Source organism: Saccharomonospora sp. NPDC046836, assembly GCF_040645195.1.
Lineage (GTDB): Bacteria > Actinomycetota > Actinomycetes > Mycobacteriales > Pseudonocardiaceae > Prauserella_A.
Map to the genome: position 1 here is coordinate 1 of NZ_JBEYXW010000031.1, position 55,990 is coordinate 55,990.

Below are 55,990 nucleotides of genomic sequence, written 5' to 3' on the forward strand. Positions count from 1 at the left end.
ACGCCGCCAGCGTTCGTCCTGAGCCAGGATCAAACTCTCCAACAATGCTGAAAAGTCGATCGACTCAAACAGTCAATCTCAAAGAAACCCACAAAGGGGCATAAAAACAAAGCTCTACTGGCTTAGTTCACTAGCACACTGTTGAGTTCTCAAACAACACGCAACCGGAGTTGCATCTTGGTCTTGTTTTGACCGGTCAGACCTTACTCCGCTCAAATCTTGCGATTCATTCGGGGGGGTCTGACTCAGCCAGCCTGGTACCCCGCTCCTTTGGGACTTTCGCCCCGCCGGCCCGGTCTCCCTGGCGACGAAGAGAAGATTACATGCCCGGAAAGACGGTCGAAACAGGGGGGTCACTTAAGTGCAAAACCGCAGCGTAGGGGCTTATTGAGGCAACTATGGCTCGCTTTCCGGCAGTCACCTGCCGATGCTGCGAGCGGCCTGCGCGGGATAGCGATCGCCGGCGACGGCGTCGGCCGGCACCGCCGACTCGATCGCGGCCAGGTCGGCTGCCGTCAGTTCGATGTCGAGTGCGGCGACGTTCTCCTCCAGGTACTTGCGGCGCTTCGTGCCGGGAATCGGTACGACGTCCTCGCCCCGGTGCAACACCCAGGCCAGTGCCAGCTGCCCTGCCGTGACGCCCTTGTCCGCCGCGACGGCCCGCAACGACTCCACGAGTGCGAGGTTGTGCTCCAGGTTGCCGTCGGCGAACCGTGGCTGCCGCTGTTGCCGGAAGTCGTCCTCGCCGAAGTCGGCTGCCGACGTGAACCGCCCCGTGAGGAAGCCGCGCCCGAGTGGCGAGTAGGCCACGATGCCGATGCCCAGCTCCCGGCACGTCGGCACGACCTCGTCCTCGATATCGCGTGACCACAGCGACCATTCGGTCTGGACCGCCGTGATCGGGTGGACCGCGTGCGCGCGCCGGATGCTCGCGGCGCCCGCCTCCGAGAGACCGAGGTAGCGGACCTTGCCCTGGCCGATGAGCTCAGCCATCGCCTGCACGGTCTCCTCAATGGGCACGTCCGGATCGACACGGTGCTGGTAGTAGAGGTCGATGGTGTCGACTCCGAGCCTGCGCAACGAGGCCTCGGCGGACTGGCGCACGTACTCCCGGTCGCCACGGACTCCGCGCGCGGCGGGATCGTTCTCATCGCGCACGATGCCGAACTTGGTCGCCAGCACCACCTGGTCGCGGCGGTCGGCGATCGCACGGGCGACGAGTTCCTCGTTGCGCCCGAAGCCGTACATGTCCGCGGTGTCGAGCAGGGTCACGCCGAGTTCGAGCGCCCGGTGGATGGTCGCGATCGACTCGGTGTCGTCGCCGACGCCGTAGAACTCGCTCATCCCCATACAGCCGAGCCCCTCGGCACTCACTTCTAGGTCACCGAGGTTTCTGGTCCGGCTCATGCGCTCGCCTCCTGCGGCAGAGTGGTAACACGCTGTTCGACGCGGTCGTAGTTGTCGATCTTGTAGTCGAGTACTTCGAGGCAGGTCTCCAGCTCAGCGATGCGCTCGGTGACCGCTTTGCGCTGTTCGACCAGGATGGCCTTGCGGCGCCCGGCGCCTGCCTGCCCCCGATGGCGCAACATCGCGTACTCCCGCATACGGCGGATCGGCATGCCGGTCGTCCGCAGCCTGGTGAGGAAGGAGAGCCACGTCAGGTCTTCCTCCGAGTACGCTCGGCGCCCCGCGGTGTCCCTCGCCGGTGGATCCAGAAGTCTGATGCGCTCGTAGTAGCGCAGCGTGTCGATCGATAACCCGCTACGTCGCGCAGCCTCCGCTATCGAGTAGCTCATGCGGTCGACGGTACGACCTGGAGTGCGCTCCAGGTCAACTCCGCGGTCGCAGGGTCCACCCGGTTTTGTAACAGTGTGCCGATAAGCTCGCGGGATGCCACGCCCGAAGACACACGACGGCGCGTTACGGCTGCGGCTACTCGAACGCGCCGGCGAGTTGCTCGCCGCGGAGGGCGCCAAGGCACTGAGCCTGCGCCGCCTTGCCGCCGACGTGCAGACGTCGACGACCGCGGTGTACTCGCTGTTCGGCAGCAAGCCGGATCTGGTCAACGCGCTCTACATCGAGGGGTTCCGCCGGTTCGACGCGCGGCTCCGGGCCGTGGTGCGTACCGGCGATCCCATCGAGGACCTCGTGCGGCTGGGCCTGGCGTACCGGGACACGGCACTGGCCGACCGCCACCTGTACTCGGTGATGTTCGCAAGCGCCGCACCCGGTTTCGAGCCGAAGGACGAGGCCAGCCAGGCCGCGATGAGCGCGCTGCGGCCGTTGTGGAACGTCGTCACCGACGGGATTTCCGCCGGAATGCTCGCCGACGTGCCCGCCGAGGTCATCGCGGTGAGCTGCTGGGGATGCGCACACGGGCTGGTCTCCCTCGAACTCAACGAGACCCTGCCGAGGGAGATCGACTTCTGCCGTGCCTACGAGAGCGCACTGCGCGCCAACGCCAACGGCTGGCGGCGGTAGCTACACCGCGCCGTACTGGCGATCGCCCGCATCACCGAGGCCGGGCACGATGAAGCCCGAGTCGTTCAGCCGATCGTCCACGCTCGCGGTCACGACCCGCACCGGCAGGCCGGAGTCCTCCAGGTGCTTGATGCCCTCCGGGGCGGCGAGCGCGCAGATCGCTGTCACGTCCGTCGCACCGCGGCCGGTCAGCCGCCGGATCGTGTACTCCATCGAACCGCCGGTGGCGAGCATCGGGTCGAGCACGAGAACCGGCCGGTCGGCCAGCGACTCCGGCAACGACTCCATGTACGGCGTCGGACGCAGCGTCTCCTCGTCACGCGCAAGGCCGACGAACCCCATCTGCGCGTCGGGGATGAGCTTGTGCGCCTGGTCGGCCATCCCGAGCCCGGCGCGGAGCACAGGCACCAGCAGTGGCGGGTCGGCCAGCCGGTAGCCGTCGGTGCGGGCGACTGGTGTGTGAATGCGCTCCGGTACCAGCGGCGCGCCACGCATGGCCTCATAGACCAGCATGACGGTGAGTTCCTGCAGTGCCGCACGGAATGCCGCACTGTCGGTGCGGGCATCGCGCATGGTGGACAGGCGGGCCCGCGCGAGGGGGTGTTCGACGACGAGAACGTCCATGGTCGGACACCCTAACCAGTCGGCGTCGCCGACTACGGCGTGACGCGAGACGGAACGCGCAAGACCTCGCTAGGGTGTATCCGTGACGGAACAGCCGGGCCAGCTAGATCCCAAGCAGCTGCGGGCATCCAATGCCGACCGCGAACGTATCGCCCAGCTGTTGCATGCCGCGATGGGCGAGGGCCGCATCACGCTGGCCGAGCTGGAGGAACGGCTCGACACGGTGTACCAGGCCAAGACCCTTGGTGAGCTGGAGCCGGTCATCGCCGACCTGCCCGGTGCCGTGGCGCCGCCCGCGGCACAACAACTGGCGGTGCCGCAGGCGAACCTGCCGGACACCCGGATCGGCGGCATGCCGGGCTCCACGACCTCGATCGCGATCATGTCCGGGGTCGACCGTAAAGGCAACTGGGTGGTCCCGCGGCAGCACAACAGCTTCGCGTTCTGGGGCGGTGTGGACATCGACCTGCGTCACGCACGCTTCGCCGAGAAGCACTCGACCATCACCGTGGTAGCGATCATGGGTGGGGTCGACATCACGGTGCCGGACGACATCCACGTCGAGGTCACGGGCATCGGGGTGATGGGCGTCTTCGAGACCAAGGACCGCAACGGCGCGGCGCCCGCCGACTCCGTACCGCCCGGCGCGCCGGTCGTGCGGATCAACGGCCTCGCGTTCTGGGGCGGTGTTGAGGTCCGCCGGGTCCCACGCGACAAGGCGAAGAAGCAAGTCGAATAGGACCGACCCCGTTCTGCGCCCGGTCGCCTGAAGACTGACGGTTACGCTCTTGCCCATGGCAACAGCTACCTTGCCGGCCGAGCTCACCGACGCCACCCGCGACGATGCGAGCCTGCGCCGGTTCCTGCACGGCCTGCCTGGGGTGGACCAGGTCGGCGTCGAGCAGCGGGCCGCGAGCCTCGGCACACGCAGCATCAAGAAGGCCGCGAAGCTCTGGGCGATCGACACCGCGATCTCCATGGTGGATCTGACCACGCTCGAGGGCGCAGACACCCGAGGGAAGGTGCGTGCGCTCGCCGCCAAGGCGCGCCGCCCCGATCCCGAACGGCCGGACACACCCCATGTCGCGGCCGTGTGCGTCTACCCCGACCTGGTCGCCACCGCCGTTGAGGCGCTGGCCGGGACGGACATCGACATCGCGAGCGTGGCAACGGCGTTCCCCTCGGGCCGGTCCAGCCGCGAGGTCAAGCTGGCCGACGTCGCGCTCGCCGTGTCCGCGGGGGCGACCGAGGTCGACATGGTGATCGACCGTGGAGCGTTTCTCGAAGGTCGCTACGGCCAGGTGTTCGACGAGATCCAAGCCGTCAAGGCCGCCTGCGGGAACACTCATCTCAAGGTCATTTTGGAGACGGGTGAGCTGGCCACCTACGACAATGTGCGGCGCGCCTCGTGGCTCGCACTGCTGGCCGGTGGTGACTTCATCAAGACCTCGACCGGCAAGGTCTCCCCCGCCGCGACCCTGCCTGTCACACACGTCATGCTGCAGACGGTGCGCGACTGGTTCACCTCGACCGGCGAGCTGCGCGGCGTGAAGCCCGCGGGCGGAATCCGCACCACCAAGGACGCGATCCGGTACCTGGTCGCCGTGCACGAGGTCGCCGGAGAAGAGTGGCTGACCCCGGCGCTGTTCCGGTTCGGTGCGTCCAGCCTGCTCAACGACCTGCTCCTGCAGCGGCGCACCCAGCTCGACGGCCACTACAGCGGCCCTGACTATCTGGCGGTGGACTGATGAGCCCGTGGGAGTACGCGCCCGCACCCGAGTCCCGCGACCTCGCGAACCTCAAACCCAGCTACCGGCCATTCATCGACGGCGAGTTCGTCGACGGCTCCGGCGAACCGCTCAAGACGATCAACCCGGCGACCGAGGAGGTGCTGGCGGAGGTCGGCACGGCCTCGGCGTCCGATGTGGACATCGCGGTGAAGGCAGCCCGGCGGGCATACGCGCGGGTCTGGCGGACGATGCCGGGCGCCGAGCGGGCCAAGTACCTTTTCCGGATCGCCCGGCTGATCCAGGAGCGGTCCCGTGAGCTGGCGGTGCTGGAGACGCTCGACAACGGCAAGCCGATCAAGGAGTCGCGGGACGCCGACGTACCCACCGCGGCAGCGCACTTCTTCTACCACGCCGGCTGGGCCGACAAGCTCGACTACGCCGGCTACGGGCCCGACCCGCAACCGCTGGGTGTCGCCGGGCAGATCATCCCGTGGAACTTCCCGCTGTTGATGCTGGCGTGGAAGGTCGCGCCAGCGCTGGCGACCGGCAACACGGTGGTGCTCAAGCCCGCCGAGACGACACCGCTGACGGCGCTGGTGTTCGCCGAGATCTGCCAGCAGGCGGACCTGCCGCCGGGGGTGGTCAACATCGTGCCCGGCGCGGGTGACATCGGCACCGCGATCGTCGAGCATCCGGATATCGACAAGATCGCCTTCACCGGCTCGACCGAGGTCGGCAGGCTCATCCAGCGCCAGGTGGCCGGCACGCCGAAGCGGCTCACGCTCGAACTCGGCGGCAAGGCGGCGAACATCGTGTTCGACGACGCCCCGCTGGACCAGGCCGTCGAGGGCATCGTCAACGGCATCTTCTACAACCAGGGGCACGTCTGCTGTGCGGGTTCCCGCCTGCTCGCCAGCGAGTCCGTTGTGGACGAACTACTGGAGAAGCTGCGGTATCGCATGTCGACGTTGCGGCTGGGCGACCCGCTCGACAAGAACACCGACATCGGCGCGATCAACTCCGCCGCGCAGCTGGCGAAGATCCGCGAGCTCGCCGACTCCGGCGACGCCGAGGGCGCGCAGCGCTGGACGAGCCCGTGCCGGATACCCGACCGCGGGTTCTTCTTCGCGCCGACGGTGTTCTCCCGTGTGGAGCAGTCGATGCGGATCGCACGCGAGGAGATCTTCGGCCCTGTGCTCTCGGTGCTGACCTTCCGCACGCCTGCCGAGGCCGTGACGAAAGCCAACAACACCCCTTACGGGCTCTCCGCGGGCGTGTGGACCGAGAAGGGTTCCCGGATCCTGTGGATGGCCGACCAGCTGCGTTCCGGCGTGGTGTGGGCCAACACGTTCAACCGCTTCGATCCCACCGCCCCGTTCGGCGGTTACCAGGAGTCGGGCTTCGGGCGCGAGGGCGGCCGGGCCGGGCTGGAGGGGTATCTCGATGTCTGACAACAGGATCGCCGTCGCCAAGACGTACAAGCTCTTCATCGGCGGGAAGTTCCCGCGCTCGGAATCCGGCCGCGTCTACCCGGTCACCGACGCCAAGGGCACGTTCCTCGCCAACGCCGCCCACGCTTCGCGCAAGGACGTCCGCGATGCCGTTGTGGCGGCACGCAAGGCGTTCCCCGGCTGGTCCGGTGCCACCGCCTACAACCGTGGCCAGGTGCTGTACCGCGTCGCCGAGCTACTGGAGGGCAGGCGCGAGCAGTTCGCCGCCGAGGTCGCCGCGACGGAAGGGATCAGCACGAAGAAGGCACTGTCCCTTGTGGACGTAGCCGTGGATCGGTGGGTCTGGTACGCAGGCTGGACGGACAAGATCGCGACCGTGCTCGGCGCCGCGAACCCGGTGGCGGGCCCGTACTTCTCGTTCACCGTTCCCGAGCCGACCGGGGTCGTCGGTGTGCTGGCGCCGCAGGAGTCGTCGCTACTCGGCCTGGTCAGCGTTGTGGCGCCGGTACTCGCGGCCGGTTGCACGGCGGTGGTGGTGAGCAGCGCCGAACGTCCACTGCCGGCGATCACGCTGTCCGAGGTACTCGCGACGTCGGACGTTCCGGCAGGTGTGGTGAACATCCTCACCGGACACGCGAGGGAGCTGGGCCCGTGGCTGGCCTCGCACGGTGACGTCAACGCGATCGATCCGATGGGTGCCGACGAGCCCGGCCGGGTCGAGATCGCACGCGGGGCGGCTGGAACGGTCAAGCGGGTGCTGCGTGTTGCGGGCGGTGAGCCGGACTGGACCCGCCGTCCCGATATCGCGCGCCTGCGCCGCTACCTGGAACCGAAGACCGTCTGGCACCCGATGGGTGTGTGAAAGCCCACTCAGCAGACGCTGTCGGTGGGCTTCGGTGTGCCGAGCCCGAACAGTGGGCGGAGCTTGAGGCCGACCCAGGTGCCGCCGAGCGCGAACAGGCCCCACAGCCAGCCGTGCAGGCTACCGGTCGAGATGCCGCCGAGGTAGGCACCGATGTTGCAGCCACCTGCCATGCGGGCACCGATGCCCATGAGAATCCCGCCGAGCACGGCGGCGAGTGCGGTGCGCCAGGGAATCTCGGCGCGGATCTTCCAGGTCCCGGCGGCGGAGGCCGCGATCGCGGCGCCCAGGATGATGCCGACGTTGGTCAGCGTCGTCTTGTCCGTCCACACCGGACCGTCGAGCGCCTGCGCGTTCCTGGTGGTCTGCCAGAACTCCCACGTCTCCGGGTGCAGCCCGAACAGCTGCAGCAACTTGGCACCCCACAGTGCGAACGAGAACGTCACGCCCCAGATACCGCCGGAGACCAGCACTACCGCGGCGGCCAGCACACCGAGGACCACGGCGCCGACGAGCAGCGGCCAAGAGCCGCGGAACACCCTGGCGAACCCGCGGGCGGTGGGCACCGTGTCGACCGGCGGCGGGGTACGTCGCGCCTGGACGACCCTGCTCAGCACCACGATGCCGAGCAGGACGGCGATCGTGATCGCCCACGAGCCCAGCCAGCCAACGTGGTCGGACAGCAGCAGACCGGGCACCTCCGGCCAGCCGTCGAACGCCGGGAAGGCCCACGTGTAGAACACCGAGCCGACGATGAAGCCACCCAGCGTCAGCACGATCGTCGACTGCCCGGCACCGACGGCGAACAAGGTGCCCGATGCGCACGCGCCACCGAGCTGCATACCGATCGCGAACACCGCCGCGCCGACGAACAGCGGCAGCCCGATCGACCCCGCCGTGAACTGCGGACTCGAGCCGAACAACCCCGCGCCGGTGACCGCGATCAGCGCGATCAGCGTCGCCGCGGTGCCGAGCAGCAGCGCATGCGCCCGCAGACCCGCGCCGTTACCGACCCCGACCAGCTGCCGCCAGGCGGAGGTGAACCCGAAACGGGAGTGGAACAGTGCCAGGCCAAGGAACAGGCCGATGATGAGCAGCGCGCCGAAACGCTGGCCGTGTACTGCCCAGACGTACCAGCTCAGGCCACCGGCGAGCAGTGCCGCGACCACGAGCGGAGCAATCCGGACGGGTTCCTCCGGCGCCGGCTGGGGCGCCGCACAGGATGTCGGTGACGTCAGCAGGAAGCTGCGCGCTGACCGACTGTCGGCCTTTGTGGACACGGACTCTCCCGGACGAGCGATTGTGGACAAATCCCCGTCAGGTTAGGTCAGCGTGAAGTTCCCGGCAGCTGATCTCATGGTGTGGACAGTCATTACAGCTGGTTGACGTCGGTGATGTGGACGACGGCGGCGCCGGTCTCGTCGGAAGCGGCGAGATCGACCTCGGCGCTGATGCCCCAGTCGCGATCGCCCGCTGGGTCGTCGAGGATCTGCCTGACCCGCCACACCTCGGGTTCCTGCTCGATCATCAGCAGTGCCGGGCCGCGGGCGTCCGGGCCGGTGCCGATCCCGTCGTATTCGGCGAAGTAGCCGTCGAGCGCGTCCTCCCACGCCTCGGCAGTCCAGCCGGAGCCGGCGTCGAGCTCGCCGAGCTCGCCATAGGCCCGCCGCGCGGCGAGCTCGACACGACGGAACAGCTCGTTGCGCACCAGCACCCGGAACGCCCGCTCGTTGCGCGTGACCGGCGGTGGCGTGTCCGGCACGCCATGGGGCCGATCCTCGTGTTCCTCGGGGTGGCGCAGCGCCTCCCATTCGTCGAGCAGGCTCGAGTCGACCTGCCGCACCAGCTCACCCAGCCACTCGATGAGGTCCTGCAGCGGCTCCGTCTTCGCGTCGTCGGGCACCGTACGCCGCAGCGCGTCGTAGGCATCGGCGAGGTAGCGCAGCAGCACGCCCTCGGACCGCGCCAAGCCGTAGAAGCCGATGTACTCCACGAAGTTCATCGCCCGCTCGTACATGTCCCGTACGACGGCCTTCGGCGAGAGCTCGTAGTCTGCGACCCAGGGATGCCCCTGCCGGTACCGGGAGTACGCCGCCTGTAGCAGCTCCTCCAGTGGCTTGGGATAGGTGACGTCCTCGAGCAATGTCATCCGCTCGTCGTACTCGATGCCCTCGGCCTTCATCGCGGCGATCGCCTCGTTGCGCGCCCTGAACTGCTGCTGGGCCAGCACCTGCTTCGGATTGTCCACCGTGGACTCCACAATGGACACCACGTCGAGCGCATAGGACGGCGACTCCGGATCCAGCAGCTCGATCGCGGCCAGCGCCAGCGGTGAGAGTGGCTGGTTGAGCGCGAAGTCGAACTGCAGGTCCACGGTGAGCCGCACGGTGCGACCCTGTTCGTCGGGTTCGCTGAGCTGTTCCACCACACCGGCCGCCAGCAGCGCGCGGTAGATCGCGATGGTGCGCAGGATGTGCTTGCGCTGCGCGGGCCGGTCCTCGTGGTTGTCCTCCAGCAGGTGCCGCATCGACGCGAAAGCGTTGCCAGGCCGGGAGATCACGTTCAGCAGCAGCGAGTGGCTCACGGCGAAGCTCGATGTGAGCGGCTCCGGCTCGGCGCCGACGAGCCGCTCGAACGTGCTCTCCGTCCAGTTGACGAAACCCTCGGGCGCCTTCTTGCGCACGATCTTGCGCTTCTTCTTCGGGTCGTCGCCTGCCTTCTCCAGCGCCTTCGCGTTCTCGATGACGTGATCGGGCGCCTCTACCACGACGTAGCCGTCGGTGTCGTACCCCGCACGGCCGGCGCGGCCCGCGATCTGATGGAACTCGCGCGCCTTGAGGTGCCGCTGCCGTACGCCGTCGAACTTCGTCAGCGCCGACAGCACCACGGTACGAATCGGCACGTTGATACCCACACCGAGCGTGTCCGTACCACAGATGACCTTCAGCAGACCGGCCTGCGCGAGCTGCTCGACCAGCCTGCGGTACTTCGGCAGCATGCCGGCGTGGTGCACGCCGATGCCGTGGCGCACCAGCCGCGACAGTGTCTTGCCGAACCCGGCGGAGAACCGGAAGGCGCCGATCGCCTCAGCGATCGCGTCCTTCTCCGCACGGCTGCTGACGTTGATGCTCATCAGCGCCTGCGCGCGCTCGACGGCGGCGGCCTGTGAGAAATGCACGACATAGACGGGAGCCTGGCCACCATGCAACAGCTCGGACACCGTTTCGTGCATGGGCGTCACCGCATAACGGAACGTCAGCGGAACCGGGCGCTGCGCCGATGTCACCACGGCTGTCTGCCGGCCGGTGCGGCGGGTGAGGTCCTTCTCGAAGAACGTGACGTCACCGAGTGTGGCGGACATCAGCACGAACTGTGCTCGCGGCAGCTCCAGCAGCGGAACCTGCCACGCCCAGCCGCGATCGGGTTCGGAATAGAAATGGAACTCGTCGGCCACGACCTGGCCGACGTCGGCGTCGGCACCGAACCGCAACGCGATGTTCGCCAGGATTTCCGCCGTGCAGCAAATGATCGGGGCATCGGCGTTGACACTCGAGTCGCCGGTCATCATCCCGACGTTGTCAGCGCCGAAGATCTCGATGAGCGAGAAGAACTTCTCCGACACCAGCGCCTTGATCGGCGCTGTGTAGAAGCTGCGCTTGCCCTGCGCGAGCGCCGTGAAATGCGCGCCCACCGCCACCAGGCTCTTTCCCGAACCGGTCGGCGTCGACAGGATGACGTTCGCCCCCGAGACGACCTCTATCAGCGCTTCCTCTTGTGCGGGGTACAACGTGAGGCCACGCTGGGTGGTCCAGGTGGCGAACGCATCGAAGAGCGCGTCGGGGTCCGCGTCGGCGGGTAGCTGGTCTGTCAGGAAGTCAGTCATCGTGTGTAGATCGTGTCATCCCGGCTCCGGCTCGACAGGGGCAATCGCGGCGCGTTGCCGGAACCCGTAGGCTTTCGGCGTATCGCATCCGGTCCGGCATAACATCGGGTCGGCACGCGCACAGGTGTTTCCGGAGGGCGGAATGGCACAGGATATCATCCCGATCGAGCTCGGGCTGCCACAAGGCGATCTGGTGACCCTGTGGGCGCCACGATGGCGAGAGGACGGCGAGGAGTGGGAGGCGTTCCTCGGCGATGAGGACGCGCTCTACGCGTTCCCCGATGCCGCGCATCTGGCGGCCTACGTCCGCACGGCGGAACAGCACGACCTGATCGACCATCCCGCCTGGGAGGCCGTTCCTGAGCTGAACGTTCCCGAGCTGATCCCGGACGACGACCACTCCTACGACCTGGTCGACGTTCCGCAGATGGTCGCCGAAGAGCCCGACTCGTGGACGTTGTCCGAACTGGCCGACATCGTCGGCATCGTGCGCTCGCTGGCCGATGTCTGTGAGCTCGAGGAGGTGCACGAGATCCTCGACAGCTGCGAGGGTTTCTCCCTGCTCGACCAAGGACAGCTGCCGTTCACCGGCCGCGAGGGCGCGCGGCTGTGGGACGACCTGTCGCGCACCGTGTCGGAGAAGTGGGACACCATCCTCGACACGATCGACGAGCTGGTCACCGTGCCCGAGGTCGACGCCGCGACCCTGGAGCAGACGGCCGAGGAGCTCGCCGCGTTCCACGAGGAGTCGGCGGCGGCCGAGGCCGGTGTGGACACCGAGGACGAGGACCTGGACACGGTCGACGCCGATACCGAGGAAGACGACGAGGACGAGGACGACGAGCCCGTCGGCTTCTGGGCCGAGGTCGGTATCGATCCCATCAAGATCGTGCTGTCCGAACAGGAGTACTACACGCTGCGGTGCTACCTCGACGACGAGCCGGTCTTCCTTGGCTCCGACGGGCGGATCGAGGCGTTCACCTCCCCCAAGGCACTCGCACGCAAGCTGGCCGACGGTGGCGAGCTCGCCAACACAGACCTCGCCGATGTGTCCACTTGGGACGAAGTGCTGACCAAGGCGACGGCAGGCGAGCTGGAGATCGTGGTCGACCCGGACAACACCTACGTGCTCACCGGGCTGGACTCCGACATCGCCGACGGTCCCGACGCGATCGACCCGACGCAGCTGGAGCTCGCGGTCGAACTGCTGACCGACACCGCCGACTGGGTCGGTGACGACAGCGTGGCCACCGCACTGTCGACCTCGGAAAGCCTGGGCTGGCTGGTGTCGTTCGTGCTGCGGCCGGACCCGACGCGCCTGACGCCGAGCGCCCCCTTCGACGCCGAGCAGAAGGCGTGGCGTGGCCTCGTCGACACCTTCGAGGACCGCCTGCACGTCAACTGAGTGCCTGTCCCCAAGGCCACCTTGGTTGCACTTGTCAAACACCGCGACGCGGAGCGTCTCCGTTTGGGTGGCGGTGGGAGACGGGTGGCCGCGACCAAGGTGGCCTTGGGTGCTTAAGGACGATCCTCGGCGGTTATCGGGGTCAGCCAGATGGCGAGCAGGGGGAACACAGCAACGAGGGCAAAGCCAGGCGAGCCCGCGCTCCCGCGCGCCGAACCAGCCGAGCACGACGCGGCCGCTGGCCGCGTTGACCGACGCCGTGCAGGCACCGGCCGCGACGAACAGGATGAACAGCGCAGTGAGCGAGTGCGTGCCGAGCCCGGCGGCGAGCAGGACCAGACCAGAGCCGCCGAGTCCGAGCGCCATGATCAGCCGCTCGCCATAGCGATCGGCGGCAGCGCCCCACGCGATCAGTGTGAGCAGCAGCCCAATACTCGGCGCTGCCACCACCGCACCGGCTTCACCCAATGTGAGGTTTTCGGCAGCCCTCATCGACGGGACGAGAAACGGGATCCCGTACAGGAAGGCACAGCTCGCGGTCTGCGCGCCGGGCCCGAGCCCGAGTATCAGCCAGCGCCGCGCACAGACGTCGGCATGCGCGGCCTGGTCCATTTGCCTCTCAATATCTGAGAAGCTGTTCTTACAATATGGACCTTGCTTCGCAAGGCTAACCAACGCAAGCGGTTTCCCGTTCGCCTGCGTCAGTCCAGCGCCGCGTACCAGGGCTTGATCACGTCATTGATCAGCTCGAGTCGATGATCGAAATCGACGAAGGCCGATTTCATCGCATTGATGGTGAACCACTGGACGTCGGACCAGTCGTAGCCGAACGCGTCCACGAGCGCGGCGAACTCCGACGAGACAGAGCAGCCGCTCATGAGCCGGTTGTCGGTGTTGACGGTGACCCGGAAGCGCAGCTTCGCGAGCAACCCGATGGGATGCTCACCAATCGAGGGCGCGGCGCCGGTTTGCACGTTGGACGACGGGCACACCTCCAGCGGGATGCGGCGGTCCCTGACATACGCGGCGAGCCGGCCGAGCTGGACCTCACCATCGGCGGAGGCCTTGATGTCGTCGGCGATCCGCACACCGTGCCCCAGCCGTTCGGCGCCACAGTGCTGAATCGCCTCCCAGATGGAGGCGAGCCCGAAAGCCTCGCCCGCGTGAATCGTGAAATGCGCATTGTTCACGCGCATGTATTCGAATGCGTCGAGATTCCGGGTGGGCGGGAAACCCGCTTCGGGTCCGGCGATATCGAACCCAACGACACCGGCATCGCGGTAGCGGACCGCGAGCTCGGCGATCTCCTGCGCCCTGGCGTGCTGGCGCATCGCACACAGCAGCGTGCCCGCCTGGATGCGACGCCCTTTCGCCGCGGCACGCTGCTCACCCTCCGTGAAACCCTCCTGCACAGCCTTGATCACCGCATCGAGTGACAACCCGCGCTCGACGAAAAGCTCAGGTGCGTAGCGGACTTCCGCGTACACAACGCCGTCGTCCGCGAGGTCCTCGACGCACTCCGCGGCGACCCTGGTCAGGGCCTCCTGCGTCTGCATCACGCCGCACGTGTGCGCGAACGTCTCGAGGTAGGACTCGAGCGAACCGGAGTTCGCCGCGGCCTGGAACCAGCGGCCCAGTTCGTCGACATCGTGGGTGGGTAAGCCCTGGTAGCCGGTGGTCTCGGCCAGTTCGACAACGGTGCGCGGGCGCAGCCCGCCGTCCAGATGGTCGTGGAGCAGCACCTTTGGGGCTTTCCGCAGCTCTTCCAGGGTGGGGAAGGTTCTCGTCGGCATGCGTCCGACCGTACCCGGGCGCCCTGGTGCCGGGTACCAAGTCTCAGGCTCGACTCAAGCCTGAAGCTCGTTGACCATTCTGTTATTTCCGCTGCCGGACGACCACGTCATTGCCGAATTCACGGGGGCGATACCTTCGGCAATTGGACGGTCGATAGGCTGCCGCCACGTCCCATCTTTTCCCCGCCGATGAAGGACAACCGCAGTGACGACTGACAACCACCTTGCCGCCCCGTCGTTCGACCGGATGCGCAACATGCTGGTGCGCGCGGCCGAGGTCCGAGAGAGCGAGCAGCAGCAGATCTTCGACGCGCTCGATGACATCTACGCCCGGCTGGCTCCGGTCGACTCGCTCGGCGCGGTGCGCAAGCGGCTGTCCGAGCTGCCCGACCGCACCGAGGTCAGCGTGCTGGCCGAGCGTCTCGACGAGGCGATGACCCGGCTCGAGACGCAGGACAACGCGCTCGCCGCCCTCGCCCGCGCGGTTGAGTCCATCGTCGACAAGCTGGCCAAGCCGTTCGCACAGCTCGACGGCAGGCTCGACGGGGTCGCTGCCCGGTTCGAGGGCGTCGCCGGTCGCATGGACGGCCTCGAGGACAAGCTCGCGAGCATCCACCGCAGGCTCGACGAGCTGGGCGGCCACCTCGACAAGCAGGACGACAAGGTCGAAGCGCTGCCCGCGGCCGTCACCGGCCCGGTGCGCGAGCGGGTCGACACACTGGAGTCGAACGTCAAGGAGCGGCTGGAGCGGCTGGAGTCCGACACCAAGGAGCGCATTGGTGCGACCACCGACACGCTGCGCACGGCGCTGACCGAGACGGCGGAGATGGTCGACGCCTCCGAGCGGCTCGACAAAATCGGCGACCGGCTCGAGAAGGTCACCAACGAGCTCGGCGAGCTGGCCGGCAGGCTGGACAAGGTCGAGGAGGGCGTCATCGCCCAGCTCGGCGATCTCGACGGTTCGGTGCGCTCCGGTCTGGCCAAGGTGGACGGCACGCTGTCGAAGCAGCCGGACAACGACTTCTTCAGCTCGGTGGTACGTAAGAGCAACGAGGAGTCCGAGCGTCGCATCGGCGGCCAGCTCGACGAGGCCATGGCGACGTTCGCGGAGCTGATGCTCGGTGGCGGACCTGCCCCGCAGACGGTGGCCGTCGCCCCGCCGGCACCGCGGCAGCCCCGCCGGCGCAACGGTCGCTCGCCGAAGGGTGCCGCCGACGCCAAGGCCAAGACCGGCGCCGACACCGACTCCGACGACTGAAGTTTGCGGGGGCGACCCCCGCAGGCCCCACGTCGCTAACTCCTCAGCCTGGCGGGCGCTGGTTACGTCTTCCGGTAACCAGCGCCCGATTTCCGCGTCAGGAGCGAAGCGTTTCCAGCATGATGCCCTCGCCAGATGTGGCGGGGGCATTGCTGTTCTCCGACACGTCGTACGCACCGCTGAGCGCTGCCAGCGCGGCCGGCACGGTGTCCGGGGTGTCGGTGTGCAGTTCCAGCAGCGGCTGCCCGCGTTCGACGCGCTCACCGGGTTTCGCGTGGCAGCGGATGCCCGCCGCGGCCTGCACCGGATCCTCCTTACGCGCGCGACCGGCTCCGAGCCGCCACGCCGCGATGCCGACAGCGTAGGCGTCCAGCCGGGTAAGAGTTCCGGACTCCGGTGCCGTCACGACGTGCACGTGCTCCGGCTTCGGCAGCGGTGCCTCCGGATCTCCGCCCTGCGCGCGGATCATCCGGCACCATGTTTCGTATGCCTGCCCCGACGCCAGCACCGGCGCGGGGTCCACACCAGTGAGCCCGGCGAGCGTCAGCATCTCGCGCGCCAGCGCGAGTGTCAGCGCCACGACGTCGTCGGGACCACCGCCACGTAGCACCTCGACGGCCTCGGCGACCTCGACGGCGTTACCGACCGTGCGACCCAGGGGCGTGTTCATGTCGGTGAGCAGCGCCGTGGTGGCGACACCGTGCGCGGCGCCGATGCCGACCAGAGCGCTCGCCAGTTCCCGCGCCTGCTCCGGGGTTTTCATGAACGCGCCGGAGCCGACCTTCACGTCGAGCACGAGCGCACCGGCCCCCTCGGCGATCTTCTTACTCATGATCGAGCTCGCGATCAGGGGCACCGACTCCACGGTCGCCGTGACGTCCCGCAGCGCGTAGAGCTTGCGGTCGGCAGGCGCGAGAGTCGGCGTTGCCGCACACACGACCGCGCCGACCGTCTCGAGCTGGTCACGGATCTCCTCCGCCGACAGCTCCGCCCGCCAGCCCGGGATGGACTCGAGCTTGTCGAGCGTGCCGCCGGTGTGCCCGAGCCCCCGGCCGGACAGCTGGGGCACTGCGGCGCCGCAGGCCGCCACGAGCGGCGCCAGCGGCAGGGTGATCTTGTCGCCGACGCCGCCCGTCGAGTGCTTGTCCACGGTCGGCCGGGACACGCGCAGTGCCAGCCGCTCCCCGGACTCGATCATCGCGCCCGTCCAGCGCGCGGTCTCCTCGGCGTCCATGCCGTTCAGGAAAATCGCCATGGCGAGCGCGGCCAGCTGCTCCTCGGCGACCACACCGCGGGTGTAGGCGTCGACGACCCAGTCGATCTGCTCGGTGGTCAGCCGCGACCCGTCGCGTTTGGTGCGGATGACGTCGACCGCTGCGAAAGGTTCCACCAGCTCACTCCGGCAGGTCAGCTGGTCCGAACGCGTCCGGCAGCACCCTGTTCATGGGCAGGATCCCGTTCGGGGTGTCGACAAGGCAGTCGCCGCCACCCAGCTCGAACAGGATCTGCCTGCAGCGACCACACGGCATCAGCAGCTCTCCGGTTCCGGAACGGCAGGCGACTGCCACCAGTCGCCCGCCGCCGGACAGGCGCAACTGCCCCGCCATCGTGCATTCGGCGCACAGGCCGAGGCCGTAGGAGGCGTTCTCGACATTGCAGCCGGTGACCAGCCTGCCGTCGTCCACCAGTCCGGCGACGCCGACGTGAAGCCCGGAGTAGGGAGCGTAGGCCAGCTCGGCCGCGCGCACCGCCTCGTCGCGCAACCGTGACCAGTCCACAGTGGAGGCAGCGGGTTCCCCGGTCATCCGCTCTCCCCTCTCCGGTACGTACGACCCACCCATTTCGGCACCCGCAGCCGCTGCGCGGCCAGCGAGAGCACGAGCAGGGTCACCACGTACGGAGCGGCACCCACCAGCTCCGGCGGCACGCGGTCGGTTGACAGGAACCACACGATGAACCCGAGTGCGATCACCGTAGCCACACTCGCCACGACGTAACGCTTGGCGCGCAGCTGCACCACGGCGAGCACCAGCAGGGCGATGCCCAGCAGCAGGAGCAGTGCGTGCACGGCACCCTCGCCGCGCAGCTGCATGGCATCGGTGTAGCCGAACAGCCCCGCGCCCGCGGCGACTCCACCGGGCCGCCAGTTGCCGAAGATCATCGACGCCAGGCCGATGTAGCCGCGGCCGCCCGTCTGACCGTCACGGAACTGGCTGGAGCTCACGGCGAGGATCGCGCCACCAAGCCCGGCGAGTGCGCCGGACATGGTGACCGCCGCGTACTTGTACTTGTAGACGTTCACGCCGAGCGACTCGGCTGCCTGCGGTGCCTCGCCACAGGAGCGCAGCCGCAGCCCGAACGCGGTGCGCCACAACACGATCGCCGTGAGCACGAACAGCGCGATCGCCAACAGCGTCAGCAGTGACAGATCGGTGGTCAGACCGCGCAGCAGGCCCGCGAGGTCGGACACGAAGAACCAGCCCTGCTGCTCGATGTCGCCAAGCACGGACGACAGGCCCGGTACCGACACGTGGGAGACGTCCTCGATCGGCGGCGACTGCTTCTGCCCACCGCCCGGTGCGTCGCTGAAGTACAGCTTCGCCAGGAACAACGTCAGCCCGGGCGCCGCGAGGCTGATGGCGACACCAGAGATGATCTGGTCCACACCGAACGTCACGGTCGCCACCGCATGGATCAGCCCGCCGATCGCGCCGAGCACGACGCCGGCCACGATCCCGGCCCACGGGCCCCACTGGTAGCCCGCGAACCCGGCGCCCCAGGTGCCGAGCACCATCATGCCCTCGAGACCGATGTTGATCACGCCGGCCCGTTCGGACCACAACCCGGCAAGGCCGGCCAGCGCGATCGGGACCGCGGCCGTCAGCGCCGCGGCCACGGTGCCGCTGGAGGTCAGATCGCCCGCGCCGGTCAGCACACGTACCAGGGACACCACGGCGAGCGCCGCGACAGCGACGATCAGGTAGATGCTGGGCGAGCGCCGCCGGCGCACCGGTGCCGCCACACTCTGCTGGGGCCCGGTTGCCAAACTTGCGCTACTCACACCCCCACCTCCTCAGGCGACTTCGTGGTGCCCAGCGCGCGGCCGACGTCGTGCTGTTCGAGCCGCAGCTTGTAACGGCGCACCAGCTCGTAGGCGATCACCACGGACAGCACGATCACGCCCTGCATGATCACGACGATTTCCTTAGGCACGCCGGAGAGGTCTAGGACATTCGATGTCTGGTCGAGCGTGCCCCACAGCAGCGCGGCGAACGCCATCCCGATGGGGTGGTTGCGTCCGAGCAGCGCGATCGCGATACCGGTGAACCCGAGACCAGCCGGGAAGTCCAGCGAGTACGAGTGCGAAGCGCCCAGCAGCTGCGGAATCCCGACGAGACCCGCGACGCCGCCGGAGAGCAGCATGCTCGCCACGACCATCTTCTTGACGTTCACGCCACTGGCGACTGCTGCCGACTCGGACTCACCCGTGGCCTTGAGGTCGAAGCCGAACCTGGTGCGGTTGAGCATGAACCAGTAGGCGACACCGACGGCCACCGCGAGCACGATCAGCCCGAAGACGTCCGATGAGGACCCCTCGTACGGGATGCCGGGCACCTGGCCACCCTCGGTGATCGGAGCCGTGCCGATGTTGTTGCTGCCCGCCGTCGTCACCGCGAGCCGGTTCGGGTTGAGCAGGAACGCCACCAGCGCGGTCGCGACCGCGTTGAGCATGATCGTCGAGATGACCTCGCTCACGCCACGCGTGACCTTGAGGAACCCGGCGATGCCAGCCCACAGTGCCCCGACGAGCATGGCGGCCGCGATGGTCATCGCGATCCGCAGGACCGACGGCAGCGAGTCCATGAAGGACGCACCGGCGAGCGCGGCCGCGAGCATCGCGGCGAGCCGGTACTGCCCGTCGACGCCGATGTTGAACAACCGCATCTTGAAACCGATCGCCACCGCGACCGCGGACAGGTAGTAGGTCGTTGCGCTGTTGAGCGAGTTCGCGATGGTGCGCGGCCGCTCCAGCGAGCCGATCATGTCTTCGGCCACCCCGAGCGGCGGGTGCCCGGTGATCGACAGGATCGTGCCGCAGACGATCAGTGCGAACACCAGCGCGCCAACGGGTGCGGCGAGCCCCAGCGACACCGAGCGCAGCGAGATCCGTCCCATCACGCCCCCTCCCCTGCACCCGTCATGGCCGAGCCCAGCTCCTCGGGCGTCACGGCGTTCGGGTCGTACGATGCCACCAGCTTGCCGCGCAGGATCACCGACAGGCTGTCGGACATGCCAATGAGCTCGTCCAGGTCGGCCGAGATCAGCAGCACGGCCAGGTGCTCGGCGCGGGCCTTGCGGATGTGCTCCCAGATCGCGGCCTGCGCGCCGACGTCGACGCCACGCGTGGGGTGGGATGCGATCAGCAGCACCGGATTGCCGCTCATCTCCCTGCCCACGATGAGCTTCTGCTGGTTGCCGCCGGACAGCGCGCCGACGGCCACGTCGATGCCGGGCGTGCGGACGTCGTACTCGGCGACGATGCGTTCGGTGTCGGCACGGGCACCCGCGCGGTTGATCAGCACGCCACGTGCGCTCGGCGCCTTCGTCTGGTGGCCGAGGACGCGGTTCTCCCACAACGTCGCCTCGAGCAGCACGCCCTGGCGGTGCCGGTCCTCCGGGATGTATCCGATTCCGGCGTCCCGGCGCCTGCGGGTCGACAGCTTCGTGATGTCGGTGCCCCGCAGGCGGATCTGTCCCGCCTGCAGTGGCCGGATGCCCATCAGCGCCTCGACCAGCTCGGCCTGCCCGTTGCCCTCGACGCCCGCGATGCCCAGCACTTCGCCGGCGTGAATGGTGAACGACAGATCGGAAAGGACGGTGCGACCGTCCGAAGTGGTCACCGTGAGACCGGACACCTGCAGCACCGGCTCGTCGGTGACGGTCGACTCACGCAGTTCCGGCACCGGCAGCGCGCTACCCACCATCAGCTCGGCGAGCTGGCGCGAGGTGACCTTACCGGGTTGCACGCTCGCGACCGTCGTGCCCCGCCGGACGACCGTGATGTCGTCGGCCACGGAGAGCACCTCGTCGAGCTTGTGCGAGATGAACAGGATCGTCAGCCCCTCGGCCTTGAGCTCGCGCAGGTTGCCGAACAGCTCGTCGACCTCCTGCGGCACCAGCACGGCCGTGGGCTCGTCCAGGATCAGGATGCGGGCACCGCGATAGAGCACCTTGAGGATCTCGACGCGCTGCCGCTCACCGACACCGAGTTCATCGACGAGCCGGTCGGGATCGACACCGAGTCCGTACCGCGCGGAGATCTCCTTGATCCTGGCCCGCGCGCCGGAGAAGTCGATGCCGGCGCCTGCCCTCGGCTCGTTGCCCAGCACGACGTTCTCGAGCACCGTGAGGTTGTCGGCGAGCATGAAGTGCTGGTGGACCATGCCAATGCCGGCGGCGATGGCGTCGGCGGGAGTGTGGAAGTCGACCGGCTTGCCGTCGATGGAGACCGTTCCCTCGTCAGGACGCTGCATCCCGTAGAGGATCTTCATCAGGGTCGACTTGCCGGCGCCGTTCTCCCCGACGAGGGCGTGCACGGTGCCGCTTCGGACGCGCACGTTGATGTCGGAGTTGGCGACGACGCCGGGGAAGCGTTTGGTGATGCCTCTCAGCTCGACGGCAAGCGCTGATTCGCTGCTACTGATGGTGCACGCTCCTTGCTCGCGAACACCGACGGGCCCGAGGGGTCACCTCGGGCCCGTTCGGCTCGGCTATGCCCGGCTCACGTGGTCGATGGGACCGAGATCTCGCCGGAGATGATCTTCTGCTTGTACTCGTCGAGCTGCGGCTTGATGTCGTCGATCATGCCGCCGCTCGTGGAGAAGTCGATGCCACCGTCCTGCAGGTCGTAGACGGTGTTGCCGGCTTTGAAGGCGTTGTCCCGCACGGACTGGATGAAGTCGTAGACCGCAACGTCGACGCTCTTCACCATGGAGGTGATGATCACGTCCTTGACGTCGGCCAGCGAGGGCAGGTTGTACTGGTCGGAGTCGACACCGATGCCCATCGCGCCCTTGTCCTTGGCGGCACGGAACACACCGCTACCGGAACCACCGGCGGCCGCGTAGACCACGTCGGCACCCGCGTCGAACATGCCGTTCGCGGCGGTCTGGCCCTTGGCCGGGTCGTTGAACCCGGAGAAGTCCGGCGGCTGGGTCAGGTACTTGACCTGCACGGTCGCGTCCGCCTTGACGGCCTTGACGCCGGCGGTGTAGCCGACCTCGAACTTCTGGATCAGCGGCGTGTTCACGCCACCGACGAACCCGACGTTGCCGGTCTCGCTCTTCAGCGCGGCGGCCACGCCGACCAGGAAGGAACCCTGCTCCTCGGCGAAGGTCAGGTTGGCGATGTTGTCGCCGGTGTCGGTCCCGGGCGTGAAGTCGTCAATGATCGCGAACTTGACCTCGGGGAAGTCCGTCGCGACCTTGCCCACCGGCCCCGCGTAGGCGTACCCGACCGCGATGATCGGGTTGTAGCCGCCCTCGGCGAGTTGCCGCAGCCGGTCCTCCTTCTGCGCGTCGGTCTCGCCCTGGCTGGCCTCGAGCTCGGTCACCTCGATGCCGAACTCCGCCGTGGCCTTGTCGAGTCCACGCGCGGCGGAGTCGTTGAACGACTGGTCGCCGCGGCCGCCGATGTCGTAGGCAAGGCCGATCTTCAGGGCGCCTGCGTCCCCGCCCTCGGCACCACTGTCGCCATCGCTGGACGACCCGCATCCGGCCAATGCCAGCACGCCGGCCATGGCGATTGCCGCCAGCGCTCCACCACGCTTTCGACGCACGGTGTGTCTCCCTCCCCGCTGTTCCAGCGGACGAACTGAGAACGGCCCGGCGCTCCTGCCGGGCCGACTGGCGAACGGTACCGCCTGCTCCTGATATGCGGCATACGGACGCCACCGTGCGTAACCCAAATGTTTGTTGCCAAGTCACCCAGCGATCAACTGCATACGGTGAGTGATCAAAAGACGACAAAGCCGCCACAAACCGGAACCAGCCGTCTACGATCAGTCGTCGAAGCCACCAGGCGGACGTTGGGGAGCGAAAACCGTGTGGGTCGACGAGAGCGCGCAAAACAAGGACAAGGCCAACCCAGCCGGCTGGGTCGAACAAATCGGCCAGGCGACCAACCAGCTCGGCAGCTTCGCCTACGACGAAGGCACGCTGACACGCATAGCCGACCGCTGGCAACTCATCGCAGACCGGTGCCGTGACGCGATCGGAGAGGCAATGCCGTTGACCAAAGTCGTGGGGCCGGGTCTTGACCTGGCCAGTGGGGCGATGGCGGACAAGGCCAACGCATCCGGTCAGGCCTACCTCAACATGATGAAGTCCATGCGCGCGTACTGCCAAACACAGGCTGACCACTGCCGGAAAGCCCTGGGCACCTACACCGAGCACGAGGACGAAACCGCAGCAACAGCCAGAAGCCTTAACCCAGGCAACGAAGGCGGGACCATCTGATGCGCACCCGCATCCTCGCGGCCCTCGCGCTGATCGCCGCTGCACTCATCGCCAGCTGCACCAGCACCGAAGCAGGAACACCACGAGCCAGCACGACCAGCTCAGACACGCCCACGACGTCTGCGCCCACAACGACGGCAACGTCAGGCCTACCCGCCTACGGCGCACCGAAAGTCCAGAACCCCATCGAAGACGCCCGACGCTTCCAAGACAACCCCTGCTCAATGCTCACCACGGAACAAGTGCGGGAACTCTTCGGCGAACCACTCCAAGGCGAAGCACGCGACGGCACAACAGGCCCCGCCTGCAACTGGCGTGACGGGCGCGGCGCCACTCTCGGAATTCTCTGGGCAAGCAATTTCAAGCAGGGATTGTCACCCTTCTATGCAAATCGAGCTGACACCGACTTTTTCGAAGAGCTGCCAGCCATCGACGGAAACCCCACGGTCGCCTACGGTGGTTCGGACGACCGTGAGACCGGTACCTGCCTGGTACTTGTCGGCGTAACCGACGAGCTCGTCTACCAAGTCGGCGTCGGCCAGTCTCCATCCAAAATCGGCAATACAGACCCGTGCGAAGTGGCACATACCATTGCTGGAATGACATTGGACACCATGCGAGGGGGCGCGTGATGGCGGATATCGGATCGCTGATCGGTGACATCTTCAACACCGGCCGGTCACCGGAACAGATCTACATCGACCTCACCACCGGGCCCGGGGCCGAAACCGTGGCCGCGGCGAGTGACGGTTCGGCCGCGCAAGCCGAGCTGCACGGCGAGATCATGGACCTGATCGCCCAACAGCATGCCGATGTCGCCTCCGGCTGGCAGGGCGAAGCCGGTGCGGGGGCGGCCAACGCCGCCACACCGGTGTCGCGCGTCGCGGAGAATGCCGCCGATCAATTGCAGATCTCGCACTCGATGCTTGCGATGCAGACCGATGTGTTCCAGCATGCCAAGAACAGTGTCGTCGAGGTACCCGAGAATCCCAGCAAAGCCGAATTCGTCACCTCGGCCTTTCCGATGCTCACCGATTATGCCGCGAAGTCAGCCGCATATCAGGAAGCGTCCGAGAACAACAAGCACGTATACGAAATGTATTACAGCCAGTCCGGGCTGGTCGGCAACACCATGCCTACCGATTACAGCAATTTGCTCGCCAATACCGACGGCATGGAGATCACGACGACATCCGCGACCGTCGAGTCATCCGGCGGGCGACCGGCAAACGGCATCCCGGCGCCAGGCGCCACCTACGCCGGTCCCCCGCCTTCGGCGACGGCTCCAGCCGGCGGCTTCGTCGACCCGGACGGTACCCATGCGCTCCGCACCCGGCCGGCAGGCAGGACCGTATCGGCTCCCGCGGCCAGCGCCGAGTCGGACAGCACCAGCAGCTCCGGGTACGTGCGCCCCGGCAGCGGCGGCACCACCAACCCCATCGGGACCGGGCAGGGGCCGGGCACGACCGCACCGCAGGTACCGGGCGGCGGCACGCCTGCCCAAGGTACGACCGGCATCGGCGGCGGACTGTACGCCCCTGGAACCGGTTCAGGCCCCGTGACCGGACGACCCGGGACCGGTTCGGACACGGTGACCGGACGCCCAGGAACCGGCTCCGGAACCGTGACCGGCAGGCCGGGAACCGGCTCCGGACCCGTGACAGCACGCCCTGGATCCGGATTCGCCGGTGTCGGCAGTGGCGCCGGAGCCAGCCCCGGCCCCGGCGAAAGCGCCAGGGGCACAGGCGGGGTGCTCGGTGGTGGTCGTGGTACCGGCGCGGCACCGGTGAGCGGCCCCGGCGGCCCTGCCGCCGCTGGTGCGCAGCAGGCCGCGACGACTGGTCGTGGCGGTCCAGGCGGCATGGTCGGCCCCGGCGCCGCGGGCAGGGGCAAGAACGCCGAGGACCAGGACCACCGGCGCCCGGACTACCTGCAGGAGTACGACCCGCACGACGTGTTCGTCGGCGAACTCGGCAGGACCGCGCCTCCGGTCATCGGCGAGAAGTGACCGTGTGGCGTGACGACGTGATGCTGCACCGCGTCTCGGTGCTGCACACTCTGGCCAAGCACAACATCGGGCACGCACCGGAGATCCTGGCCGGCGACGACGTCTGGCTCCCGCCGGAGTCGCGCGCCCGGCTGGACGAGGCGGTGAACCAGGACCTCGCGGGGCAGCGGCTCCTCACGAGGGACCGGCTCGACGACGACTTCTACGACGTGCTCAACGTCATAGCGCGACCGGCGCGCGAATACTTCGGCTGGGTCCAGGACGAGGAGTACGGCAACTACGCCCTCTCCGTGGCGGGCTCCGGCCGCAGCTGCGTGCTCGTTCTGCGCAGGGGCAACTGGGTGCGGTTCATGCCGGCGCAGGCCGATCGCATGGCCGAAACGTGGCTCGACCAGATCCGCGCTGTTCCGGCAGGCGGCGCGGCAAGCATCAGCCTGCCGGAGGCCGAAGCGCCCTGGGTCACCGGTGAGCCATGCACGCCGGAGGCCCGGCGCTTCCTGACACTGCTCGACCTGCCGCGCTTCGGTGGTGGGCAGGTGCACGCCCGGTCCGGTACTGAAAAGAGCGCCCCGCTCACCTACCTCGACACCACGGACGGTCGCTGGCTACTCAGCAGCGACGGCGATGGCCGCGACCGGTGGATCACCGCGGCGCCCGGCACGCCTGCGGAGTTCGCACGCAAAATGCACGCAATGGTGTGATCGGGCTCGCATTCACAAGGCTTTCTGAATCGAATGAATTGTCTGGTCGATCACACAGAACAACCCGAGGTTCAGTCACCCCGGTGCTACGGGTCTAGCATCCCCTCATATCCACGCTCGACGACCCTGACCTCGGCAAAGTCGCGGTCCGCCGGGCTCAAGTCCATCAGTGACGTTGGAGGCCGTACACCGATGTCCACCACTGCGAGCACCGTCCCCGGGACGGGAGCGAGTGATCGGGCGGGCGCCTCACGCCGGAGCGGAACGTTCTATCGCGGCGACCCTGGCATGTGGTCCTGGGTCCTGCACCGCATCACCGGCGTGCTCACGTTCTTCTTCCTGTTCGTGCACGTGCTCGACACCGCACTCGTGCGCGTGTCACCCAATGCGTACGACGAGATCATCGAGACCTACAAGAGCCCGATCGTCAACCTCCTCGAGGTCGCGCTCGTCGGCGCCGTGCTCTACCACGCGCTGAACGGCATCAGAGTGATCCTCGTGGACTTCTGGTCGAAGGGACCGAAGTACCAGCGCCCGATGCTCTGGTCGATCATCGGCATCTGGGTCGTTGTGATGATCCCGGGCACCTACTTCATGCTCGAACGCACCGTGAGTGACCTGTTCGGAGGCGGCAACTGATGGCTGAAGCGCTCGCACTCGACAAGCCGCGCTCGCCGCGCAGGCCCGCCGCAAGGCGGAGCAACTTCGAGCTCTACAGCTGGCTGTTCATGCGCATTTCCGGCCTCGCTCTGGTGGTGCTCGTGCTCGGCCACCTGTTCATCATGAACATCCTCGACGGCGGCGTGCACCGCATCAACTTCGCCTTCGTCGCCGGCCGGTGGTCGTCACCGTTCTGGCAGCTCTGGGACCTGTCCATGCTGTGGCTGGCACAGCTGCACGGCGGCAACGGCCTGCGCACGATCATCGACGACTACGCGCGCAAGGACGTCACGCGGTTCTGGCTCAAGATGGTGCTCTACGTCTCGATGGCCGTGATTCTCGTGCTCGGCACGCTGGTGATCTTCACCTTCGACCCCAACATCCCGGCCAGCTGACACTCACCACACGGAGTTCCCGACATGCAGTTTCACAAATACGACGTGGTGATCGTCGGAGCGGGCGGCGCCGGTATGCGCGCGGCCATCGAGGCCGGGCAGCGCGCCCGCACGGCAGTTCTCACCAAGCTCTACCCCACGCGTTCGCACACCGGCGCGGCGCAGGGCGGCATGTGTGCCGCACTGGCCAACGTCGAGGAGGACAACTGGGAGTGGCACACCTTCGACACCGTCAAGGGTGGCGACTACCTGACCGACCAGGACGCCGCGGAGATCATGGCCAAGGAGGCCATCGACGCGGTGCTCGACCTGGAGAAGATGGGGCTGCCGTTCAACCGGACCCCCGAGGGCAAGATCGACCAGCGGCGTTTCGGCGGGCACACCCGCGACCACGGTAAGGCCGCGGTGCGCCGGGCCTGCTACGCGGCTGACCGTACCGGCCACATGATCCTGCAGACGCTGTACCAGAACTGCGTCAAGCACGGGATCGAGTTCTTCAACGAGTTCTACGTCCTCGACATCATGCTGACCGACACCGCCGACGGCCCGGTGGCTTCCGGCGCCATCGCCTACGAGCTGGCGACCGGCGAGATCCACGTGTTCCAGGCGAAGTCGATCGTGTTCGCCACCGGCGGCTTCGGCAAGGTCTTCAAGACCACGTCGAACGCGCACACCCTGACCGGCGACGGCATGGGCATCTACGCGCGCAAGGGCCTGCCGCTGGAGGACATGGAGTTCTACCAGTTCCACCCGACCGGCCTCGCCGGCCTCGGCATCCTGCTCACCGAGGGTGCCCGCGGTGAGGGCGCGATCCTGCGCAACGCCTCGGGTGAGCGGTTCATGGAGCGCTACGCCCCGACCATCAAGGACCTGGCACCGCGCGACATCGTGGCCAGGTCGATGGTGCTCGAGGTGCTGGAGGGCCGGGGCGCGGGGCCGAACAAGGACTACGTGCTCCTCGACTGCACCCACCTCGGCGCGGAGGTGCTGGAGACGAAGCTCCCGGACATCACCGAGTTCGCGCGCACCTACCTCGGCGTGGACCCGGTGGAGGAGCCGGTGCCGGTGTACCCGACCGCGCACTACGCGATGGGCGGCATCCCGACCAACGTGCACGGCGAGGCACTGCGGGACAACGACAACGTCATCCCGGGCCTCTACGCCGCCGGTGAGGTCGCCTGCGTGTCCGTCCACGGCGCGAACCGGCTCGGCACGAACTCGCTGCTGGACATCAACGTGTTCGGCAGGCGCGCGGGCATCGCGGCCGCGGAGTACGCGGCCGGCCACGAGCACGTCGAGCTGCCGGACGACCCGGCGACGCTGGTCGAGGGCATGGTCGAGCACCTGCGCACCGCGCACGGTGGTGAGCGGGTCGCCGACATCCGCACCGAGCTGCAGCAGACGATGGACTCCAACGCGGCGGTGTACCGCACCGAGGACACGCTGAAGCAGGCGCTCACAGACGTGCAGACGCTCAAGGAGCGCTACGGCCGGATTTCCGTGCAGGACAAGGGCAAGCGGTACAACACCGATCTGCTCGAGGCGATCGAGCTCGGTTTCCTGCTCGACCTCGCCGAGATCCTGGTCAACGCGGCGCTGGCCCGCAAGGAGTCCCGCGGCGGGCACGCTCGCGAGGACTACCCGAACCGGGATGACGTCAACTTCATGCGGCACTCGATGTCGTACAAGGTCCTTCCGGAGAAGGCGGACCCGGACGCCCCGCTGGGCCTGACCGGGTTCATCTCGGACATCCGGCTGGACTACAAGCCCGTGACCTTCACCCGGTACGAGCCGATGGAGCGGAAGTACTGATGTCGACCGAAGCACTCTTTCCCGCTGAGGGAGCGAAATGACTGCGGTAGCTGAGAACGCGGTTCACGACACGTCGCAGATCCCCGCGCCGGAGGGCTCGATCACCATCACGGTGAAGCTCCTGCGCTTCAACCCGGAGGTCGACGACGAGCCGCACTGGGAGTCCTACGACGTCCCGGCGCTGCCGACCGACCGCGTGCTGAACCTGCTGTTCAACATCAAGAACTATGTCGACGGCACGCTGTCGTTCCGGCGCTCGTGCGCACACGGCATCTGCGGCTCGGACGCGATGCAGATCAACGGCATCAACCGGCTGGCCTGCAAGGTGCTCGTGAAGGACTTGCTGGCGAAGCGCGGCAAGCAGACGACGATCACGGTCGCACCGATCAAGGGCCTGCCCACGATGAAGGACCTCTATGTCGACATGGAGCCCTTCTTCGAGGCCTACCGTTCGGTGAAGCCGTACCTCATCGCCTACGGCAACGAGCCCACCCGCGAACGGATCCAGTCGGCCGCCGACCGGGAGCGCTTCGACGACACCACCAAGTGCATCCTGTGCGCGGCGTGCACATCGTCGTGCCCGGTGTACTGGGCGGACGGCTCCTACTTCGGGCCTGCCGCGATCGTCAACGCACACCGGTTCATCTTCGACTCCCGTGACGAGGGAGCGGAGGAGCGGCTGGACATCCTCAACGACGCCGAGGGCGTGTGGCGCTGCCGGACCACCTTCAACTGCACCGACGCCTGCCCCCGCGGCATCCAGGTGACGAAGGCAATCCAGGAGGTCAAGCGCGCACTGCTGTTCCGCCGCGTCTGAGGCACCCTTTGGTCCCCCAAGGCCACCATGGTTGCACTTGTCAAACACCGCGACGCGAAGCGTCTCCGTTTGGGTGGCGGTGGGAGACGGGTGGGCGCAACTATGGTGGCCTTGGGTGCTTTCCGGCCCGGCTCAGAGGTCGGCGCAGGCCTGCCGGGCCGCTGACAGCGCGTCGGTGTACTCCTGGCTGTCGGTGCTCATCATCTGCTGCAGGATGTTGACGGGTTTGCGCACGGCATCGGCGAGCGGCTGGTAGCGCTTGTCGGCCTCGCCCGCTGCGGCGATCTCGGCGGCGCCGGCCCAGCGCCGGTAAGCGGCGACGTTCTCGACGGGGTCGAGGTCGGTCGTGCGCCGGACAACGGTGCACGCGGCCTCCGCGTCCGCCGCTGCGCCCTCAGCCTCCGACGACGTCAGCAGCCACGCCAGGCCGACCCCACCGCCGCCCAGCAGCAACCCCGCGGCGAGCGCGAGCACGACCAGCCGCTTGCTGTGCGCAGGTCGGGCGGTGGGCTGTGGTTGGGGGTCTCCGGGGCCGTACACCTGCGGTGAAGTCACGTCTTCAGGACGCGACCGAGTTTACCGAGAGTTCCGGCCGGTCACGCGTCCGTACGGTGACGCGCGGCACGCCACCCACGCCAGCCGAGCACACCGATGATCGTGCCCAGCACGAAGGACACCACGGCAAGGACAAGGTGGACCACGAAGAACGAGGTCGGCGAACCGTCGGCGGTCCAGGCGTTGTCGCTGCTCCACAGGTTCCTGACGAAGGTGATCCAGATGATCCAGGACCACACGCCGAAAGCCAGCAGAAAGAGTGATGTACGGCGAGACATCCGCATACCCGCAAGTATTGCTCGCACCCCGAAGGCTAGCCTGCACGGGTGCGTCGTGCCTTTCCCATCAGGGTCCTGATCCTCGCCCTGCTCTGTGGCCTGCTGGCCACCGCGGGGCCGCCCGCGATCGCGCAGGAAACCACCGAAGCGCAGGCCGGGGCTTGCCCGAACCGGCTGCTGCCGCCGCCCCCGGTGGACACTTCCGAGCAGCCGCCGCCGGGCCAGCCGTCTCCCCCGCCGCTACCGGTGCCGGCCAACCCCGCGGGCGGCGCGCGCATGGCCGAGTGCGGCCTGGTGCTGCCCTCCGGCACACCGGTCCCGCCCGAACTCGGCACCGCGGCATCGTGGCTGCTGCAGGACATGGACACCGGCGCGGTGCTCGCCGCGAAGGATCCGCATGGGCGGCAGCGGCCGGCCTCACTGATCAAGACACTGCTCGCACTGGCGGTGATCGAGGAACTCCCACCGGACAAAGTGGTCGTTCCGACGGTGGAGGACGCCAGCCAGGAGTGCACCTGCGTCGGCATCGTCGCCGGCTCCCAGTACACAGTGGATGTTCTGGTGCACGCGCTGCTGATGCGCTCCGGCAACGATGTCGCGCACGCGCTTGCCACGGCGCTCGGTGGCGTACCCACGGCGGTCGGCAAGATGAACGCACTGGCCGAGCGTCTCGGCGCCACCGACACCCGTGCGGCGACGCCGTCCGGTTTGGACGGACCGGGGATGATGACCTCGGCCTACGACACGAGCCTGATCTTCGGCTATGCGATGCGGCAGCCGGCCTACGCCGACGCCGTCGGCACGAAGCACCTCGATTTCCCCGGTGGCACCGGCGAACCCAGCTACCCCATCTACAACGACAACAAGCTGTGGGCTGCCTACGCAGGGTTCGTCGGCGGCAAGACCGGGTTCACCGATGACGCCAGGCACACCTATGTCGGCGCCGCGGAGCGGGACGGCAAACGCATCTCCCTCGTGCTGCTGCGCGCCGAACAGCGCCCGGTCCTCGTCTCCGCTCAAGCCATGCAGTTGCTCGACTACGGTTTCGCGCTGGCCACGGCGGGTACGGAACCGGTCGGCCAGGTCAGCACGGCGCCGGTCAGCGCGCCGGACGCCACGACCGCGGCGCAGCACAGCCCGGCGGCTGCGGGCTCCAGCATGACGGATCCCTTCGGTACCACCGGCTGGATCGTCACCCTCATCGTCATCGTGATCGTCGGCGTCGGCTTGTTCGTCGCGCACCGCCGCGGCCTGCTCCAGCGCCCGGAGTGACGGTCACCGGCGTCAGCCGCCGCGGGCTTCACCGCAGGTGTCGGCGGTGGCGTCCTGGGCTGTGTGCTCGGCGCCCGGATCGTTGTCGGCAGTTCGCGGCAACGTCTCCCGCGCCACGAGCCACAGCACCAGTGCCAGCACCGCCACACCACCGGTGATGGTGAACGCCGCCGGGTACGACCAGCGTTCGGCGATCACACCCGCGGCGAGCGGGCCGACGATGGCACCCACATCCGCGGCCATCTGGAAGCCCGCGAGGACGGACCCGCCGCGCGCCTTCGCACCGAGGACATCGGCGACGGCCGCGTTCTGCGACGGGTTCAGCGCACCGGAACCCACACCGGCGACCAGCGAGGCCGCCAGGAAGATCCACGGATTGCTGGTGACGCCGAGCAACACCGTGCCGACCGCGAGCAGCGCGAGCCCAGCCAGCGCAGGCGGGCGCCTGCCACGCTGGTCGGCGAACCGGCCCGCGACGAGTAGCGCGGCAGCGTTGGCGGCGGCGAACACGGCCATCGCGACGCCGGTGAACGACTCGTCCTTGAGCAGGACCGCCGTGACGAACAGCGGCATCAACGACATCCGCACCCCGAGCACCACCCAGCCGTTGGCCAGGTTCGACGCGAGCGCCGCGCGGTAGGTCGGGTGGCGCAGCGCCTGCCGGAACGTCATCGCCGGCTCGCCGTCATCGGCCTGTCGCGAGGCCAGTTCCGAGTGCCGCAGCTGCGACCAGACGAAGACGGTCGTCACCACCAGCGCGAGCCCGTAGGCCAGGAACGGCGCGCGCAGCGACACCGCCACCAGGCCACTGCCGATGACCGGGCCCGCGATACCGCCGAGCAGAAAGCTCGTCCCCCACAGGCCGGACGCCCGGCCACGCAGGTGCGCCGGCGAGATCCGGATCAGCAGGCCGATCGCCGAGACGGTGAACATCGTGGAGCCGATCCCGCTGGCGGAGCGGAACAGCAACAGCTGCCAGTAGTCGCCAGCGAAGGCGCTTGCGACCGTGCCCACCGCGACGATCGACAGGCCCCACAGGTACACCGGGCGCTCGCCGAAGCGGGTCACCAGCCGACCGCTCGCCGGGGCGAACACCAACCGCACGAGCGCGAACGCACTGATCACGAACGACGCCGCGGTGACACCGACGTCGAAGCTCGCCGCGAAGCTGGGTAGAGCGGGCCCGATCAGGCCGTAGCCGATCGCGATGAGGAAGCTCGCCCCCGCCAGGATGTAGATCTCCCTTGGCAACCGCGACTGCTGCCGCGGCGTCACCGTGTCGCTCACGCTCACCCCTTTGGTTACAGCGTGACCTTAATTCACTCGCGACGCCGCCCCAGCCAGCCCAGCAGCGCCCCCATGCCGAACGCACCCGCCGCGAGCCCGACGCCGGGGCCGCGCTGCACTGTCACGTTCGGCCTGATCACCGTGGGTGGTGGCGGTGCGATCCTGCGGACGACGTTCTCCTGCGCCGTCGCCGTCCACGCGGTGACGAACAGTAAGAAACGCGACACCAGGTTCGCGAACACGAGCAGACCGATGATCGGTCCGAACAGCGCACCGGCCGGCGAGCCGAGGACACTGGCCAGGTAGATGGTGGCGACCTGTTTGAGCACCTCGAAGCCGATCGCGGCAACGACCGCACCGCGAATAGCGCTGCGCACGCTCACTTTCTCCCGCGGCAGCTGCGAGATGACCCAGAGGAACACCACCACGTTGGCCGCCAGTGCGAGCACGATGGTCGCCACCCGGAGCATGAACTGCGCCCACACCTGCTGGTCGAGCCCGACGACCCGCAACAGGGAACTGCCGACACCGCCGCCGACCGCGGTGAGCCCGAACGACACCACGAGCGCAACCCCGAGCCCCACCAACGCGAGGAGATCCTTGATCTTCGTCGACAGGAAAGGCAGCTGTTTCTTCTCCTGCCCCCACTGCGCGGTGAGCGCGTCGCGCAGGTTGGTCATCCAGCCGAGCCCGGAATAAGCCGCCAGCAGCAGCCCGAGCACACCGACACCGGCGCGGGAGTCGACCGCGGCGGTGACGAGTTCGTTGAGGAGGGGGCGCAGCCCTGCCGGAGCGGAGTTGATGATGCTGGCTTGTAGCTCGTTCATCGCGGTCTCGTTACCGGCGAGAATGAAGCCCGCCACCGAGAAGCCGACCATCAGCAGTGGGAACAGCGAGAGCACCGAGAAGTACGTGATGGCCGCTGCGTAGTGGTTGCCGTAGCGCTCGGTGAACGCGTCGTTGGCTCTGAGCACGTGATCCAGCCACGGGTACTTCCGGCGCAAACGCGGCAGCAACTTCTCCTTCGTGGCCTGCTGTTCTGTCACGTACAGACGCTAACCCTGCGTAATCACACGCGCAACGCGAAGCGTCACGAACGGTGCACGATCACCTTCGTTCCAGGTGTCAGCAGGCCGAAGAGCTCATCGACGGACGGATCGGTCAGGCGCACACACCCGTTGCTGGCGGGTTGCGGCTCCACCGGCTCGGCGCCGTGGAAGGCGACGCCGTCGTAGGTGAAGTAACTCGGCCGGTACATGGGGCCCAGTCGGGCGTAGCGCATCCCGTCGATCTGGTACAGGATCGCGAACTCGCCTTCGGGCGTGGCCTTCGCGGGCTCCTGCCCTGTCGAGGCGTCGTAGATCTTGTCGAGCACGCCGTCGACCACCGTGTAGACCACCTGCGTCGTGAGGTCCACCTCGATGTGGAAGCCAGCGGCGGCGGAGCGGATCACCGGTGCCCGCGGGTCGTCCAGCGCCTCGGCGGTCGCCTCGTCCACCTCACCGGTACGGGGCAGGCCCTGCACCTTCTGGAACGCCACGATGGCGTGCCGGGTCTCCGCATCGATCGTGCCGGTGACCTCACGGACCTGGTGGCCGAGCTGCTGCAACCGCCGCTGCAGCTCGCCCGCACTCGGCAGCTTCGGTGTCGTCGGCGCCGCCACCGTCGTGGCCGGCTGCACCTCTGTTTGCGCGTTGGCACGTGGTTCGGCGCTGCCGAGCTGTGACACGCCCACGCCGACGAGTACGGGCACGACGGCGAACGCCGTGGCGGCGAGCACACCGAAGCGCACCGGCTTCCGTTGTCCCATGCCTGCGGTCACGTCTGCCGGTGCGCCCTGGTTGCCTCTACCGCGGTGCCAGTGTCTTGCCGTAGGTGGTGGTGCGCTGGCGGGAGGGCCGCCCGGCGAGGCCGGCGAGCTGCTCGAGCTCGGCAACCGTGCGGGCGGAGCCGTGCTCGGAGCCGGCCATCCGCGAGATCGTCTCCTCCATCAGCGTGCCGCCGATGTCGTTGGCGCCGCCCCGCAGGATCTGCGCGGTGCCCTCATCTCCGAGCTTGACCCAGGAGCACTGCACGTTGTCGATCCGGCCGTGCAGTGCAAGCCGGGCGAACGCGTGCACCGCCCGGTTGTCGCGCACCGTCGGTCCAGGGCGCGCGACGCCTGCCAGGTAGATGGGGGCGTTGTGGTGCACGAACGGCAACGCGACGAACTCGGTGAACCCGCCGGTGTCCTCGGCGATCCCGGCCAGCACCCGCAGGTGACCGAGCCAGTGGCCGGGATGGTCGACGTGGCCGTACATCATCGTGCTCGACGAGGGGATGCCGAGACGGTGCGCGGTGGTCACGACGTCGATCCAGGTCTGCGCCGGGAGCTTGCCCTTGGTGAGCACCCAGCGGACCTCGTCGTCGAGGATCTCGGCGGCCGTGCCAGGGATGGAGCCGAGCCCGGCATCGCGCAGCTCGGTGAGCCATTCCGCGACGCTCACGCCCGCTTTCGAGGCGGCGGAGACGATCTCCATCGGGGAGAACGCGTGGACGTGCATGTCCGGCACGGCGGCCTTGATGGCGCGCACGACGTCGGCGTAGTAGCCGACGGGCAGCTTGGGGTCGATGCCGCCCTGCATGCACACTTCGGTCGCACCGGCCCGCGCGGCCTCGACAGCCCGCGCCGCGACCTCTTCGGTGGAGAGGCGGTAGGCGTCTGCGTCGCGTTCCCGCTGGGCAAAGGCACAGAACCGGCAGCCGACGTAGCAGACGTTGGAGAAGTTGATGTTGCGGTTGACGACGAAGGTGATGTCGTCGCCGACCACGCTCGCACGCAGCTCGTCGGCGAGCCGGGTCATCGTCTCCAGTGCCTCGCCTTCGGCGGTCAGCAACGCCATCGCGGCCGCGGTGTTGGTTTCGGCCAGCAGCGCTGCGGGATCGTCGGCCGCCAGCCGCAGGCCTTCCCGCACGTCGGTGTCGAAGCGTTCGGGCGAGGTCGGCACCTGGCCCCGCAGGATGTCCCAGTCGCCGTAGACGCTGTCGAAGTCGCCGCGCCGGTCGGCGGTGCGGCCCTCGGTGTCGATCGCCGTGTGCAGGTCCGCGCGGCCGAAGACCTCCAGGCCACCGTCGGGCTCCTGCCAGCTCCTGCCCTCGATCGTCGCGGTCTGCTCGCCGAGACCCTCCGCAGTGGCGAGCGCCGCCACGTGCTGGTGCAGCCGCACGTCGATCCACTTCTCGGCGCCGAGCACGTACTTCGGGTACACGGTGAGCCGCTCACGCAATGTGAAGCCCGCACCCGCGGTCCAGCCGGCGAGCTCGTCGATCTGCGGCCACGGCCGCTCCGGGTTGACGTGGTCGGGCGTCACCGGGGACACCCCTCCCCAGTCGTCGATCCCGGCACGCAAGAGCAACGCGTGCTCGTCGCCGACCAGGTTGGGAGGCGCCTGCACGCTCACGCCCGGCGGCATCAGCAGCCGCGCCACGGCGACGGTCGCGGCGAGGTCCTGCAGGTCCGCGTCCTGCACCGCGCGCATGGCGGTATCCGGCTTGGCGCGGAAGTTCTGGACGATGATCTCCTGGATGTTGCGGTACTGCCGGGCGCGGGCACGGATGGCATGCAGCGACTCGGCGCGCTCGGTCAGCGTCTCCCCGATGCCGACCAGGATGCCCGTGGTGAACGGAATGCCGACGCGGCCGGCGTCGTCGAGCACCCGCAACCGCACGGCGGGCTCCTTGTCAGGGCTGCCGTAGTGCGGGCCGCCCTTTTCGGACCAGAGCCGTTCCGCGGTGGTTTCCAGCATCATGCCCATGCTCGGCGCGACGGGCTTGAGCCGCTGCAGCTCCTCCCAGCTCAGCACGCCGGGGTTGAGATGTGGCAGGAGTCCGGTCTCCTCCAGTACCGCGATCGCGCAGGAACGCAGGTAGTCCACTGTGGACTCATAGCCACGCTCGTCGAGCCACTGCCGCGCCTGCGGCCAGCGGTCCTCCGGACGGTCGCCCAGGGTGAACAGTGCTTCCTTACAGCCGGCGGCAGCGCCTGCGCGGGCGATGTCCAGCACCTCGTCGCGTTCGAGGTACAGCGAGTGCAGCTTGCCCGGCACGGTGACGAAAGTGCAGTAGTGACAGCGGTCCCGGCACAATCGGGTGAGCGGGATGAAGACTTTGCGACTGTAGGTGACGATCCCGGATCGCCCCTGATCTGCGAGGTGGGCGTCGCGGACCCCACCTGCCGCGGCCAGGAGCTGTTCGAGGTCGGCACCGCGGGCATGCAGGAGCACGGCGGATTCGGTGACGTCGAGTGCTACGCCGTCCGCGGCGCGCTTGAGCGCGCGGCGCATCGCGGAAGCCGTGGGTTGCGGCTCGGGTGGCGCGATCGAAACGGGATCAACCATGTTCCGAGACTAGGCGCGCCGTCACGGCACAGTAAGGGCCGCCGCTTGTGACGGATTACTCGGCGGCGCGGGAATAAACGGCAGCCTCGGCGGGCGCCGCGTCAGCAGGCACGACCGCCTTGGCGCGGGCCTTGCGCCGCTGCCGGACGACTCCGGCGGTCATGCCCAGCACCCCGAGCACGACGGCGATGAGGCCGACGGGACCGAGCAACCCGAACGTCATCGCGTTGGGCTCGGCCTGCGCGGCGAAGGCGCTACCGGCACCGGCGACGAGCAGAGCGGCCGGTACGCCGAGCAGAACGGCGGCACCGCGCAGCACGCGGGTCACCGGGCGAGCCGGCTCACTGACAGGGTTGCGCACCGGGGTGCCTCCCGAGTTGAGACTGCCATTGCTACGCAGCTCACCCTAAAGAGTGAGTGTTTCCACACGGAAAACTACCGAGCGTGTCAACCCAGTCGATATCCGTGCGGGTCTGGCAGAGACTAGCGACCGCACGGGCTAACCCGATCGCGGGGTAGCGGATTCCGGCGTTGCCGCTGCTCAGCTACCACCAAGGCGGAGACGACCCCTAAGGCGCGCGCGCAGGCAACGGACCACTGCGCTCTCGCACCGGCCCGAGATTCGACACGATGCTGGAGGCAACAAGCCCACGACCTCCGCTGCTTGCGGTTCGGATTTTTCCTACTTTCCGAAACCGGCCCTGTCAGCCACTACGGCTCAGGTACGGTGACGATCGAGTCACGAAGCGCGACTTTGGGGGGAGAATGGCTCAGGAAAGGTTCTTCGCGCCAATCGGTGACGGCGCAACTAGTTGGACCGACTCGATCGCGGATATGACCCGTTCCACGATCAATGCCGCGTCGGTTGCCAAGGCCAAGGCCGAGTCGGACAAGCTCCTGAGCGCCGCGAAGAACGGCGGGTTCAGACTCAGCGAAGAAGGCGCACGACCGCTGATCGACGCGCTCATGAGCTTCCGAGCGAAGCTGGACGACCTGCAGTTCGTCTCCGGTGCACTCGCCCTGGACCCACAGCTCGGCAGTAGCGAGTATGCGCGGACCGTCGCTTCACACGACCGCCAAGGAGCGGACGGTCCGCAAGGTATCCTCACCGTGATTGATCAGCTTCGCGTTGTGCTCGAACAGTCTGTCGAGGCCCTCCAGCGCGCCGCGGGCTTGTACCGGGAGAACGAAGAGAACGCACAGGCTGCGTGGCAACCTTGGGAGCAATGACCTTGCGTCGTCTTATGCGCGCGGGACTGCCGCTCGTCGTCGCGTCACTGTTCGTGTCCGCATGCACGGACAGCGAGGACGGTACGGCCGAGCCGCAGGGTGGCAGCGACACACCGAGTGTGACCAGCGGGCCGAGCGCCACGACCTCTTCGCCAGCCGACGGTAATGGATCGTCTCTAGCCGACCTCGATCCCTGCACGCTCCTGGACACCAGCGACGTCCACCGCTACGGAAACCACAAGGAGGCGGAACACAGGACAGTAGGCACAGCACGGGCCTGCGTCTGGTTCCCACTCCGCGAATCGGGTTCGGAAAAGATCCCAACCATTGCAACGCTCATCCGCGAGAACGCGGGAGCCGACGACGTGAACGACATCGGACAGGGGGTCCAGCGCACGCAGGCCAACGGGCGCGACATCGCACAGGCGGCCGGACCTGGTACCTGTGTGATCGCCATCGGTGTGACGGCTACCTCACGCGTGGACGTCCAGGTCACCGGCATCGAAGCCGATGACGCCTGCACCGTCGCTAACGAACTTGCCGTGATTGTCGAGCCAACGGTACCGCGCGGCTAAGTCGCCCTTACTTCCCTCGGCAATCGCTTCTCGCAGTACGCGAGCTGAATTGGCAGCAGCTCTGCATGAGCTGCCGACGGCCAGAGAATCTATTAGACGTGAACATACGGGCTCGGAAACGCGATTCGCGGTCAGGCTTGAAAGATGAGTCGGACCGACTCCAGAGGGCGAAACAAAGCACATGGAAGCAATAGTGAATTCTCGGGCATGTACCACCGTGCTGTCATTCGCAGCGCTTGCCGGACTTGCCTTGGCCGGATGCTCGACCAACGAGAGCGGCATCGCCGTGCCGGAAAACCCGCAGAGCGAAACAAGCAACGCAATCCCCTCTAATGAGGGCGGCGCTTCGCTCGCCGGCCTCGATCCCTGCACGCTCCTGGACACCAGCGAGATCGCCAGATACGGAAACCACAAGCCACCAGAACGCGAAACGATTGGTACAGCGCGAACCTGCGCCTGGTATCCACGCCGCGCGTCCAGCTCTGACGATGCCCCCGCCATCGCGACGATCATCCGCGAGAACGCGGGGGTGGACGACATGAACGACATCGGCCAAGGAGTCCAGCGCACCCAAGCCAACGGGCGCGACATCGGGAAGGCACCCGGCCCCGGTGGCTGTGTGATCGCCATCGGAGTAACGGCTACCTCGCGCGTCGACGTCCCGGCCACCGGCCTCCGCACCGAGGACTCCTGCATCGTCGCCGACCAGCTTGCCGTGATCGTCGAGCCGAAGTTGCCGCGCAGCTAACGCTGCCCTACCGCGGCCAGTCCCAGTCGAAGGTCGCCGTCACCGGGGCATGGTCGGACCACCGCTCGGCGTAGGTCGCCGCCCGCTCCACCACCACCGACGTGCAGGCCTGCGCGAGGCCGGGTGTGGCCGCCAGGTAGTCGATCCGCCAGCCCGCGTCGTTGTCGAACGCCTTGCCGCGGTAGGACCACCAGGTGTACGGGCCGGGGCCTGCTGGGTCCAGCTTGCGCTGCAGATCCACGTACCCCAGTTCACCGAACACGCGATCCAGCCACGCCCGCTCCTCGGGCAGGAAGCCCGAGTTCGTCCGGTTGCCCTTCCAGTTCTTCAGGTCGATCTCGGCATGCGCGATGTTCCAGTCGCCGACGACGAGCACCTCCCTGCCCTCCGCCTCGGCCTTACCGCGTAGCTCACCGAGATAGGGCAGGAACGCCGCCATGAAGCGCTCCTTCTCCTCCTGTCGCTCGGTGCCGACATCGCCGCTGGGCAGGTACAAGCTCGCAACCACTAGCCCCGGCAGGTGCGTCTCGAGGTAGCGGCCGCTGTCTTCGAACTCGGCCTCACCGAAGCCGATGCGCACCGCCTCGGGCTCGACGCAGCTGTACACGGACACCCCGTTGCGGCCCTTGACCGAACAGGCAGCGTGCGCGGAATGCCACCCGTCCGGTTCCCGCAGCCCCGCCGGCAGGCTGCTCGCTTCGGCGCGCACCTCCTGGCAGGCAACGACATCCGCGCCCGTGGCCGCGAACCACTCCGTGAAGCCCTTCTTGGCGGCCGCCCGCAGGCCGTTGACGTTGACGGTCGACACAGTCAGCACGCCCGGCAGGCTACCTCGCCATACCGACACCGCAGGCCGTGGCACACTCTGCGGAATGATCCGCGTGGCGTGCGGGCTCGCCGTAGTGGCCCTCCTGCTCGGCGCGGCGGCACCGGCGGCAGTGGCGGCACCGGCCATGGACGACCGCGCGCGCATCGACACGCTCGTCGCCGAGACAATGCGCGGCAGCGCCGTGCCTGGCCTCGCACTCGCGGTCGTCCACCACGACACCGTCGTCCACTTGCGTGGGTACGGCGACGCGGGCGACGGGCGCCCGGTGACCGCGCGCACCCGGTTCCTGGCCGCCTCACTGAGCAAGTCGCTCACCGCCACCGCCGTTCTGCGCCTCGTCGATGACGGCGCGGTCGCCCTCGACGCCCCGGTGCGCCGCTACCTGCCGGAGTTCACCACCGCGGCCCCGGCGGCCGCGGACCGGATCACGGTGCGGCATCTGCTGAACCAGACCAGTGGCCTCGCCGACACCGGCTTCCCGGAAATGACGCTGCCCCAGCCGGATTCGATCGCGCAGCGGGTGACCAGCCTGCGCGACGCCGAGCCGGTCAGCTCGCCCGGGAGCCAGTTCCACTACTTCAACCCGAACTACGCCGTGCTGGCCCGGATCGTCGAGGTGGTCAGCGGCAGGCCGTTCGCCGAGGCGCTGGATTCGCAGGTCCTGACACCGCTCGGCATGCGGGACAGCACCAGCGTGGTCACGACCGCCGAGCTGCCCTCCCGCGCTCCCGGCCTGGCTCGTGGTCACGTCGTCGCGGTCGGCACGGCGATCACGCACGACGAGCCCGCCGGGTACCTCGCCGGCTCGGGCGGGGTCGTGACGACGGCCGGTGATCTGGGCCGGTTCCTGCAAATGCAGCTCTCCGGCGGCACGCTCGACGGTGTCCGGGTGGTCAGCGCGGGCGCCGTCACCACCATGCACACGCCACCGCCGTCGGTGCCCGGTGGCTACGCGATGGGCTGGTTCGCACATCAGGGGTTGCTCGAGCACAACGGCGTGCTGACCGGGTTCTACGCCGAGCAGGCCCTGCTGCCCAGCGCCGACCTCGGCGTGGCAGTGCTGGCCAACTCCTACCACTCGCTGACCGGCGTGCAGGGCCTCGCGCGCCGCATCGCGAACGTCCTCACCGGAACGGACCCCGGTGGTGGCATCCCGCTTCGGGTGCTGAGCTACACCTTTCTCGGGCTCAGCGTGCTCACGGTGGCACTGCGGTCATGGCGGCTGGCGCGAACGCGCCGCTGGGCTACCCGCCATCAGGGCAGACCGACCTGGTGGCGGATAGCGCCGTGGACGTTGTGGGTGCTCTGGATGCTCGCGCCGGCCGCGCTGCTGGCTGCCCTGCCCGCGCTCACGGCAACCTTCACGGGCCGGGTGTTCAGCTTCTCGCAGCTGTTCTGGGCAATGCCGGACATCCTCGGTTGGCTGGGTGTCGCGGCCGTGACGGGCGCTGTGCTGGTGATCGCGCGCGGCAGCGCGCTGCTACGAGCCGGGGTCAGCCGCAGTTGGCCCCGTCGACCGGCCTGAGGAACTCCTCGGCGGCCCACCTGTTCTCGTCGAGCCGGCGGAACCCGTTCTGCACCACTGTGGACGCATCGGACTCGGCGTTGTGCTGGTACTTGCCGACGATCTCCGCGCCGATGCGGGGCTCGGCACGCACGTTGAGGATGTCCGCGGTCACCACGACGCGGCACCCCGCCGTCCCGGCGCCCTCCGCCCCCGACGAGCTCTGGTCCGAACCGAGGGCGTAGATCACGACGACGCCCGCCAGAACGCCGACTACGATCAGCGTCTTCTTTGGTATGCCGAGTACCACGGGTGCTCCTTGCCTATTGCGTCAGGCACTCCGGGCAGGGTAAGCGGACGCCAGGCGCCCAGGACAGGCCCAGACGCCGCAACCACCCGCCTGCGCCAGACCCGTAACCGTAAAGCTACGAAGAGTCACCGATCGCCTCGATGAGCCCGGCGATCGCATCCAGCCGGTGCGCGCTCACCACGGCAGCGCAGAACGGTAGAGCAACAGCCATCCCACCGGCAAGTGGCCGGTAACCGGGTTTGGCCGTCCGGGGATTCACCCACACGACGCGGTGGGCGAGCCGCGCCAGCCGCGCCATCTGCTGTCCCAGCTCCGCCGGATCACCGGCCTCCCAGCCATCGGAGATGATCACCGCGACCGCCCCGCGTGCCATGCCCCTCGCACCGTAGTGGTCGAGGAACTCGCGCAGGTTCGCCCCGATCCTGGTCCCGCCCGACCAGTCCGGCGCGGCCTCGCCCGCCTCGCGCAGCGCCTTCGCCGGGTCGGCCGCCAGCAACGGGGTGATGCGGGTGAGCCGGGTGGCGAAGGTGAAGACCTCGGCGCGCGCACCCTGTGCCGCGCACACCAACAGCTGGAGCATGGCCCGCGCGTGCGCCTGCATCGAACCGGAGATGTCGCACAGCACCACGAGCCTGCGGGGTTTGCGGCGCGCCACCCGCCTGCGCACGACCACGGGCTCGGCACCGGTGCGACGCGCTCGGCGCAGGGTCTCGCGCATATCGACCCAGCGCCCGGTCGCGGCGGCGCGCTGCCGCCGTGAGGTCCGCAACGGCGGAGTGATCCGGAACCGGCGCATCGCCTCGGCCAGCAGAGCGAGCTCCGCCTCGTCCAGCTCGGCGAAGTCCCGGGTGGCGAGCCGTTCCGCCGCCGAGCCGAGCGTGGGCATCGTGGCCTCCCGTGGCTCCCCGTCGCCGTGCTGCCCGGTGCCCACGCTCCCCGCCGTGGCCTCGGTGCCGCCGGCCGTGGCGTACGCGGACTGCGGTTCGGCAGCCCTGGCGACGGCGGGAGCGGCGAGCTCACTGGTCATCGGTCCGAACACCGCCGCGAAGACCCGGTCGAGGATCTCGACGTCGCCGGGCGCGCTGGTCAGCGTCGCCGATGCACACCAGTACAGCTGCCGGGTGGTCTCCGGCGACACGGTGACCACCGCCCTGGCGAACCGCGCGGCACGATCGGCGCCGACCGGCAACCCACCCGCGCGCAACGCCTCGCAGAACCGCGCGATCAGCTCAGCCAGCATCGCCGACGACCTCGGCAAGTCCTGCCGTTTCGGCGACCGCGCGGTCCTCCTCGTACTTCAGCACCGCGGCCAGTGTGCGACGCGCCGCCGGCTCGTCGAGCGCGGTGACGCCGAGAACGTGCAGTGCGCCTGCCCAGTTGATCGCTTCCGCGACCCCCGGTTGCTTGTACAACCGCAGATCGCGCAGCCGGGCGACAGCGGCCGCGACCCGCTCGGCGAGCCAGTCGGCAACACCGGGGACCCGCAGCCGGATGATGGCCGCGACGCGATCGGCGCCGGGATGGGCGATCCAGTGGTAGAGACAGCGGCGCTTGAGCGCGTCGTGCAACTCCCGCGCCCGGTTCGACGTGAGCACCGCGATCGGCGGCACGACCGCCCGCCGCGTGCCGAGCTCCGGGATGGTCACCGTCGCCTCGGCGAGCAACTCCAGCAGGAACGCCTCGAACTCGTCGTCGGCGCGGTCCACCTCGTCGATCAGCAGGACGGCAGGCTGCGGTCCGGGATGGTCGATCGCGGCGAGCAGCGGTTTGCGCAGCAGGTAGTCGTCGGTGAACAGGTCGGTCTCCGCGAGTGCCGCACCACGCGACTCGGCGAGCCGGATCGCCAGCAGCTGTCGCGGATAGTTCCACTCGTAGAGCGCGTCGGCGGCGGCGAGCCCCTCGTAGCACTGCAGGCGGATCAGCGGGGTGTCCAGCACCCGGGACAGTGCCTTGGCCGCTTCCGTCTTGCCGACGCCTGGTTCGCCCTCCAGCAGGATCGGCTGTGTCATGCGGATGGCGAGGAACAACGCGGTCGCCAGCGCCTCGTCGGTCAGGTACCCGGCGTCGTCGAGCGCACTGGCCAGCGCCGGGACGTCCGCGAAGTCATACATCGGTGAGGTAGCGGGCCGGGTCGTCGATGAACGCCTGCTGGCACCCGGGCCCGCAGAAGTAGTGCACGCGGCCGGCATGCGTGCTCTGCAGCGCGCCCACGGTGACGGCGACACGCATGCCGCACACCGGATCCGTCGCCTCCGCCGGGGCCGCGGCCGGTTCCGGCGAGTCCGCCGGGTGCCGCCGCGGGCGGATCGCGATCAGCTCGGCATACACCGACAGGGCGATCTCCTCGGCGGTCCGCGCGCCGATGTCGAGACCGGCCGGGGTGTGGATGCGCTCGACGCCCGGCATATCGAGCGCGGCCAGCACGGCCCGGCCACGACGCGGGCTCGCGATCAGTCCTATGTAGCCGATATCGGCAGCCAGCGCGGCACGCAGCACCATGTCTTCGTCGTGCCCATGCGAGGCGACGATCACCGCATCGGTGTCCGCGGGTAGCTCCGCCTCGGGCCGTCCAAAACGGACCTCGTAGCCGAGGGCGGTGCCGAGCGTGCGCAGGGCCCTGGCGATCGGTGCGTCACCGAACACCTCCACCAGTGCGGGCGGTAACTGGGGCTCGAGGAAGATCTCCACAGTGCCACCGGAAAGGCACGGGTTGGCGATCGTGACGATGCCCTCGCCCGCCGTCTCTCCCGCCACCTCCGGGGTGATGCGCAGCAACGTCGACTCACCGGTGGCGAGCAGCCGCATTCCCTGCAGGCGCACCGTCGACTCGGCGCACGTGCCGCCGACGAAACCCTCGATGGTTCCGTCGGCGAAAACGAGCGCCCGGTCCCCCGGCCTGGCACTTGTCGGCCGCTGCGCGCGCACGACGGTCGCGAGGACGAACGGGGTCCGTTCGGCCCGCAGCTCTTCGGCATGCGCGAGCAGCGCGGGAGTCGCCGATGTCATGTGATCGCCAGATCCGTCCGAAGTGGACGCCCTTGCGCGGCGCGCCACACCGCAGCCGGGGTGAGCGGCATGTCGGCGTGCCGGACGCCGTAGGGCCGCAGCGCGTCGAGCACGGCGTTGACCACGGCCGCCGGTGAGCCGACGGTCGCCGACTCACCGATGCCCTTCGCGCCGATCGGATGGTGCGGCGACGGTGTCACCGTCTCGCCGAGTCGCCACGATGGACACTCCATGGCCGTCGGCAACAGATAGTCCATAAAGGACCCACCCAAATGGTTGCCGTCCTCGTCGAAAGCCATCACCTGCAGCAGAGCCATACCGACGCCATCGGCGAGCCCACCATGCACCTGCCCTTCGACGATCGTGGGGTTGATCCGCACGCCGCAGTCGTCCACCGCGATGAAGTCACGCACCTTCACCTGCCCGGTACCGGCGTCGACGTCGACCACGCACACGTACGCGCCGAAGGGGTAGGTCAGGTTCGGTGGGTTGTAGACACACGTCGCGTCGAGCTGCCCCTCGATGCCCTCCGGCAGCTCGAGATCCGAGTGTGCGGCCAGTGCGATCTCCTGGATCGTCCTGCCTGCCTCCGGGTCGCCCCGCACGAACCAGCGGCCCTTCTCCCACTCGAGATCGTCCGGGCTCACCTCGAGCATGGCCGAGGCGACGATGCGGGCACGCTCACGCACCTTGCGGGCGACCACGGCCGTCGCCGCCCCCGACACCGGGGTGGAACGCGAGCCGTAGGTGCCGAGACCGAACGGTGTCTGGTCGGTGTCGCCGTGCACGACGTCGATGTCGTCGGGTGAGATCCCCAGCTCCTCGGCGACGATCTGCGCGAACGTCGTCTCGTGGCCCTGCCCCTGCGTCTGGCAGGACAGCCGCAGCACGGCCTTGCCGGTGGGGTGCACGCGCAGCTCGGCGCCGTCGGCCATGCCGAGGCCGAGAATGTCCATGTGCTTGCGCGGCCCCGCGCCCACCGCCTCGGTGAAGAACGCGACGCCGATGCCCATCAGCTCCTCGCGCTCCCGCTTGGCGGCCTGCTCCGCGCGCAGGTTGTCGTAGTGCGCCAGCTCCAGCGCGGCCCGCAGCGCGCGCGGGTAGTCGCCCGAGTCGTACTCCCAGCCTGTCTTGGTCCGGTACGGGAACTGCTCTGGCCGCAACAGGTTGCGCATCCTCAGCTCGGCCGGGTCCATGCCGAGGTCGTAGGCGAGCACGTCCACCATCCGCTCGACCAGGTAGACGGCCTCGGTGATCCGGAAGGAGCAGGCATAGGCCACCCCGCCTGGCGCCTTGTTCGTGTACACACCGGTGACCTCGCAGTGCGCTGCCTCCAGGTCGTAGGAGCCGGTGAACACGCCGAAGAACCCGGCGGGGAACTTCGTCGGCTGCGCGGTTCCGTTGAACGCGCCGTGGTCGGCGAGCACCCGCACCCGCAGGCCGAGGATCCTCCCGTCCCTGGTGGCCGCGATCTCACCGTGCATGTGGTAGTCGCGGGCGAAGGACGTGCTCATCAGGTTCTCCGAGCGGTCCTCCACCCACTTCACCGGCTTACCGGTGAGGATGGAGCCGACCACCGCGCACACATAGCCCGGGTAGATCCCGACCTTGTTGCCGAAGCCGCCACCGATGTCCGGCGAGACGATGCGGATCTTGTGTTCGGGCAGCCCGGCGACCAGCGCGTAGATCGTGCGGTGCGCGTGCGGGGCCTGCGTGGTGGTCCAGACGGTCAGCTTGCCGGTGACCGTGTCCATGTCGGCGACCGCGCCGCAGGTCTCCATCGGCGCGGGGTGCACGCGGGGATACAGCATGTCCTGCACGGCGACGACGTCGGCACGTGCGAACACCTCGTCGGTGAGTGCCTTCTCCCCGCTCTCCCAGTCGAAGATGTGGTTGTCGGTGCGGCCCGCCAGGTCGTCGCGGATCACCGGGGCGTCCGGATCGAGCGCGCGCTGCGCGTCCACGACCGGGGGCAGCGGGTCGTAGTCGACGTCGATCAGTTCCAGCGCGTCACGCGCCGAGTACCGGTCCTCGGCGACGACGAACGCGACCTCTTGGCCCTGGAAGCGCACCTTGTCCGTGGCGAGCACGGCCTGCACGTCGTGCGACAGCGTCGGCATCCAGGCGAGGTCGAGCCCGGCGAGATCGGCGCCGGTGATGACGGCCCTGACCTTCGGGTGCGCCTTGGCAGCGCTGACATCGATCGAGAGGATCTTGGCGTGCGCGTACGGACTTCGCAGCACCGCGCCATGCAGCATGCCCGGCAGCGTGACGTCGTCGACGTACGTGCCGCGCCCACGAATGAAGCGCGGGTCTTCCTTGCGCGGCATGCGGCCGTAGCCCATCGGCGTCGCATGCCGTTCGGTGGTGGTCACTTGCGCACCTCCGCCCTGACTTCCTCGGTGATGGGCTCAGCGGCGCGCCCGGTGTCGTGTTCGGCCGCCCAGCGCACCGACCGCACGATGTTCTCGTAGCCGGTGCAGCGGCACAGCTGCCCGGAAACGGCTTCGCGAATGTCCTCTTCGGACGGTGCGGGATCGTGGTCGAGTAGCCAGCGCGCGGTCATCAGCATGCCCGGCGTGCAGAAGCCACACTGCAGGCCGTGGCACTCCATGAAGCCACGCTGGACGGCGTCCAGCCCGTCGGCGGTCTCCAGCCCCTCGACAGTGCTCACCCGGTGCCCATCGGCCATGACGGCGAGCACGGTGCACGACTTCACCGGTACCTCGTCGAGCCAGGCGACGCACGCGCCGCAGTTCGAGGTGTCGCAGCCCCAGTGGGTGCCGGTCAGCCCGAGCTCGTCACGCAGGAAGTGCACGAGCAACAGGCGTGGCTCGACGTCGCGGGTGTAGGACCGGCCGTTGACGGTAACCGTGATCTCCATGTCACGCCTCCTCGTGGTGCTGGCCGTGCCAGCGGGTCCGGGCGATACGCAACGCGCGGGTGGTCAGCGTCGCCGCGAGGTGTCGCTTGTAGTCGACCGGCCCACGCTGGTCGGCGACCGGGTTGCAGTGTTCGGCGGCGATCCGCCCCGCCTCGGCGAACCGCTCGTCCGTCGCGGGTCCGCCGACGAGGAACTCCTCGGCCTCGGGCGCGTGGAAGCCGGGCGCGCCGAGCGCGGTCAGGCCGATGCCCACCTCTTCCAGCTCGCCGTCGCGCAACCGGAGCTCAGCACCGGCGGCGGCCACCGCCCAGTCACCGGCACGCCGCTCCACCTTCTGGTACGCCGACGCTGACGAGCGGATCGGCACCCGGAGCTGCACCAGCAGCTCGCCGGGTTCCACGACCGTCTGGTACGGCCCGACGAAGAAGTCCCGGACGGCCACGACCCGGCTGCCGCGGGTCCCCTGGATCACGGCCTCGCCGCGGACCGCCGCGAACGCCGCGGAGAGGTCCTCGGACGGATCGGCCTGGCACAGCGATCCGCCGACCGTGCCGCGGTTGCGCACGATCGGGTCAGCGATCAGCCGTTCGGCGTCGTGGAAGATCGGGAAGTGCTCGCCGGCAATTGCGGAACCGAGCAGGTCCGCATGCCGCACGAGCGCACCAATGCACAGCTTGTGTTCCTCGACGCTGATCCTGGCCAGCTCGTGCAGATCGTTGATGTCGATGAGCACCTCGGGCTGCGCGAGGCGCAGTTTCATCATCGGAATGAGGCTGTGCCCGCCCGCGACGACGCGGCTTTCCGCCCCATACCTGCCGAGCAGGCTCAGGGCGTGCTCGACACTGGTCGCCTTCTCGTACTGGAACTGTGCGGGTACCTGCATGACGTCAGGCTCGCGTCGGGGGCAGGCCGCGACAATGGCCGGATAAGGATCCGATTATGTAGCCTGGTCACGTAACTGACGTCACAGTTGGACGCGGTGCCTCATGACGCTCGGCCAGCTCAGCGTGTTCGTTCTAGTCGCCCGCCTCGGCTCGGTGACCGCAGCCGCGCGCGCACTGGGCGTGAGTGAGCCCGCTGTGTCGCAGGCGCTCGCGGCGCTGCGCAGTCAGCACGGCGACAGACTTCTCGTGCGCACGGCCGACGGCATGACCCTCACCCCTGGCGGCAGGCGGCTGCTGCCGATCGCCTCGCAGATCGTGACGCTCGGCGCCGACGCCGAAGCAGCCGTCCAGCAGGCGAAGGGTGGCGCCGAGACCCTGCGGGTGGCCGTCACCAGCACGATCGGCGAGTTCGTCGCCAACCCGCTGCTGGAGGCGTTCGGCAAGCGCGCCGGTGGCCGGGTGGACGTCGCAGCTGGGCTGGCCAGAACGGCGGAGCTGGGCGTGCTGGTGGCCAACCGGCTCGCCGATGCGGCGCTGGGACCCCGGCTCGAGGGCCCGAACCTGGAGAGCACGCCGATCTTCCGCTGTTCGCTGGTGGCCGTGGGCGCGCCCCGGCAGGCACACCACGGTGGGCCCGCGACGTGGCCGTGGCTGGTGGACCCCTCCGGCGCCGACCCGGACAGCGAACCGGCGATGTTGCTGCGCAGGCTCGGCGTGCCCGACAGCATGGTCCGGGTGTTCGCCAACCAGACGGCCGCGTGGTCGGCTGCCGCCAGCGGTGCGGGCGTGTCGATCGCGGTCGAACACCTCGTCGCGCCGCAGCTGCGCAGGCACGAGCTGGCGCATGTGCCGACCCCGCTCACCCCGATGCCCGGGTGCTGGCACGTGACCACGCCGGCGCGCGACCGTTGCTCGTCGGCAGCGCGGTCGCTGCGGCACTTCCTCGGCACACCAGGTGCGATGCAGGTGATGCGGTCGCCGGGCAGCGGGGTCCCGCCCTCGCGCTTCCGGCCGCCGGTGTACGTGACGATCTGGTCCGCGAGCGACCCTAGCCCTGCTTGGTGACGGAGAAGTCGCCGCAGCTGGGGCCACCGACACGGCCGGTCATCGTGCTGTTCTCGACTGAGGCGACCCCGAGGTCGACCATGACGTAGCCCTCCGGCTGCTCGATCCACGCCTCCTGCCGGAAGACGAACTGGCCGTTGGCCTCCGAGCCGCGAGTGGAGAAGCTGCCCGACGGCGTCGGCGCACCGCCGTCAACGGGAAAGAACCGGAAGATGGCGGGCACCGTGTCCCCATCCGGCTCGGAGATCTCCAGCTCCAGCCCGGTCGCACCCTGTGCGCAGGTATACGAGCCACGCCAGGTCCCCGGCAAGGCGGCGATATCGATGGTGCCACCAGTGCCCGGGTCCGGGTCGGCGCTCGGCACGGCGGACGTGCTCGACACCGGACGTTCGGCGGAGGGCGGCGGGTCATCGGCCGCGGTCGCCGTGCCGCCGACCTGCTGGGCACATCCGGCGAGGGCGAGCGCAAGCAGCGGCAGCAGCACGCGGGTTCGGATCAACACCCGCCGCATGGTAACGGCACGGGGCTCGGCCGGCAGGCAGCCGGCCGAGCCCCGTGGTCGTAGTGGTGACAGAGCGCCAGGTCAGCCCTGGGCGATCTTCTTGGCCAGGTTCTCGTCCAGCGTCGCGAGGAACTCCTCGGTGGTCTGGAACGCCTGGTCCTTGCCGACGAGCAGCGCCAGGTCCTTGGTCATCTTGCCGCTCTCGACGGTCTCGATGACGACCTGCTCGAGCTTGGTCGCGAAGCCGATCAGCTCGGAGTTGCCGTCCAGCTTGCCGCGGTGCTCCAGACCCCGCGTCCAGGCGTAGATCGAGGCGATCGGGTTGGTCGAGGTCGGCTTGCCCTGCTGGTGCTGACGGTAGTGCCGGGTCACCGTGCCGTGTGCGGCCTCGGCCTCCACCGTCCTGCCGTCCGGCGTGCGCAGCACCGAGGTCATCAGGCCGAGCGAGCCGAAGCCCTGCGCGACGGTGTCGGACTGCACGTCACCGTCGTAGTTCTTGCACGCCCAGACGTAGCCGCCCTCCCACTTGAGCGCGGCGGCGACCATGTCGTCGATGAGCCGGTGCTCGTAGGTCAGGCCCTTTGCGTCGAAGTCGGCCTTGAACTCGGCCTCGAAGATCTCCGCGAACACGTCCTTGAACATGCCGTCGTAGGCCTTGAGGATGGTGTTCTTGGTCGACATGTAGACCGGTAGCTGTCGGTCGAGGCCGTACTGCAGCGAGGCGCGCGCGAAGTCCTCGATCGACTTGCGGTAGTTGTACATGCCCATCGCGACGCCGCCGCCCTCGGGGAACTTCGCGACGTCGAACTCGATCGGCTCGGAGCCGTCCTCGGGCGTGTAGGTGATGGTCAGCGTGCCAGGGCCGGGAACCTTGAAGTTGGTGGCCTTGTACTGGTCGCCGTGCGCGTGACGGCCGATGATGATCGGCTTCGTCCAGCCCGGCACCAGCCGCGGGATGTTCCGGATGACGATCGGCTCGCGGAAGATGACGCCGCCGAGGATGTTGCGGATGGTGCCGTTCGGCGACAGCCACATCTTCTTCAGGCCGAACTCCTCGACCCGCGCCTCGTCCGGGGTGATGGTGGCGCACTTGACGCCGACACCGTGCTTGTTGATCGCGTTCGCCGCGTCGACCGTGATCTGGTCGTTCGTCCGGTCGCGCTCCTCGATGCCCAGGTCGTAGTACTCGAGGTTGACGTCCAGGTACGGGTGGATCAGCTTTTCCTTGATGAACTGCCAGATGATGCGGGTCATCTCATCGCCGTCGAGTTCAACGACGGTGCCCTCGACCTTGATCTTGGCCATGAGCGGCGCGGCTCCTCACTGTTCGATGGTCGGACCCTGCAGCAGGTCCTACGCGGATCTTCGCGTTTGTCTTCGGCACGTGATAGCGGTACAAGCGTACTGCTAAGCCGCGCCGGTGTCGCCTCCCCCTGGTTACCCACTGGTACGCAGACCGTCGGCGCCAGGGGCGACTGACCCGCAATCTACGTCGCCTGCCGGGGCCTGCGCACGCGGCGTAGCGTCGCCGCGGAGGAGGATCGAGACATGCGCCTGGCGATCAAGACCAAGCCCGAACACACCACCTGGGCGGAGCTGCTGGCGGTGTGGCAGGCCGCGGACGACATCGAACTGTTCGAGTCGGCGTGGAACTGGGACCACTTCTACCCGCTCTCCGGCGACGTGACCGCGCCGAACCTGGAGGGCTGGACGATGCTCGCCGCGCTGGCTCAGGCCACCCGGCGCATCCGCATCGGCTGCCAGGTCACCGGCATGATCTACCGCCATCCCGCCGTGCTGGCGAACATGGCCGCGACGACCGACGTCATCTCCGGCGGGCGCCTCGAACTCGGCCTCGGCGCCGGCTGGAACCAGCAGGAATGCGACGCCTACGGCATCGAACTGCCGCCGCTGCGTGAGCGGTTCGACCTGTTCGACGAGGGCGTGCAAGCCATCATCGGGCTACTGAGCCAACCCACCACGACGCTGCACGGCCGCCACGTCCGGCTCACCGATGCACGCTGTGAACCCAAGCCGGTGCAGCGGCCGCACCCACCGATCACGATCGGTGGCCGGGGACCGAAGCGCACGCTGCGCGCGGCAGCGCGCTGGGCGCAGCAGTGGAACGCCGTGCCCGAATCACCCCGGCACTGGCTCGACCTGAAGGAGATCCTGGTCGCGCACTGCGCCGACGCCGGCCGCGATCCGGCGGAGATCACCTGCTCGGTCAACGTCCGGGTGCATGCCGACAAGGGCATCGAACCCGCCGTCGAGGAAGCCGCGGGCTACCGCGAGGCCGGTGCCGACCTCCTGGTGTTCAACCTGCCGCACCGCACGGAACCGCGGTACCTGGAACAGCTCGCGAAGGCAGCAGCCCAGCTCGTCTAGGGCCGCCGTTCGTACATCCATAATGGACAGCTCTCCTCCTCGGTGACGACCGAGTGTAGTTGCGCTGCCTCCCCGCAGCCGGACGGCGAACGGCTCGACTGCCATTCGCGCTGCTCCTACCCTGGTTCGTAACGGAGGTGGTCAACGATGCAAGCATCCATTGGAGATCGGATTCTCGTACACGGGCGAACTGTGGGCGCCGCCGAGCAAGAGGGCGAAATCGTCGAGGTGCGGGGCGAGAACGGTGGCCCGCCTTACCTGGTGCGTTTTTCCGACGGTCACGAAGGACTGATGTTCCCCGGTCCCGACTGCGAGGTCGAGGCACACACCGAATGAGGAAGCAGTCCCGGTGACTTCCGGGGCGCCGCTCACGCAGCCCGAGCACGGCGAACAGCCCGCCGGCAGCGGTCAGTACGGCGGCGACCTCGGTTAGTAGCGCGGGCCCGCCATGCTGCAGGACCACACCGCCGACCACCCCGGTCAACCCGACCCCGAGGTAGCTCGCCGAGGCATTGAGCGAGAGTAGAAGGCCCGCTCCGCTCGGCGACAACGACCAGGTCGCGATCCCTCACACGAACAGAATGCTGGCTGCACCCAGCACACTGCTCGCCGCGACAGGCATTAGCAGAGCGTCACGGTGATGGCCGCGATGACGGCGTACAGCCAGCAGACGCGGGAGGACGGCGAGATCGCCTGCAGCGGCTTCGCCGTCTCGGTGAGCAAGTCCACACTGGCGCACCACCTGCGGACCCTGGGCGAGGCCGGGATCATCGCGTCCCGGGCGCAAGGCACGACGCGGCTGAACTGGTTGCGGCGCAAGGAACTCGACGAGCTCTGCCCCGACCTACTGAACGGGATCCTGGCGGCGCGACACTAGGCCAGCGCGTTACAGCCTCGCCGGGTGTGGATCGTCACCCGCCGACGGGATGACAGAGCCGCCCCGCCATGTTGAGACTGGATTGAGGACAGCCCAGCGACAGTGGGGTCAAAAGCTGGGTGTCTTTCTTTGTGCGCGAAATCTTTTGTGCGCCATCTTGATCGATCCAGTTTCCAGTTTCCCTGGAGGGAGTGCTGTGCCCGTAGCGCTGCTCGCGCTCGCCATCGGTGCCTTCGGCATCGGTACCACCGAATTCGTGATGATGGGCGTGCTGCCCGAAGCCGCCGCCGACTTCGGCGTGTCCATCCCCGCCGCCGGCTACCTCATCTCCGCCTACGCGCTCGGCGTGGTGGTGGGCGCCCCGCTGCTCACCGCCGTCGCCGTGCGCCTTCCCCGCAAGACGATGTTGCTGTCCATGATGGGCCTGTTCATCGTCGGCAACACGCTGTTCGCCTTCGCGCCGAACCACGAGTTCGGGGTCGTCTTCCGGTTCCTCGCCGGCCTTCCCCACGGCGCGTTCTTCGGCGCCGGTGCGGTCGTCGCGACGAGCCTCGTCGGTCCCGGTGATCGGGCCAAGGCCGTCTCGATGATGTTCATGGGTCTCACGCTGTCCAATGTCATCGGCGTGCCGCTGGGCACGCTGCTCGGTCAGGAGGTCGGCTGGCGGACGACGTTCCTGCTCGTCGCCGTGATCGGTGGCATCGCCCTGCTCACCATCGCCAAGTTGGTGCCCCACCAGGGACGCCCGGTGCAGCCGTCGCTGCGCGGTGAGCTCGCCGCCTTCCGCCGCCCGCAGGTGTGGCTCGCGCTCGCGATCGTCACGTTCGGTCTCGGTGGCGGCTTCGCCTGCCTGAGCTACGTGACGCCGATGATGACCGACGTCGCCGGGTTCGAGCCGGCCACGGTCACCCTTCTGCTGGCACTGGCCGGTGTCGGCATGACGCTGGGCAACTACCTCGGCGGCCGGCTGGCCGACCGGGCACCGATTCCGGCGCTGCTGAGTTCGCTGGTCGCGCTCGGTGTCGTGCTCGTGGCGTTCACGGTTACCGCACACAGCCAGATCGGTGCGGCGATGACGATCTTCTTCGTTGGGGTGGCGGCGTTCATGGTCGGTCCGATCATGCAGGCCCGCGTGATGGAGAAGGCCGGCGGAGCGCCGTCGCTGGTGTCGGCGGCCGTGCAGTCGGCGTTCAACATCGCCAACTCGATCGGCGCCTACCTGGGCGGTCTGGTGATCGCCGCGGGCATGGGGCTCGTCGCACCGAACTGGGTCGGAGCGCTACTCGCCGCGCTGGGCCTGGCCCTGGCTGTGGTGTCGGCCGGTCTCGACCGGCGCGAGAACGCCGCGCTGGCTGAGGAGGCCGCCGCCCTCGCTGTCCCGGTGGCGAGTCCCGCGCGGGTCTAGCGGGCCTGCCCGAGCTCAGCCGAGTGGGCCGCCGGTGATGGTCAGTGCGACGAAGAGGATCAGCAGGCCGAGGCCGACGTAGCTGAGCACGTCGATGGCGCGGCCGCGAATCCTCAGCAGCCCCGCCTGCTCGTCGGACAGCGCCGCCCGCAACACCGCGGCCACCAGCAGGGCGCCTCCGATCAGCGTGGCGCCCTGCCGCCAGTGGTACATGCCGATCCGCATCGCCGCGATCGCCACGAGCGCCAGCACCAGCGCGAACGGCAGGTGGGTGAGCAACTGGCGCCGTCGGCCCGGCCGGGGCGTAGCCACGCTCACCCCGCCGCGGCCCGTTCGGCGGCCTCGACGACGTTGGAGATCAACATCGCCCGCGTCATCGGGCCGACCCCGCCGGGGTTCGGCGCCACGTAGCCGGCCACCTCGACGACGCCGGGCGCGACATCACCGGCGAGCTCGCCGTCGACACGGGAGACACCCACGTCCAGCACGGCAGCGCCGGGCTTGATCATGTCGGGAGTGATCAGTCCAGGAGATCCGGCCGCGGCGACCACGATGTCGGCCCTGCGGACCTCGGCCGCGAGGTCACGCGTGCCCGTGTGGCACAGGGTGACGGTCGCA

General features: G+C 68.5%; 56 protein-coding genes and 1 pseudogene (1 of these 57 cut by a window edge). 25 read left to right on the plus strand and 32 right to left on the minus strand.

Features of this window, described 5'->3' with window-relative positions; genetic code table 11:
- Nucleotides 1-417 precede the first annotated feature (417 nt).
- Complete coding sequence (locus ABZ863_RS27200; RefSeq protein ID WP_358541108.1) at nt 418-1,407, minus strand: aldo/keto reductase; 990 nt, start codon at nt 1,405-1,407, stop codon at nt 418-420.
- Entirely contained in the window at nt 1,404-1,796 is a 393-nt protein-coding gene (locus ABZ863_RS27205) for a MerR family transcriptional regulator (RefSeq protein WP_358541110.1), read from the minus strand. The genes ABZ863_RS27200 and ABZ863_RS27205 overlap by 4 nt, the downstream gene beginning before the upstream one ends.
- 94 nt (nt 1,797-1,890) lie before the next feature.
- Between ABZ863_RS27205 and ABZ863_RS27210 the strand changes: the two genes are divergently transcribed.
- On the plus strand, nt 1,891-2,481 hold the full coding sequence (locus tag ABZ863_RS27210; protein ID WP_358541113.1) for a WHG domain-containing protein: 591 nt from the start codon (nt 1,891-1,893) through the stop codon (nt 2,479-2,481).
- Here ABZ863_RS27210 and upp read toward each other — a convergent pair whose 3' ends face one another.
- Entirely contained in the window at nt 2,482-3,105 is a 624-nt protein-coding gene (gene upp / locus ABZ863_RS27215) for a uracil phosphoribosyltransferase (protein WP_358541116.1), read from the minus strand.
- An 82-nt stretch (nt 3,106-3,187) separates the two neighbouring features.
- Here upp and ABZ863_RS27220 point away from each other — a divergent pair, with 82 nt between their 5' ends.
- The 4 genes from ABZ863_RS27220 to ABZ863_RS27235 are packed head-to-tail and all read left to right on the plus strand — an operon-like array spanning nt 3,188 to nt 7,148.
- Entirely contained in the window at nt 3,188-3,844 is a 657-nt protein-coding gene (locus ABZ863_RS27220) for a DUF1707 domain-containing protein (RefSeq protein WP_358541119.1), read from the plus strand.
- A 55-nt stretch (nt 3,845-3,899) separates the two neighbouring features.
- The gene (gene deoC, locus ABZ863_RS27225) at nt 3,900-4,853 is read left to right on the plus strand and encodes a deoxyribose-phosphate aldolase (protein WP_358541122.1); all 954 of its coding nucleotides are present in this window, start codon (nt 3,900-3,902) and stop codon (nt 4,851-4,853) included.
- Nucleotides 4,853-6,286 carry an aldehyde dehydrogenase family protein gene (locus ABZ863_RS27230; protein ID WP_358541125.1) on the plus strand — a complete coding sequence of 478 codons (1,434 nt, stop codon included), beginning with the start codon at nt 4,853-4,855 and terminating at the stop codon, nt 6,284-6,286. The genes deoC and ABZ863_RS27230 overlap by 1 nt, the downstream gene beginning before the upstream one ends.
- Entirely contained in the window at nt 6,279-7,148 is an 870-nt protein-coding gene (locus ABZ863_RS27235) for an aldehyde dehydrogenase family protein (RefSeq protein ID WP_358541127.1), read from the plus strand. Before ABZ863_RS27230 ends, ABZ863_RS27235 begins: the two co-directional genes overlap by 8 nt.
- Before the next feature lie 8 nt (nt 7,149-7,156).
- On the opposite strand, the gene ABZ863_RS27240 is transcribed toward ABZ863_RS27235, so the two are convergent.
- On the minus strand, nt 7,157-8,428 hold the full coding sequence (locus ABZ863_RS27240) for a YeeE/YedE family protein (protein ID WP_358541129.1): 1,272 nt from the start codon (nt 8,426-8,428) through the stop codon (nt 7,157-7,159).
- Nucleotides 8,429-8,520: 92 nt separating this feature from the next.
- Nucleotides 8,521-11,031, minus strand: a complete 2,511-nt coding sequence (locus ABZ863_RS27245) for a DUF3516 domain-containing protein (RefSeq protein ID WP_358541131.1) — start codon at nt 11,029-11,031, stop codon at nt 8,521-8,523.
- Between the two features lie 142 nt (nt 11,032-11,173).
- Between ABZ863_RS27245 and ABZ863_RS27250 the strand changes: the two genes are divergently transcribed.
- A complete protein-coding gene (locus ABZ863_RS27250) occupies nt 11,174-12,436 on the plus strand; it encodes a primosomal protein (protein ID WP_358541134.1) in 1,263 nt (420 codons plus the stop codon).
- Nucleotides 12,437-12,625: 189 nt separating this feature from the next.
- Here ABZ863_RS27250 and ABZ863_RS27255 read toward each other — a convergent pair.
- Together ABZ863_RS27255 and ABZ863_RS27260 are read right to left on the minus strand one after the other, a co-directional pair.
- A pseudogene (locus ABZ863_RS27255) lies at nt 12,626-13,048 on the minus strand (MFS transporter); the annotation flags it as partial.
- A gap of 89 nt (nt 13,049-13,137) precedes the next feature.
- The gene (locus ABZ863_RS27260; protein ID WP_358541136.1) at nt 13,138-14,229 is read right to left on the minus strand and encodes an adenosine deaminase; all 1,092 of its coding nucleotides are present in this window, start codon (nt 14,227-14,229) and stop codon (nt 13,138-13,140) included.
- A 205-nt stretch (nt 14,230-14,434) separates the two neighbouring features.
- Here ABZ863_RS27260 and ABZ863_RS27265 point away from each other — a divergent pair, with 205 nt between their 5' ends.
- Nucleotides 14,435-15,487, plus strand: a complete 1,053-nt coding sequence (locus ABZ863_RS27265) for a PA containing protein (protein ID WP_358541138.1) — start codon at nt 14,435-14,437, stop codon at nt 15,485-15,487.
- Nucleotides 15,488-15,584: 97 nt separating this feature from the next.
- Here the strand turns inward: ABZ863_RS27265 and ABZ863_RS27270 are convergent, their stop codons facing one another.
- The 6 genes from ABZ863_RS27270 to ABZ863_RS27295 form a co-directional block, all read right to left on the minus strand.
- Nucleotides 15,585-16,877: a thymidine phosphorylase gene (locus tag ABZ863_RS27270; protein ID WP_358541141.1), complete on the minus strand. Its 1,293-nt coding sequence runs from the start codon at nt 16,875-16,877 to the stop codon at nt 15,585-15,587.
- Nucleotides 16,878-16,881: 4 nt separating this feature from the next.
- A complete protein-coding gene (locus tag ABZ863_RS27275; RefSeq protein ID WP_358541143.1) occupies nt 16,882-17,292 on the minus strand; it encodes a cytidine deaminase in 411 nt (136 codons plus the stop codon).
- Nucleotides 17,289-18,548 (minus strand): ABC transporter permease, encoded by a 1,260-nt coding sequence (locus ABZ863_RS27280; RefSeq protein WP_358541145.1) that lies wholly within the window; start codon nt 18,546-18,548, stop codon nt 17,289-17,291. The genes ABZ863_RS27275 and ABZ863_RS27280 overlap by 4 nt, the downstream gene beginning before the upstream one ends.
- Entirely contained in the window at nt 18,545-19,663 is a 1,119-nt protein-coding gene (locus ABZ863_RS27285) for an ABC transporter permease (RefSeq protein WP_358541265.1), read from the minus strand. Before ABZ863_RS27285 ends, ABZ863_RS27280 begins: the two co-directional genes overlap by 4 nt.
- Nucleotides 19,663-21,192 (minus strand): ABC transporter ATP-binding protein, encoded by a 1,530-nt coding sequence (locus ABZ863_RS27290; protein ID WP_358541267.1) that lies wholly within the window; start codon nt 21,190-21,192, stop codon nt 19,663-19,665. Before ABZ863_RS27290 ends, ABZ863_RS27285 begins: the two co-directional genes overlap by 1 nt.
- A gap of 77 nt (nt 21,193-21,269) precedes the next feature.
- Complete coding sequence (locus ABZ863_RS27295) at nt 21,270-22,325, minus strand: BMP family ABC transporter substrate-binding protein (RefSeq protein ID WP_358541147.1); 1,056 nt, start codon at nt 22,323-22,325, stop codon at nt 21,270-21,272.
- Nucleotides 22,326-22,590: 265 nt separating this feature from the next.
- Between ABZ863_RS27295 and ABZ863_RS27300 the strand changes: the two genes are divergently transcribed.
- The 8 genes from ABZ863_RS27300 (at nt 22,591) to ABZ863_RS27335 (ending at nt 29,397) form a co-directional block, all read left to right on the plus strand.
- Nucleotides 22,591-23,004, plus strand: a complete 414-nt coding sequence (locus ABZ863_RS27300) for a PE domain-containing protein (protein WP_358541149.1) — start codon at nt 22,591-22,593, stop codon at nt 23,002-23,004.
- Nucleotides 23,004-23,636, plus strand: coding sequence for a DUF3558 domain-containing protein (locus ABZ863_RS27305; protein ID WP_358541151.1), 633 nt, complete (start codon nt 23,004-23,006; stop codon nt 23,634-23,636). Before ABZ863_RS27300 ends, ABZ863_RS27305 begins: the two co-directional genes overlap by 1 nt.
- The gene (locus ABZ863_RS27310) at nt 23,636-25,012 is read left to right on the plus strand and encodes a hypothetical protein (protein ID WP_358541153.1); all 1,377 of its coding nucleotides are present in this window, start codon (nt 23,636-23,638) and stop codon (nt 25,010-25,012) included. Before ABZ863_RS27305 ends, ABZ863_RS27310 begins: the two co-directional genes overlap by 1 nt.
- 2 nt (nt 25,013-25,014) lie before the next feature.
- A complete protein-coding gene (locus tag ABZ863_RS27315) occupies nt 25,015-25,713 on the plus strand; it encodes an ESX secretion-associated protein EspG (RefSeq protein ID WP_358541156.1) in 699 nt (232 codons plus the stop codon).
- Nucleotides 25,714-25,905: 192 nt separating this feature from the next.
- Complete coding sequence (sdhC, locus tag ABZ863_RS27320; RefSeq protein WP_358541159.1) at nt 25,906-26,352, plus strand: succinate dehydrogenase, cytochrome b556 subunit; 447 nt, start codon at nt 25,906-25,908, stop codon at nt 26,350-26,352.
- Nucleotides 26,352-26,768: a succinate dehydrogenase hydrophobic membrane anchor subunit gene (locus ABZ863_RS27325; protein ID WP_358541162.1), complete on the plus strand. Its 417-nt coding sequence runs from the start codon at nt 26,352-26,354 to the stop codon at nt 26,766-26,768. The genes sdhC and ABZ863_RS27325 overlap by 1 nt, the downstream gene beginning before the upstream one ends.
- Nucleotides 26,769-26,792: 24 nt before the next feature.
- Nucleotides 26,793-28,580, plus strand: coding sequence for a succinate dehydrogenase flavoprotein subunit (gene sdhA, locus ABZ863_RS27330; RefSeq protein WP_358541164.1), 1,788 nt, complete (start codon nt 26,793-26,795; stop codon nt 28,578-28,580).
- Between the two features lie 37 nt (nt 28,581-28,617).
- The gene (locus tag ABZ863_RS27335; RefSeq protein ID WP_358541167.1) at nt 28,618-29,397 is read left to right on the plus strand and encodes a succinate dehydrogenase iron-sulfur subunit; all 780 of its coding nucleotides are present in this window, start codon (nt 28,618-28,620) and stop codon (nt 29,395-29,397) included.
- A 132-nt stretch (nt 29,398-29,529) separates the two neighbouring features.
- On the opposite strand, the gene ABZ863_RS27340 is transcribed toward ABZ863_RS27335, so the two are convergent.
- Complete coding sequence (locus ABZ863_RS27340; protein WP_358541170.1) at nt 29,530-29,952, minus strand: hypothetical protein; 423 nt, start codon at nt 29,950-29,952, stop codon at nt 29,530-29,532.
- A 41-nt stretch (nt 29,953-29,993) separates the two neighbouring features.
- Nucleotides 29,994-30,236, minus strand: coding sequence for a hypothetical protein (locus ABZ863_RS27345; RefSeq protein ID WP_358541173.1), 243 nt, complete (start codon nt 30,234-30,236; stop codon nt 29,994-29,996).
- Between the two features lie 120 nt (nt 30,237-30,356).
- On the opposite strand from ABZ863_RS27345, the gene ABZ863_RS27350 reads away from it, so the two are divergent.
- Entirely contained in the window at nt 30,357-31,502 is a 1,146-nt protein-coding gene (locus ABZ863_RS27350) for a D-alanyl-D-alanine carboxypeptidase family protein (protein WP_358541269.1), read from the plus strand.
- Between the two features lie 12 nt (nt 31,503-31,514).
- Here the strand turns inward: ABZ863_RS27350 and ABZ863_RS27355 are convergent, their stop codons facing one another.
- The 5 genes from ABZ863_RS27355 to ABZ863_RS27375 are packed head-to-tail and all read right to left on the minus strand — an operon-like array spanning nt 31,515 to nt 37,526.
- Complete coding sequence (locus ABZ863_RS27355) at nt 31,515-32,789, minus strand: MFS transporter (protein ID WP_358541176.1); 1,275 nt, start codon at nt 32,787-32,789, stop codon at nt 31,515-31,517.
- A 32-nt stretch (nt 32,790-32,821) separates the two neighbouring features.
- Nucleotides 32,822-33,835 carry an inner membrane protein YhjD gene (yhjD, locus tag ABZ863_RS27360; protein WP_358541178.1) on the minus strand — a complete coding sequence of 338 codons (1,014 nt, stop codon included), beginning with the start codon at nt 33,833-33,835 and terminating at the stop codon, nt 32,822-32,824.
- A gap of 44 nt (nt 33,836-33,879) precedes the next feature.
- Nucleotides 33,880-34,599 (minus strand): L,D-transpeptidase family protein, encoded by a 720-nt coding sequence (locus tag ABZ863_RS27365; RefSeq protein ID WP_358541181.1) that lies wholly within the window; start codon nt 34,597-34,599, stop codon nt 33,880-33,882.
- Nucleotides 34,600-34,636: 37 nt separating this feature from the next.
- Entirely contained in the window at nt 34,637-37,165 is a 2,529-nt protein-coding gene (locus ABZ863_RS27370; RefSeq protein WP_358541184.1) for a bifunctional FO biosynthesis protein CofGH, read from the minus strand.
- Between the two features lie 55 nt (nt 37,166-37,220).
- Nucleotides 37,221-37,526 carry a hypothetical protein gene (locus ABZ863_RS27375; protein WP_358541187.1) on the minus strand — a complete coding sequence of 102 codons (306 nt, stop codon included), beginning with the start codon at nt 37,524-37,526 and terminating at the stop codon, nt 37,221-37,223.
- Between the two features lie 473 nt (nt 37,527-37,999).
- Between ABZ863_RS27375 and ABZ863_RS27380 the strand changes: the two genes are divergently transcribed.
- From ABZ863_RS27380 to ABZ863_RS27390, 3 genes are all read left to right on the plus strand, one after another.
- Nucleotides 38,000-38,395 (plus strand): hypothetical protein, encoded by a 396-nt coding sequence (locus ABZ863_RS27380; RefSeq protein WP_358541190.1) that lies wholly within the window; start codon nt 38,000-38,002, stop codon nt 38,393-38,395.
- A 14-nt stretch (nt 38,396-38,409) separates the two neighbouring features.
- A complete protein-coding gene (locus tag ABZ863_RS27385; protein WP_358541272.1) occupies nt 38,410-38,970 on the plus strand; it encodes a DUF3558 family protein in 561 nt (186 codons plus the stop codon).
- A 181-nt stretch (nt 38,971-39,151) separates the two neighbouring features.
- Nucleotides 39,152-39,718 (plus strand): DUF3558 family protein, encoded by a 567-nt coding sequence (locus ABZ863_RS27390; protein WP_358541193.1) that lies wholly within the window; start codon nt 39,152-39,154, stop codon nt 39,716-39,718.
- A 7-nt stretch (nt 39,719-39,725) separates the two neighbouring features.
- Here ABZ863_RS27390 and ABZ863_RS27395 read toward each other — a convergent pair whose 3' ends face one another.
- Nucleotides 39,726-40,535: an exodeoxyribonuclease III gene (locus ABZ863_RS27395; RefSeq protein ID WP_358541196.1), complete on the minus strand. Its 810-nt coding sequence runs from the start codon at nt 40,533-40,535 to the stop codon at nt 39,726-39,728.
- A gap of 55 nt (nt 40,536-40,590) precedes the next feature.
- Between ABZ863_RS27395 and ABZ863_RS27400 the strand changes: the two genes are divergently transcribed.
- Entirely contained in the window at nt 40,591-42,072 is a 1,482-nt protein-coding gene (locus ABZ863_RS27400) for a serine hydrolase domain-containing protein (protein WP_358541199.1), read from the plus strand.
- Here the strand turns inward: ABZ863_RS27400 and ABZ863_RS27405 are convergent.
- The 7 genes from ABZ863_RS27405 to ABZ863_RS27435 form a co-directional block, all read right to left on the minus strand.
- The gene (locus ABZ863_RS27405) at nt 42,041-42,361 is read right to left on the minus strand and encodes an SH3 domain-containing protein (RefSeq protein WP_358541202.1); all 321 of its coding nucleotides are present in this window, start codon (nt 42,359-42,361) and stop codon (nt 42,041-42,043) included. The two genes, ABZ863_RS27400 and ABZ863_RS27405, sit on opposite strands and share 32 nt — an antisense overlap.
- Nucleotides 42,362-42,476: 115 nt before the next feature.
- Nucleotides 42,477-43,601 (minus strand): VWA domain-containing protein, encoded by a 1,125-nt coding sequence (locus ABZ863_RS27410; protein WP_358541204.1) that lies wholly within the window; start codon nt 43,599-43,601, stop codon nt 42,477-42,479.
- The gene (locus tag ABZ863_RS27415; RefSeq protein ID WP_358541206.1) at nt 43,591-44,472 is read right to left on the minus strand and encodes a MoxR family ATPase; all 882 of its coding nucleotides are present in this window, start codon (nt 44,470-44,472) and stop codon (nt 43,591-43,593) included. Before ABZ863_RS27415 ends, ABZ863_RS27410 begins: the two co-directional genes overlap by 11 nt.
- Nucleotides 44,465-45,367: an XdhC family protein gene (locus ABZ863_RS27420; protein ID WP_358541209.1), complete on the minus strand. Its 903-nt coding sequence runs from the start codon at nt 45,365-45,367 to the stop codon at nt 44,465-44,467. Before ABZ863_RS27420 ends, ABZ863_RS27415 begins: the two co-directional genes overlap by 8 nt.
- Complete coding sequence (locus tag ABZ863_RS27425; RefSeq protein ID WP_358541212.1) at nt 45,364-47,742, minus strand: aerobic carbon-monoxide dehydrogenase large subunit; 2,379 nt, start codon at nt 47,740-47,742, stop codon at nt 45,364-45,366. Before ABZ863_RS27425 ends, ABZ863_RS27420 begins: the two co-directional genes overlap by 4 nt.
- Nucleotides 47,739-48,251: a (2Fe-2S)-binding protein gene (locus ABZ863_RS27430; RefSeq protein ID WP_358541215.1), complete on the minus strand. Its 513-nt coding sequence runs from the start codon at nt 48,249-48,251 to the stop codon at nt 47,739-47,741. The genes ABZ863_RS27425 and ABZ863_RS27430 overlap by 4 nt, the downstream gene beginning before the upstream one ends.
- A gap of 1 nt (nt 48,252) precedes the next feature.
- Nucleotides 48,253-49,134, minus strand: a complete 882-nt coding sequence (locus ABZ863_RS27435; protein ID WP_358541218.1) for a xanthine dehydrogenase family protein subunit M — start codon at nt 49,132-49,134, stop codon at nt 48,253-48,255.
- 103 nt (nt 49,135-49,237) lie between these two features.
- On the opposite strand from ABZ863_RS27435, the gene ABZ863_RS27440 reads away from it, so the two are divergent.
- The gene (locus ABZ863_RS27440; RefSeq protein ID WP_358541220.1) at nt 49,238-50,200 is read left to right on the plus strand and encodes a LysR family transcriptional regulator; all 963 of its coding nucleotides are present in this window, start codon (nt 49,238-49,240) and stop codon (nt 50,198-50,200) included.
- Here the strand turns inward: ABZ863_RS27440 and ABZ863_RS27445 are convergent.
- Complete coding sequence (locus ABZ863_RS27445) at nt 50,184-50,702, minus strand: hypothetical protein (protein WP_358541223.1); 519 nt, start codon at nt 50,700-50,702, stop codon at nt 50,184-50,186. The genes ABZ863_RS27440 and ABZ863_RS27445 overlap by 17 nt on opposite strands.
- 81 nt (nt 50,703-50,783) lie before the next feature.
- The gene (locus ABZ863_RS27450) at nt 50,784-52,007 is read right to left on the minus strand and encodes an NADP-dependent isocitrate dehydrogenase (RefSeq protein WP_358541226.1); all 1,224 of its coding nucleotides are present in this window, start codon (nt 52,005-52,007) and stop codon (nt 50,784-50,786) included.
- A 243-nt stretch (nt 52,008-52,250) separates the two neighbouring features.
- On the opposite strand from ABZ863_RS27450, the gene ABZ863_RS27455 reads away from it, so the two are divergent.
- The 4 genes from ABZ863_RS27455 (at nt 52,251) to ABZ863_RS27470 (ending at nt 55,372) form a co-directional block, all read left to right on the plus strand.
- Nucleotides 52,251-53,090, plus strand: coding sequence for a TIGR03560 family F420-dependent LLM class oxidoreductase (locus ABZ863_RS27455; protein WP_358541229.1), 840 nt, complete (start codon nt 52,251-52,253; stop codon nt 53,088-53,090).
- 147 nt (nt 53,091-53,237) lie between these two features.
- Entirely contained in the window at nt 53,238-53,426 is a 189-nt protein-coding gene (locus tag ABZ863_RS27460) for a DUF1918 domain-containing protein (protein ID WP_358541232.1), read from the plus strand.
- Between the two features lie 304 nt (nt 53,427-53,730).
- Nucleotides 53,731-53,967, plus strand: coding sequence for a helix-turn-helix domain-containing protein (locus ABZ863_RS27465; protein WP_358541234.1), 237 nt, complete (start codon nt 53,731-53,733; stop codon nt 53,965-53,967).
- A 196-nt stretch (nt 53,968-54,163) separates the two neighbouring features.
- The gene (locus ABZ863_RS27470) at nt 54,164-55,372 is read left to right on the plus strand and encodes an MFS transporter (protein WP_358541237.1); all 1,209 of its coding nucleotides are present in this window, start codon (nt 54,164-54,166) and stop codon (nt 55,370-55,372) included.
- 15 nt (nt 55,373-55,387) lie between these two features.
- Here the strand turns inward: ABZ863_RS27470 and ABZ863_RS27475 are convergent, their stop codons facing one another.
- Together ABZ863_RS27475 and ABZ863_RS27480 are read right to left on the minus strand one after the other, a co-directional pair.
- Nucleotides 55,388-55,684 (minus strand): DUF3017 domain-containing protein, encoded by a 297-nt coding sequence (locus ABZ863_RS27475; RefSeq protein WP_358541240.1) that lies wholly within the window; start codon nt 55,682-55,684, stop codon nt 55,388-55,390.
- A gap of 2 nt (nt 55,685-55,686) precedes the next feature.
- Nucleotides 55,687-55,990 carry the 3' portion of a bifunctional methylenetetrahydrofolate dehydrogenase/methenyltetrahydrofolate cyclohydrolase gene (locus ABZ863_RS27480; protein WP_358541243.1) on the minus strand. Its footprint extends 551 nt past the window's final position, so 304 of the gene's 855 nt are visible here — the last part of the coding sequence; its start codon lies beyond the right edge, outside the window; its stop codon occupies nt 55,687-55,689.

Excerpts from the sequence above, each read along its gene's own strand:
- ABZ863_RS27245 (WP_358541131.1), bottom strand. The coding sequence starts at position 11,031 with ATGACTGACTTCCTGACAGACCAGCTACCCGCCGACGCGGACCCCGAC.
- ABZ863_RS27200 (WP_358541108.1), bottom strand. The coding sequence starts at position 1,407 with ATGAGCCGGACCAGAAACCTCGGTGACCTAGAAGTGAGTGCCGAGGGG.
- ABZ863_RS27460 (WP_358541232.1), top strand. The coding sequence starts at position 53,238 with ATGCAAGCATCCATTGGAGATCGGATTCTCGTACACGGGCGAACTGTG.
- ABZ863_RS27435 (WP_358541218.1), bottom strand. The coding sequence starts at position 49,134 with ATGCAGGTACCCGCACAGTTCCAGTACGAGAAGGCGACCAGTGTCGAG.
- ABZ863_RS27415 (WP_358541206.1), bottom strand. The coding sequence starts at position 44,472 with ATGTATGACTTCGCGGACGTCCCGGCGCTGGCCAGTGCGCTCGACGAC.
- ABZ863_RS27250 (WP_358541134.1), top strand. The coding sequence starts at position 11,174 with ATGGCACAGGATATCATCCCGATCGAGCTCGGGCTGCCACAAGGCGAT.
- ABZ863_RS27310 (WP_358541153.1), top strand. The coding sequence starts at position 23,636 with ATGGCGGATATCGGATCGCTGATCGGTGACATCTTCAACACCGGCCGG.
- ABZ863_RS27305 (WP_358541151.1), top strand. The coding sequence starts at position 23,004 with ATGCGCACCCGCATCCTCGCGGCCCTCGCGCTGATCGCCGCTGCACTC.
- ABZ863_RS27205 (WP_358541110.1), bottom strand. The coding sequence starts at position 1,796 with ATGAGCTACTCGATAGCGGAGGCTGCGCGACGTAGCGGGTTATCGATC.
- ABZ863_RS27325 (WP_358541162.1), top strand. The coding sequence starts at position 26,352 with ATGGCTGAAGCGCTCGCACTCGACAAGCCGCGCTCGCCGCGCAGGCCC.
- ABZ863_RS27420 (WP_358541209.1), bottom strand. The coding sequence starts at position 45,367 with ATGACATCGGCGACTCCCGCGCTGCTCGCGCATGCCGAAGAGCTGCGG.
- ABZ863_RS27365 (WP_358541181.1), bottom strand. The coding sequence starts at position 34,599 with ATGGGACAACGGAAGCCGGTGCGCTTCGGTGTGCTCGCCGCCACGGCG.
- sdhC (WP_358541159.1), top strand. The coding sequence starts at position 25,906 with ATGTCCACCACTGCGAGCACCGTCCCCGGGACGGGAGCGAGTGATCGG.
- ABZ863_RS27335 (WP_358541167.1), top strand. The coding sequence starts at position 28,618 with ATGACTGCGGTAGCTGAGAACGCGGTTCACGACACGTCGCAGATCCCC.
- ABZ863_RS27385 (WP_358541272.1), top strand. The coding sequence starts at position 38,410 with ATGCGCGCGGGACTGCCGCTCGTCGTCGCGTCACTGTTCGTGTCCGCA.
- ABZ863_RS27390 (WP_358541193.1), top strand. The coding sequence starts at position 39,152 with ATGGAAGCAATAGTGAATTCTCGGGCATGTACCACCGTGCTGTCATTC.
- deoC (WP_358541122.1), top strand. The coding sequence starts at position 3,900 with ATGGCAACAGCTACCTTGCCGGCCGAGCTCACCGACGCCACCCGCGAC.
- ABZ863_RS27285 (WP_358541265.1), bottom strand. The coding sequence starts at position 19,663 with ATGGGACGGATCTCGCTGCGCTCGGTGTCGCTGGGGCTCGCCGCACCC.
- ABZ863_RS27455 (WP_358541229.1), top strand. The coding sequence starts at position 52,251 with ATGCGCCTGGCGATCAAGACCAAGCCCGAACACACCACCTGGGCGGAG.
- ABZ863_RS27210 (WP_358541113.1), top strand. The coding sequence starts at position 1,891 with ATGCCACGCCCGAAGACACACGACGGCGCGTTACGGCTGCGGCTACTC.
- sdhA (WP_358541164.1), top strand. The coding sequence starts at position 26,793 with ATGCAGTTTCACAAATACGACGTGGTGATCGTCGGAGCGGGCGGCGCC.
- ABZ863_RS27450 (WP_358541226.1), bottom strand. The coding sequence starts at position 52,007 with ATGGCCAAGATCAAGGTCGAGGGCACCGTCGTTGAACTCGACGGCGAT.
- ABZ863_RS27230 (WP_358541125.1), top strand. The coding sequence starts at position 4,853 with ATGAGCCCGTGGGAGTACGCGCCCGCACCCGAGTCCCGCGACCTCGCG.
- ABZ863_RS27440 (WP_358541220.1), top strand. The coding sequence starts at position 49,238 with ATGACGCTCGGCCAGCTCAGCGTGTTCGTTCTAGTCGCCCGCCTCGGC.
- ABZ863_RS27430 (WP_358541215.1), bottom strand. The coding sequence starts at position 48,251 with ATGGAGATCACGGTTACCGTCAACGGCCGGTCCTACACCCGCGACGTC.
- ABZ863_RS27400 (WP_358541199.1), top strand. The coding sequence starts at position 40,591 with ATGATCCGCGTGGCGTGCGGGCTCGCCGTAGTGGCCCTCCTGCTCGGC.
- ABZ863_RS27380 (WP_358541190.1), top strand. The coding sequence starts at position 38,000 with ATGACCCGTTCCACGATCAATGCCGCGTCGGTTGCCAAGGCCAAGGCC.
- upp (WP_358541116.1), bottom strand. The coding sequence starts at position 3,105 with ATGGACGTTCTCGTCGTCGAACACCCCCTCGCGCGGGCCCGCCTGTCC.
- ABZ863_RS27260 (WP_358541136.1), bottom strand. The coding sequence starts at position 14,229 with ATGCCGACGAGAACCTTCCCCACCCTGGAAGAGCTGCGGAAAGCCCCA.
- ABZ863_RS27275 (WP_358541143.1), bottom strand. The coding sequence starts at position 17,292 with ATGACCGGGGAACCCGCTGCCTCCACTGTGGACTGGTCACGGTTGCGC.
- ABZ863_RS27410 (WP_358541204.1), bottom strand. The coding sequence starts at position 43,601 with ATGCTGGCTGAGCTGATCGCGCGGTTCTGCGAGGCGTTGCGCGCGGGT.
- ABZ863_RS27235 (WP_358541127.1), top strand. The coding sequence starts at position 6,279 with ATGTCTGACAACAGGATCGCCGTCGCCAAGACGTACAAGCTCTTCATC.
- ABZ863_RS27370 (WP_358541184.1), bottom strand. The coding sequence starts at position 37,165 with ATGGTTGATCCCGTTTCGATCGCGCCACCCGAGCCGCAACCCACGGCT.
- ABZ863_RS27465 (WP_358541234.1), top strand. The coding sequence starts at position 53,731 with ATGGCCGCGATGACGGCGTACAGCCAGCAGACGCGGGAGGACGGCGAG.
- ABZ863_RS27345 (WP_358541173.1), bottom strand. The coding sequence starts at position 30,236 with ATGCGGATGTCTCGCCGTACATCACTCTTTCTGCTGGCTTTCGGCGTG.